General features: G+C 71.3%; 49 protein-coding genes and 1 pseudogene (2 of these 50 only partly in view). 25 read left to right on the forward strand and 25 right to left on the reverse strand.

Annotated elements, in window-relative coordinates; all coding sequences use genetic code 11:
* A protein-coding gene (locus OG538_RS18395; protein ID WP_406094905.1) for a glycoside hydrolase family 25 protein crosses the window boundary here: on the forward strand, positions 1 to 181 show its 3' end. Its footprint begins 650 nt before the window's first position; 181 of the gene's 831 nt are visible here — the last part of the coding sequence; its start codon lies off the left edge, out of view; the stop codon is at positions 179 to 181.
* A 45-nt stretch (positions 182 to 226) separates the two neighbouring features.
* On the forward strand, positions 227 to 823 hold the full coding sequence (locus OG538_RS18400) for a hypothetical protein (RefSeq protein WP_406094907.1): 597 nt from the start codon (positions 227 to 229) through the stop codon (positions 821 to 823).
* Between the two features lie 67 nt (positions 824 to 890).
* Here OG538_RS18400 and OG538_RS18405 read toward each other — a convergent pair whose 3' ends face one another.
* Complete coding sequence (locus tag OG538_RS18405; protein ID WP_406094908.1) at positions 891 to 1,358, reverse strand: ATP-binding protein; 468 nt, start codon at positions 1,356 to 1,358, stop codon at positions 891 to 893.
* A 213-nt stretch (positions 1,359 to 1,571) separates the two neighbouring features.
* On the opposite strand from OG538_RS18405, the gene OG538_RS18410 reads away from it, so the two are divergent.
* The 4 genes and pseudogenes from OG538_RS18410 to OG538_RS18425 all read left to right on the forward strand — a co-directional run bounded on the left by OG538_RS18410 (position 1,572) and on the right by OG538_RS18425 (position 5,070).
* Positions 1,572 to 2,450, forward strand: coding sequence for a helix-turn-helix domain-containing protein (locus OG538_RS18410; RefSeq protein ID WP_406094910.1), 879 nt, complete (start codon positions 1,572 to 1,574; stop codon positions 2,448 to 2,450).
* 2 nt (positions 2,451 to 2,452) lie between these two features.
* Positions 2,453 to 2,632, forward strand: coding sequence for a DUF397 domain-containing protein (locus tag OG538_RS18415; RefSeq protein WP_406094912.1), 180 nt, complete (start codon positions 2,453 to 2,455; stop codon positions 2,630 to 2,632).
* Between the two features lie 115 nt (positions 2,633 to 2,747).
* Positions 2,748 to 4,100 carry a S41 family peptidase gene (locus OG538_RS18420; protein ID WP_406094914.1) on the forward strand — a complete coding sequence of 451 codons (1,353 nt, stop codon included), beginning with the start codon at positions 2,748 to 2,750 and terminating at the stop codon, positions 4,098 to 4,100.
* A gap of 300 nt (positions 4,101 to 4,400) precedes the next feature.
* A pseudogene (locus OG538_RS18425) lies at positions 4,401 to 5,070 on the forward strand (DUF4232 domain-containing protein).
* Positions 5,071 to 5,103: 33 nt separating this feature from the next.
* On the opposite strand, the gene OG538_RS18430 reads toward OG538_RS18425, so the two are convergent.
* Positions 5,104 to 6,042: a DMT family transporter gene (locus tag OG538_RS18430; RefSeq protein WP_406094916.1), complete on the reverse strand. Its 939-nt coding sequence runs from the start codon at positions 6,040 to 6,042 to the stop codon at positions 5,104 to 5,106.
* A complete protein-coding gene (locus OG538_RS18435) occupies positions 6,039 to 6,860 on the reverse strand; it encodes an SDR family NAD(P)-dependent oxidoreductase (protein WP_406094918.1) in 822 nt (273 codons plus the stop codon). Before OG538_RS18435 ends, OG538_RS18430 begins: the two co-directional genes overlap by 4 nt.
* A 141-nt stretch (positions 6,861 to 7,001) precedes the next feature.
* On the opposite strand from OG538_RS18435, the gene OG538_RS18440 reads away from it, so the two are divergent.
* Positions 7,002 to 7,577 carry a TetR/AcrR family transcriptional regulator gene (locus OG538_RS18440; protein WP_406094920.1) on the forward strand — a complete coding sequence of 192 codons (576 nt, stop codon included), beginning with the start codon at positions 7,002 to 7,004 and terminating at the stop codon, positions 7,575 to 7,577.
* 185 nt (positions 7,578 to 7,762) lie between these two features.
* On the opposite strand, the gene OG538_RS18445 is transcribed toward OG538_RS18440, so the two are convergent.
* On the reverse strand, positions 7,763 to 8,662 hold the full coding sequence (locus OG538_RS18445; RefSeq protein WP_406094922.1) for a D-alanyl-D-alanine carboxypeptidase family protein: 900 nt from the start codon (positions 8,660 to 8,662) through the stop codon (positions 7,763 to 7,765).
* 326 nt (positions 8,663 to 8,988) lie between these two features.
* Between OG538_RS18445 and OG538_RS18450 the strand changes: the two genes are divergently transcribed.
* Positions 8,989 to 9,663, forward strand: coding sequence for a GntR family transcriptional regulator (locus OG538_RS18450; protein ID WP_406094924.1), 675 nt, complete (start codon positions 8,989 to 8,991; stop codon positions 9,661 to 9,663).
* The gene (locus OG538_RS18455) at positions 9,660 to 10,967 is read left to right on the forward strand and encodes a nitrate/nitrite transporter (protein WP_406094926.1); all 1,308 of its coding nucleotides are present in this window, start codon (positions 9,660 to 9,662) and stop codon (positions 10,965 to 10,967) included. The genes OG538_RS18450 and OG538_RS18455 overlap by 4 nt, the downstream gene beginning before the upstream one ends.
* Before the next feature lie 58 nt (positions 10,968 to 11,025).
* Here OG538_RS18455 and OG538_RS18460 read toward each other — a convergent pair whose 3' ends face one another.
* Positions 11,026 to 11,850 carry a maleylpyruvate isomerase family mycothiol-dependent enzyme gene (locus tag OG538_RS18460; RefSeq protein ID WP_406094928.1) on the reverse strand — a complete coding sequence of 275 codons (825 nt, stop codon included), beginning with the start codon at positions 11,848 to 11,850 and terminating at the stop codon, positions 11,026 to 11,028.
* Positions 11,851 to 12,026: 176 nt separating this feature from the next.
* On the opposite strand from OG538_RS18460, the gene OG538_RS18465 reads away from it, so the two are divergent.
* Positions 12,027 to 12,827: a carbon-nitrogen family hydrolase gene (locus OG538_RS18465; RefSeq protein ID WP_406094930.1), complete on the forward strand. Its 801-nt coding sequence runs from the start codon at positions 12,027 to 12,029 to the stop codon at positions 12,825 to 12,827.
* Positions 12,828 to 12,881: 54 nt separating this feature from the next.
* Here the strand turns inward: OG538_RS18465 and OG538_RS18470 are convergent, their stop codons facing one another.
* Entirely contained in the window at positions 12,882 to 13,373 is a 492-nt protein-coding gene (locus OG538_RS18470) for an LURP-one-related/scramblase family protein (protein WP_406094932.1), read from the reverse strand.
* A gap of 64 nt (positions 13,374 to 13,437) precedes the next feature.
* Here OG538_RS18470 and OG538_RS18475 point away from each other — a divergent pair, with 64 nt between their 5' ends.
* Positions 13,438 to 15,249 carry an NHL domain-containing thioredoxin family protein gene (locus tag OG538_RS18475; RefSeq protein ID WP_406094934.1) on the forward strand — a complete coding sequence of 604 codons (1,812 nt, stop codon included), beginning with the start codon at positions 13,438 to 13,440 and terminating at the stop codon, positions 15,247 to 15,249.
* Positions 15,250 to 15,301: 52 nt separating this feature from the next.
* Here OG538_RS18475 and OG538_RS18480 read toward each other — a convergent pair whose 3' ends face one another.
* The 3 genes from OG538_RS18480 to OG538_RS18490 all read right to left on the reverse strand — a co-directional run bounded on the left by OG538_RS18480 (position 15,302) and on the right by OG538_RS18490 (position 19,188).
* Positions 15,302 to 18,160, reverse strand: coding sequence for a BTAD domain-containing putative transcriptional regulator (locus tag OG538_RS18480; protein ID WP_406094936.1), 2,859 nt, complete (start codon positions 18,158 to 18,160; stop codon positions 15,302 to 15,304).
* Between the two features lie 123 nt (positions 18,161 to 18,283).
* A complete protein-coding gene (locus OG538_RS18485) occupies positions 18,284 to 18,502 on the reverse strand; it encodes a DUF6458 family protein (protein ID WP_359081045.1) in 219 nt (72 codons plus the stop codon).
* 68 nt (positions 18,503 to 18,570) lie between these two features.
* A complete protein-coding gene (locus OG538_RS18490; protein ID WP_406094939.1) occupies positions 18,571 to 19,188 on the reverse strand; it encodes an isochorismatase family protein in 618 nt (205 codons plus the stop codon).
* Between the two features lie 170 nt (positions 19,189 to 19,358).
* On the opposite strand from OG538_RS18490, the gene OG538_RS18495 reads away from it, so the two are divergent.
* Positions 19,359 to 20,342, forward strand: coding sequence for a GlxA family transcriptional regulator (locus OG538_RS18495; protein WP_406094941.1), 984 nt, complete (start codon positions 19,359 to 19,361; stop codon positions 20,340 to 20,342).
* A gap of 52 nt (positions 20,343 to 20,394) precedes the next feature.
* Here OG538_RS18495 and OG538_RS18500 read toward each other — a convergent pair whose 3' ends face one another.
* The 3 genes from OG538_RS18500 to OG538_RS18510 form a co-directional block, all read right to left on the reverse strand.
* Positions 20,395 to 21,693, reverse strand: coding sequence for a M18 family aminopeptidase (locus OG538_RS18500; protein WP_406094943.1), 1,299 nt, complete (start codon positions 21,691 to 21,693; stop codon positions 20,395 to 20,397).
* Between the two features lie 62 nt (positions 21,694 to 21,755).
* A complete protein-coding gene (locus tag OG538_RS18505) occupies positions 21,756 to 22,424 on the reverse strand; it encodes a hypothetical protein (protein ID WP_406094945.1) in 669 nt (222 codons plus the stop codon).
* Between the two features lie 182 nt (positions 22,425 to 22,606).
* Entirely contained in the window at positions 22,607 to 24,433 is a 1,827-nt protein-coding gene (locus OG538_RS18510; protein ID WP_406094947.1) for an acyl-CoA dehydrogenase, read from the reverse strand.
* 168 nt (positions 24,434 to 24,601) lie between these two features.
* Between OG538_RS18510 and OG538_RS18515 the strand changes: the two genes are divergently transcribed.
* From OG538_RS18515 to OG538_RS18525, 3 genes are all read left to right on the forward strand, one after another.
* A complete protein-coding gene (locus OG538_RS18515; protein WP_136207169.1) occupies positions 24,602 to 25,042 on the forward strand; it encodes an SseB family protein in 441 nt (146 codons plus the stop codon).
* Positions 25,043 to 25,189: 147 nt separating this feature from the next.
* Positions 25,190 to 26,146, forward strand: coding sequence for a pirin family protein (locus tag OG538_RS18520; protein ID WP_406094949.1), 957 nt, complete (start codon positions 25,190 to 25,192; stop codon positions 26,144 to 26,146).
* A gap of 84 nt (positions 26,147 to 26,230) precedes the next feature.
* Complete coding sequence (locus tag OG538_RS18525; protein WP_406094951.1) at positions 26,231 to 27,316, forward strand: AI-2E family transporter; 1,086 nt, start codon at positions 26,231 to 26,233, stop codon at positions 27,314 to 27,316.
* A 14-nt stretch (positions 27,317 to 27,330) separates the two neighbouring features.
* Here OG538_RS18525 and OG538_RS18530 read toward each other — a convergent pair whose 3' ends face one another.
* A complete protein-coding gene (locus OG538_RS18530; RefSeq protein ID WP_406094953.1) occupies positions 27,331 to 29,418 on the reverse strand; it encodes a SpoIIE family protein phosphatase in 2,088 nt (695 codons plus the stop codon).
* Between the two features lie 164 nt (positions 29,419 to 29,582).
* On the opposite strand from OG538_RS18530, the gene aspS reads away from it, so the two are divergent.
* The 3 genes from aspS (at position 29,583) to OG538_RS18545 (ending at position 33,646) form a co-directional block, all read left to right on the forward strand.
* Positions 29,583 to 31,367, forward strand: coding sequence for an aspartate--tRNA ligase (aspS, locus tag OG538_RS18535; RefSeq protein ID WP_406094955.1), 1,785 nt, complete (start codon positions 29,583 to 29,585; stop codon positions 31,365 to 31,367).
* Positions 31,368 to 31,526: 159 nt separating this feature from the next.
* Entirely contained in the window at positions 31,527 to 32,465 is a 939-nt protein-coding gene (locus tag OG538_RS18540) for an intradiol ring-cleavage dioxygenase (protein WP_406094957.1), read from the forward strand.
* A gap of 362 nt (positions 32,466 to 32,827) precedes the next feature.
* Positions 32,828 to 33,646 carry a L,D-transpeptidase family protein gene (locus OG538_RS18545; protein ID WP_406094959.1) on the forward strand — a complete coding sequence of 273 codons (819 nt, stop codon included), beginning with the start codon at positions 32,828 to 32,830 and terminating at the stop codon, positions 33,644 to 33,646.
* A 105-nt stretch (positions 33,647 to 33,751) separates the two neighbouring features.
* On the opposite strand, the gene metG is transcribed toward OG538_RS18545, so the two are convergent.
* Positions 33,752 to 35,356, reverse strand: a complete 1,605-nt coding sequence (gene metG, locus OG538_RS18550; protein WP_406094961.1) for a methionine--tRNA ligase — start codon at positions 35,354 to 35,356, stop codon at positions 33,752 to 33,754.
* Between the two features lie 145 nt (positions 35,357 to 35,501).
* On the opposite strand from metG, the gene OG538_RS18555 reads away from it, so the two are divergent.
* Positions 35,502 to 36,155, forward strand: coding sequence for a response regulator transcription factor (locus OG538_RS18555; RefSeq protein ID WP_406100202.1), 654 nt, complete (start codon positions 35,502 to 35,504; stop codon positions 36,153 to 36,155).
* On the forward strand, positions 36,152 to 37,363 hold the full coding sequence (locus OG538_RS18560) for a sensor histidine kinase (protein ID WP_406094963.1): 1,212 nt from the start codon (positions 36,152 to 36,154) through the stop codon (positions 37,361 to 37,363). Before OG538_RS18555 ends, OG538_RS18560 begins: the two co-directional genes overlap by 4 nt.
* Here the strand turns inward: OG538_RS18560 and OG538_RS18565 are convergent.
* On the reverse strand, positions 37,297 to 38,763 hold the full coding sequence (locus OG538_RS18565) for a VWA domain-containing protein (protein ID WP_406094965.1): 1,467 nt from the start codon (positions 38,761 to 38,763) through the stop codon (positions 37,297 to 37,299). The genes OG538_RS18560 and OG538_RS18565 overlap by 67 nt on opposite strands.
* A 322-nt stretch (positions 38,764 to 39,085) precedes the next feature.
* On the opposite strand from OG538_RS18565, the gene OG538_RS18570 reads away from it, so the two are divergent.
* Positions 39,086 to 40,747, forward strand: coding sequence for a hypothetical protein (locus OG538_RS18570; protein ID WP_406094967.1), 1,662 nt, complete (start codon positions 39,086 to 39,088; stop codon positions 40,745 to 40,747).
* Between the two features lie 34 nt (positions 40,748 to 40,781).
* Positions 40,782 to 41,189 carry an RNA-binding S4 domain-containing protein gene (locus OG538_RS18575; protein ID WP_406094969.1) on the forward strand — a complete coding sequence of 136 codons (408 nt, stop codon included), beginning with the start codon at positions 40,782 to 40,784 and terminating at the stop codon, positions 41,187 to 41,189.
* A 96-nt stretch (positions 41,190 to 41,285) separates the two neighbouring features.
* Here the strand turns inward: OG538_RS18575 and OG538_RS18580 are convergent, their stop codons facing one another.
* From OG538_RS18580 to OG538_RS18595, 4 genes are all read right to left on the reverse strand, one after another.
* Positions 41,286 to 43,262, reverse strand: coding sequence for an FUSC family protein (locus OG538_RS18580; RefSeq protein WP_406094971.1), 1,977 nt, complete (start codon positions 43,260 to 43,262; stop codon positions 41,286 to 41,288).
* A gap of 22 nt (positions 43,263 to 43,284) precedes the next feature.
* Positions 43,285 to 43,536, reverse strand: a complete 252-nt coding sequence (locus tag OG538_RS18585; protein ID WP_406094973.1) for a DUF2630 family protein — start codon at positions 43,534 to 43,536, stop codon at positions 43,285 to 43,287.
* A gap of 71 nt (positions 43,537 to 43,607) precedes the next feature.
* Entirely contained in the window at positions 43,608 to 44,570 is a 963-nt protein-coding gene (locus tag OG538_RS18590; RefSeq protein WP_406094975.1) for an NADP-dependent oxidoreductase, read from the reverse strand.
* A gap of 181 nt (positions 44,571 to 44,751) precedes the next feature.
* On the reverse strand, positions 44,752 to 45,648 hold the full coding sequence (locus OG538_RS18595; protein ID WP_406094977.1) for a hypothetical protein: 897 nt from the start codon (positions 45,646 to 45,648) through the stop codon (positions 44,752 to 44,754).
* Positions 45,649 to 45,768: 120 nt separating this feature from the next.
* Between OG538_RS18595 and OG538_RS18600 the strand changes: the two genes are divergently transcribed.
* Positions 45,769 to 46,170: a hypothetical protein gene (locus tag OG538_RS18600; RefSeq protein WP_406094979.1), complete on the forward strand. Its 402-nt coding sequence runs from the start codon at positions 45,769 to 45,771 to the stop codon at positions 46,168 to 46,170.
* Positions 46,171 to 46,243: 73 nt separating this feature from the next.
* On the opposite strand, the gene OG538_RS18605 is transcribed toward OG538_RS18600, so the two are convergent.
* From OG538_RS18605 to OG538_RS18620, 4 genes are all read right to left on the reverse strand, one after another.
* Entirely contained in the window at positions 46,244 to 46,666 is a 423-nt protein-coding gene (locus OG538_RS18605; RefSeq protein WP_406094981.1) for a universal stress protein, read from the reverse strand.
* A gap of 117 nt (positions 46,667 to 46,783) precedes the next feature.
* Complete coding sequence (locus OG538_RS18610) at positions 46,784 to 47,437, reverse strand: FMN reductase (protein WP_406094983.1); 654 nt, start codon at positions 47,435 to 47,437, stop codon at positions 46,784 to 46,786.
* Between the two features lie 2 nt (positions 47,438 to 47,439).
* Entirely contained in the window at positions 47,440 to 48,528 is a 1,089-nt protein-coding gene (locus OG538_RS18615) for an LLM class flavin-dependent oxidoreductase (protein WP_406094985.1), read from the reverse strand.
* 170 nt (positions 48,529 to 48,698) lie between these two features.
* Positions 48,699 to 49,244, reverse strand: coding sequence for a PadR family transcriptional regulator (locus OG538_RS18620; protein ID WP_406094987.1), 546 nt, complete (start codon positions 49,242 to 49,244; stop codon positions 48,699 to 48,701).
* 148 nt (positions 49,245 to 49,392) lie between these two features.
* Here OG538_RS18620 and OG538_RS18625 point away from each other — a divergent pair, with 148 nt between their 5' ends.
* Both OG538_RS18625 and trpS read left to right on the forward strand, forming a co-directional pair.
* Positions 49,393 to 49,974, forward strand: coding sequence for a hypothetical protein (locus OG538_RS18625; RefSeq protein WP_406094989.1), 582 nt, complete (start codon positions 49,393 to 49,395; stop codon positions 49,972 to 49,974).
* Between the two features lie 376 nt (positions 49,975 to 50,350).
* The gene (gene trpS, locus OG538_RS18630; RefSeq protein WP_406094991.1) at positions 50,351 to 51,388 is read left to right on the forward strand and encodes a tryptophan--tRNA ligase; all 1,038 of its coding nucleotides are present in this window, start codon (positions 50,351 to 50,353) and stop codon (positions 51,386 to 51,388) included.
* Positions 51,389 to 51,711: 323 nt separating this feature from the next.
* Here the strand turns inward: trpS and OG538_RS18635 are convergent, their stop codons facing one another.
* Together OG538_RS18635 and OG538_RS18640 are read right to left on the reverse strand one after the other, a co-directional pair.
* Complete coding sequence (locus tag OG538_RS18635; RefSeq protein WP_406094993.1) at positions 51,712 to 53,721, reverse strand: NAD-binding protein; 2,010 nt, start codon at positions 53,719 to 53,721, stop codon at positions 51,712 to 51,714.
* Positions 53,722 to 53,750: 29 nt separating this feature from the next.
* Positions 53,751 to 57,552, reverse strand: the 3' portion of a protein-coding gene (locus OG538_RS18640; RefSeq protein WP_406094995.1) for a DNA repair ATPase. It continues 1,160 nt past the right edge of the window; only the last 3,802 of its 4,962 coding nucleotides appear in the window; the start codon falls outside the window, past its right edge; the stop codon is at positions 53,751 to 53,753.

Genomic DNA, 57,552 nt, shown 5'->3' on the forward strand with positions numbered 1-57,552 from the left:
GAAGGAACCTCAGCAGGTGCCCGGTACCGGTCGCGGCTGGACGTTCTGGCAATACACCGACCGTGCCCGCGTGGCGGGGATCGACGGTCCGGCCGACCGCAATGTCTTCCGGGGCAGCGCGGCGGACTTGCGGGCCCTCGGTGCCCGGAAAAGGAACGAGGTGCCGCTGCCACAGCCGTAAACGTCCCATCCCCTATCAACGTCACACCCGAACAAAGGAGTTCTCATGTCCAAGCGACCCGCGGCCCCTACCTTCACCCCTCCCCGTCTCGTGCACCGCACCGCCGCCCGTTTCCTGGCCGGCCTCGTCGCCGCAGCAGCCCTGACCACGCCCGTCGCCATGGCAGCCGACCGGCCCGCCGCCAAGGCAGATACCCGGGCATCCTTGGCCAGGCAGATCCTGGCCCAGAAGCAGATCAGCCTGGCCACGGTCCACCCGGGCGGGAAGCACGCGGGTTCGACGGTCCGGCAGAACATCGTCGACACGGCGAACGGCAAGGGAGCGCTCACCAGCCCCTGGGGGGACAAGCCGAACCGCCGGGTCGCGCTCGACCCGCGCATGCTGAACGGTCTGCTGAAGCTGCGGACCCAGTACGGCTTCCGCCTCTCTGTCTCCGAGATCGTGGGCGGTGACCACAGCAGCAACTCCCGGCACTACGCGGGGATCGCCTTCGACATCAACTACATCAACGGCCGCCACGTGGGCAGCGGCGCACCCCACAAGCAGGTCATGGCCGCCTGCAACAAGCTCGGCGCGACTGAGGTTCTCGGCCCCGGCAATACCGGTCATAGCCGCCACGTGCACTGCGCCTGGCCCCGCTGACCTGGGGCCCACCGGACCCGGACGCCGGTGCCCCGATGACCCCGAACGCCCCTCCTGCGGCAGACCGTCAGCCCACGGGCCGGCGGCCTGCCGTCGCGTCCGCTCCCTGCCCGAGGGTGAGTTCGGCGAAGACCGTCTTCCCGACAGTGCGTGGCTCGACGCCCCAGCGGTCGGCGAGCTGGGCGACGATGAGGAACCCGCGCCCGTAGCAGTCGTCGGCGCCCGCCTCGCGCAGTCCGGGGAGCCGTTCCCCGCGGGGGTCGCTGACCTCGATGCGGAGGGCCGTGGCGGTGAGGGTGAGGTCAACGCGGAAGAGTCGGCCTCGCATGCAGCCGTGCAATAAGGCGTTGGTCGCCAACTCGCTGACGAGGAGAGCGGCTTCGCCTGCGTGGCGGGGGTGGCCCCACTCGGCGACCAGGCGGGCGGCCCGCCGGCGAGCGAGCGTCACGCTGCGAGCCGTGGGGGTGTAGTCGAGGCGGTCCTCGTGGAGTGGGGGATCGGGTTCGGGGGTCGGGATCGCTTGGGCTGCGCTCATGGTCGCGCGCCTCTCTGTGAGGGTGCGGGCGGTGGCGATGCCGCGCCTGCGCCGGGCAGGGCGGTGCACTTCCGCCGGGTGACTCCGCTGGGTGAGCGGCGTGATGCCGAACGTAGCGAGCGGGCCCGGATGAGTGCAAGTGAAACGGGGACACTTGTCCCGAACGGGGGATGGCGGTCGACGACCCGCACTGCGGGAGGCCACACTGGTGCCGTGAATCGAGCGACTCCGCAAGGCAATAGGTCGTCAACTGTTCTTGGGCGCAGGCTCGGTAGCGAGCTGCTGCGCCTGCGTGACGCGTCCGGGAAGACGCAGCAGCAGGCTGCCCAGGTCATCAGTGCGACCAACTCGAAGATCGTGAAAATGGAGCGCGGGTGGGTCCCCATGAGGGACCCGGACATCCGTACTCTCTGCGAGTTCTACGGTCTTGAGGATGCGAAACCTGTCGGCCGCCTGCTGGAGGTGGCTCGGCTGGACCGGGAGCGCCGCAAGGCGAAGGGATGGTGGAATCAGTACCCGGAGCTGCGCTCCCTGGTTGAGTACGTTGCGCTCGAAGACATCGCGACGTCGGTCAGGACCTGGCAAGGAGCTTTCGTGCCGGGACTGCTCCAGACGCCGGACTACGCTCGGGCGCTTGCGGTCGGCAATGCGGACTGGGACGACCCGGACGAGATCGAGCGGTTCGTCGAAGCGAAGATTGCCCGACAGGCACGCCTCGCGGACGGAAGCCCGCTCATGCTGTGGGCGATCGTCTCCGAGGGCGCCCTGAGGCAGTTGGTCGGTGGGCGCGAGGTGATGCGAACGCAGTTGGAGCGTCTGGCGGAAGCGGCCGCCGAGCCAAATGTCACGGTGCAGGTTGTCCCCTTCCTGGCCGGCTCCCACCCAGGTATGACCAGCGCTTTTAGCGTCGTATCGTTCGGTGAACCAGGTGCGGTGGACGTGGTCTACATGGACACCACGTCGTCTACGCTGTGGCTGGAGAGCGAGACGGACGCCGCGCGCCACAACGTCACGTTCGGTCGCATCGCCAGAAACGGACTCGCTCCCCGCGATTCCATCGCTCTTATCGGGCGTATTCGCAAGGAGTTGTAGCCGTGCCGCGCTTCGAGTTCGTCAAGTCCAGCTACAGCAGTGGTAATGGCGAATGCGTCGAGGTCGCCCGCAACATCCCCCACACCGTCGCCGTCCGCGACTCCAAGGCCCCGCACGGCCCCGTCCTTCTCCTCGCCCCCGCCGCGTGGGACGCCTTCCAGGCCGGCCTGCGCCGGGCGTAGGGGCAGAACGGGGGACATCCCCCGGTCGATCCACCAGCCCGCCGGATGTCGCCCCCGCGCGCGGTCCGCGATCGTCGATCCCCTGACGCAGATCGCGTACGGGGAGAGGAACACCTTGCGACACGGGATTTCCAGGGCGGCAACCGCACTCGTGGCACTGGCCCTTGCCGGTGGGGCGATCGTGCCCGCCGCCGCGGCGCCACGGCCCGCCGTGGACGGCGTCTGGCGCGTGAACGGCTACGGCACCGTCCTGTCGATCGCGCACGGGCGGCTTCAGGAGTACCAGACCACCGCGCTGGGCTGCATCGAGGGCGAGCCCGCGAAGCAGACGGCACCGGGTGTGTACAGGTCCGGTGACGGGACGCTCCTCACGGTGCGGGCGTCCGGGTCATTGCGGCTGTCCGGTTCGGCCGGGTACCGGGAACTGCACCGGCTCGACAGGCTCCCGGCGGCATGTGCGCAGCCCGCATCCGGGGACGACCCGACGACGACGTTCGACGTCTTCTGGCAGTCCTTCGAGGAGAACTACCCCTTCTTCGCCGCCAAGGGCATCGACTGGCATGCCGTACGGGACACGTACCGGCCGAAGGTGCACGCCGACACGTCCAGGGACGAACTCTTCACCCTCTTCAGCGAGATGGTGAAGCCGCTGTACGACGCGCACGTCACCGTCTTCGACGGCGAGCGGCGCTTCTCCCAGGTCCGTCCGGGCACAGCCGTGATCGGCGAGGAGCTGGACACCAAGGTCAAGGACTACGTCGTGCGGAGCGACCTGGACGGCAAGCCGCTGCGGGAGTTCGGGAACGGCCGGATCAGTTATGCGGATCTGCCCGGCGGGCAGGGGTATCTGCGGCTCTCCGGGTTCGCCGGCTACAGCAGCGAGGAGGGGCATGAGTACGCCGCGGAGTCGGCCGAGCTCGACAAGGCGCTGGACGCGGTGTTCACCGCCGAGCGCACGGCCGCGCTGACCGGGCTCGTCATCGACCTGCGGATCAACGGGGGCGGAGCCGACGCCCTCGGCCTGCACCTTGCCGGGCGCCTGACCGACTCCTCGTACACCGCCTACCGCAAGCGCACCCAGTACACCTGGCCGCAGCCCGTCCCCGTGGAGCCCGCTCGCGGCGTCCCCCGTTACGGCGGTCCGGTCGCCGTACTGACGGCTGCGACGACGTTCAGCGCGGGCGAGACGTTCACCCAGGCCCTCATCGACCGGCCCGGCAGGACCGTCCGCATCGGGCAGAACACGCAGGGCGTCTTCTCCGACACCCTGGACCGCACGCTGCCGGGCGGCATGGCGGTCTGGCTCCCGAACGAGGAGTTCCTCACCCGCCGAGGACAGACCTTCGACGGCGCGGGCATCCCGCCCCACATCCGTACACCGGTCTTCACCGAGGAGGAGTTCGCGACGGACCGGGACTCGGCCTTCGACGCGGCGGTCGCGGTGCTCCGGGAGCAGAAGCTGTCGTGAGACACCACGCGCCCTTCCGGTGTGTCGGGTTACGGGTCTGTCCCAGCGGGCGGCAGCCGCGATGGAGTGCGGGAACCCTGCCGGGAAGTGCCCTCCCGGCAGGCCTGGCGGGGTCCGCCGGTTCGGCGCACCTGGCGCGGAGGGGCGTTTTGGCAGTCTGTGCGTGTAACAGGCACGTCTTGGGCGGTGGTTCGGCGGAACGGGGCGGCGGGCCCACCGGTCTAGTGGACCAGTAACGCCCGTTCGTACCGGACCCGTACGGAGCGGCCGGTCCCGTTCACCGATGCTGAGGAAGAAATGATGCGCGCTCGCAGGATCACCTTCGCCGCCCTGGTCGTTGCCGCCGGTCTCTCGCTCACCGCCTGCCAGAACGAAGACGACGCCACGGGGGCGAGTGACCCGTCGTCCGCGTCCTCGGCCTCCGCCGCGTCCTCCTCGGGAGGCGGTTCGGGCTCGGGCGGCTCCGCCGGCACCGATTCCGACGGGAAGGACACGGCCGGCGGGTCCGGCTCCGGCTCCGGGTCCGACTCCGGCGGCAACGCCACGACCCCCAAGTGCACCACCGACGGGCTGAAGATCACGGCGCAGGACAACTTCATCGATGGCGACCCGGATGGCACCGTCGTGGTGGCGCTGACCAACGGCAGCGGCGCCGACTGCGTGATCTCCGGGTTCGCGGGTGTCGACCTGAAGACCAACGCGGGGGGACATCTCCGCCACGCGCAAGGGCGAGCCCGGTGACCCGTACATCCTCAAGAACGGCAAGGAGATCGACTTCTCCGTCAGCTACCCGCTCAACGAGACGGGTGGTTCCGGCGTCCGCATCACGGGGCTGGTGGTGACCCCGCCCAACGAGACGAAGTCGGTCACCCTCGACTGGCCGGGCAAGGGCTCGCTGCCCGCTTCGGACAGCCCCGAGGGTGCGCAGGTGCTGGTGGGCCCGATCGGCAGCGCCGGCCAGGGCGGCTGACCCGGCTGGTCCGGGGCGTTCGTGGATCGCGCATCAGGCTTTCCGCGGTGACCGTGAGGAGCCGTCGGCCGATGGCTCACCGAGCGCACCTGGTGAGCCGTGCGGTCCCCGGCGGTCACGACCGGGCCGGCGGAGGCCGACGACGACGCCCGCGGTGACGAGCAGGGCGCCCACGACGTCGGCGGGGCCCGCCCGGCCGAGGCCCAGGGCGACGGTGGTGAGCAGTGCACCCACGGGTACGAGGCCGGCGAAGAGGCCCGCGCGGTCGGCGCCGAGCCGGCGCAGCGCGTCGTACCAGAGGAAGAAGGCGGCCGCGGTGACGATGGCGCCGAGGTAGACGAAGGCGGCGCCCTCACCGGGGGCGGGCAGCCGCAGGGCGTCCGTGCCTTCCAGCGCGAGGCTCGCGGCCAGCAGCAGGGGCACGGACAGAGCGGCGGGATAGGCGGCGACCCGAAGCGGGCCGATCCTCGGCAGCAGTGGGATGGCGAGCAGGGAGAAGGCCACCTCGCAGACGAGCGCGCCCAGGGACAGCAGGAGTCCCCGCAGGCTGCCCGAGCCGAGGCCGGCGGCGACTGCTGCGCCGAGTGCGACCACGAGCGCGGCGCCGACGGTGTGGACGGCCGGACGGCGGCGCTCCATCAAGGGCCCGAGGAGGGCGAGGACGAGGGGGACGGCGCCGACCACTGTGCCGATCATGGCGGGGCCGGCGTGCCGGGTGGCTTCGACGAGGAAGAGATTGAACCCGGCCAGGCCGGTGGCGGCCAGTGCGGCCAGGAGTACGAGGTCACGTGCCGTCAGGCGGACGCGGGGCAGACGCTGGTGGCGCACCACGGCGAGCAGGATCGTCGCGGCGAGTGCATAGCGCAGGGCCTGTCCTGCTAAGACCGGATAGTCGGCGATGGTGGCGGAGACGGCCGTCGAGGTGCCGACGAGCAGCATGGCCGAGGCGGCGCCGACGGGGGCGGACTTCATGCTGCGTGCTCCCGCTGCGTCGAGGCGGTGGCCGACGGGGCGGCGAGGACCTTACGGGTGACGCGTTCGGCCATGGCCGCGACCATGGTGCGGGGGCGGCGGGGTGTCAGATGGGCGCCCAGGGAGTTGCTGAGGCCCGGGGCGACATAGCCGCGGTCGCGGTCGAGCGCGCGCAGGGCGGCACGTACGACGGGTTCCGGGGTGGTCATGGAGCCGGTGACGGCGGCTTTCCGGGTGCCTATGGTCTCGAAGAACGCGGTCTCGACCGGGCCCGGGCACAGGGTGAGCACGCGGATGCCGCGCCCGCGGTACTCCTGACGCAGGGCGAGGCCGAAGTTGAGGACGAAGGCCTTGGACGCGGCGTAGACGGCGAAGTACGGGGACGGCTGGAAGGCGGCGTTGGACGCGACGTTGACGACCGCGCCGCTGCCGCGCTCCAGCATGCCGGGCAGCAGCAGGTGGGTCAGGTCGACGAGGGCGACGACGTTGACCATGAGCTGGTCGTGGTCGCGGGCCCAGGAGATCTCGTCGAAGTGGCCGCAGGTGCCGAAGCCGGCGTTGTTGACCAGTAGATCGACGCTCAGATGGCGTTCCGTCAGCTCGTCCGCGATCCGACGGGCTGCGTCCGGCTCGGCGAGGTCCTGGACCAGCACATGGGCCCGGACGCCGTAACGGGTGGTCAGGCGCACGGCCAGCGCGGCGAGCCGGTCGCCGGACCGCGCCACCAGGATCACCTCGTGGCCCTGGGCGGCGAGTTGCTCGGCGAACTCCGCGCCGAGGCCGGACGACGCTCCGGTGATGAGGGCGGTGCTGTGCATGAGTTCCTCCTTCGATCGGTGGCAACTGAGACGTGACAGTACTAGTAGTTCGGTTAAACGCAACAAGGGTGACGCAAATAAGGATGGGATTGCATCCTGGATGTACTGTGTTTCAGGTCAAGTGGGCGATGGGGAGGCGTGATGGGCGACATGGCGGCACGATCGTTGCGGGCGGACGCGGAGCGCAGCGTGCGTGCGGTCCTGGAGGCGGCCGAGCGGGTGCTCGCCGAGAACCCGGGGGCGTCCATGGAGCAGATCGCCGCGGCCGCGGGAGTGGCCCGGACGACGGTCCACCGGCGGTTCGCCAATCGGCAGTCACTGATCGAGGCGCTGGCGCTGTCCGCGGCCCGCCAGCTGGCCCAGGCGGTGGACGACGGCAGGCCGGACACCGCGCCGCCCCTGGTGGCGATGCACCGGATCACGGCCAATGTGCTTCAGGTCAAGGGGGCTTGGGCGTTCGCCCTGGGGCTGCCGGCGGAGCCGGGCAGTGAGGCCGCCGTCCTTCAGCAGGACATCGACCGCCGCTGCGTCGCCGTGCTGCAGCGGGCTCAGGCCGACCAGGTCATCGACGGGGCGGCCGACCTGGAGTGGGTGCGCCGCGTGTACTACGCGCTCATCGGGGAATCCCTGCGCGGCAACGCGGACGGTGCCGACCCGGACGCGCTCGCCGCTCGGATCATCGACACCTTGCTGCGCGGCGCGGGGCCGCGCGCCTGAAGCGGGGGCACTGCTCGGACCGGTACCGCGGCCGGTACCGCGCGAAGTTCCCGGCTCGTGCGAGGTGGCGCGGGCCGGGATGCGTACGCGAAGGTGCCCGGTTCGTGCGAAGCCGTACGCGGCAGGACGCAGAAGTGCCCGGCGCATGCGAGGTCGCACGCGCCGGGCACCTTCGTCCCGCTGGGCTACTTCTTGAAGCCGTAGTCCATGAGCTTCTTCGCGTCCGCGGTGCGGGTCGCCTCCGAGGTGGAGGTCAGGACCGTACCGATGACCGTCTTGCCGTTACGGGTCGCGGCGAAGACCAGGCAGTACTTGGCCACGGCGCCCGAGCCGGTCTTCACGCCGATCGCGCCGCTGTAGGTGCCCAGCAGCTTGTTCGTGTTGGTCCACGACATGTAGCGGTAGCCGCCGCTCTTCGTCGTGACCTTCTGCTTCGTCGACTTCGTCTTCACGACCGTGCGGAACGTGGAGTACTTCATCGCGCTGCTTGCGATCTTCGTCAGGTCCTTCGGGGTCGAGTAGTTGGACCCGTTCCCTATGCCGTCGAAGGAGTCGAAGTGCGTGTTCTTCAGGCCGAGGGTCTTGGCCGTGCTGTTCATCTTTCCGATGAACGACTTCACCCGGGCCGCGCGCGTGGTGCCCGAGCCGAACTTGTCGGCCAGGGCGTAAGCGGCGTCACAGCCGGACGGCAGCATCAGGCCGTACAGCAGCTGACGGACCGTGACCTTGTCGCCCACGATGAGGCGGGCCGAGGACGCGCCCTTGGCGACGATGTAGTCGCTGTACGCCTTCTGGATCGTGACCTTGGAATCCAGGTTGAGGCCCTTCGTGGCCAGCACCACCCGGGCGGTCATGATCTTCGTGGTGGAGCCGGTCGAGCGACGGGTGTCCGCGGCCTTGCTGAACAAGGACTTCCCGGTGCCGTTGTTCATCACGTAGCCGCCCTTGGCGACGAGCGTGGGAGCCGGCGGAGTGGCGGCCTGTGCCGTGGAGGCGAACGCGCCGCCCGCGACGACGGCACCTGCGGTGAGGGCCACCGTGGCGGTGGCGGATGCGCGCCTTATGCGCTGAATGCCGAGTTTCAAGTTGAATGCTCCAAATGCGCCTGGAATGCGGCCACATAGGGGTGCCGCGCGCTGATGAGACCGATGGGGCCGATAAATGGTTGTGGCGTTTGAGGGGTGATTTCTGACGACATCCGGGGGCTCCGATTCCGGTTCGCGTGCAGGAGGTGTGCGGCGGGCAGTGCGTTGCGTGGGCGGCGCAGGGGCGGGTGGTGCTGGGTGCGGGGCGGGCAGAGGGCGGGCGGCGCTCGGCGCAGGCGGCGCTCGGTGTGGGCGGTACTCGCCGCGGGCGTCCGAATCGTGGAAGGCGTCCCACGTTGCGTGCATGTTGTATCTATGCTGTGTCCATGCCTGCCCCAGCTTCGTCCCCCGTCCGCCCGCCCGTGAAGCGGCCGCCCGCCGCCGAGCGCGTCTACACCCACGTCAAGGACGCCGTCCTGGACCGCCGCTACGAGGGCGGGACGCTCCTGACCGAGGGGGACCTCGCGGAGGCCGTGGGGGTCTCCCGCACTCCCGTACGCGAGGCGCTGCTGCGGCTGGAGGTGGAGGGGCTGATCAAGCTCTACCCGAAGAAGGGCGCCCTGGTGCTCGCGGTGTCCGCCCAGGAGATCGCCGACGTCGTGGAGACCCGACTGCTCGTCGAGGAGTTCGCCGTGCGCAAGGCGATGCCCGCCTCGGCGAAGCTGATCGCCCGGCTGGAGGAGCTCCTGGAGGAGCAGCGGCAGTTGTCGGATGCCGGTGACCTGGCGGCCGTTTCCGTGAAGGACCGCTGCTTCCACGCGGAGATCGTCCGTCACGCGGGCAACGAGATCCTGTCCCGCCTCTACGACCAGCTGCGCGACCGTCAGCTGCGGATGGGAGTCGCTGTCATGGAGGCCCACCCCGGCAGGATCGCCGCCAACATCGCCGAGCACGGCGAGCTCCTGGAGGCGATCAGGGCCGGTGACGCGGACGGTGCCGCGCAGGTCGTGCGCAGCCATGTCAGCCGGGTCAAGGTGCTGGTCCGGGGTGAGGGCCGGTGAGCTCCGCCGCCCCCACTCTGTCCCTGCCCGGTGATCCGCCCGGCGGCCGGCGCGCCGCCTGGGTCTGGGGCATCGGTGTCGCCGTCTACTTCGTCGCGATCATCTTCCGTACCAGCCTGGGGGTCGCCGGTCTCGACGCTGCCGACCGCTTCGACGTCAACGCCTCGGCGCTCTCCACCTTCTCCATCCTCCAACTGCTGGTCTACGCGGGCATGCAGATACCCGTCGGCCTGATGGTCGACCGGCTCGGCACCAAGAAGGTGCTCGCGCTGGGAGCCGCGCTGTTCACCCTCGGACAGCTCGGCTTCGCGCTCTCCCCCTCGTACGGGACCGCCCTGGCCTCCCGCGCCCTGCTGGGCTGTGGCGACGCGATGACGTTCATCAGCGTGCTGCGGCTCGGTGCGCGCTGGTTCCCGGCCCGTCGCGGCCCGCTCATCGGTCAGGTCGCCGCCCTCTTCGGCATGGCGGGCAACCTCATCTCCACCCTGGTCATCGCCCGGGCGCTGCACGGCTTCGGCTGGACCACCACCTTCGTCGGCAGTTCGGTGGCCGGAGTCGTGGTGCTCGTGCTGCTCCTGCTCTTCCTCAAGGACCACCCCGAGGGGTTCGAGCCGCCGCCCGCGGAGCACGCCGGCGCGACGTACGTGCGCAAGCAGATCGCCGCCGCCTGGCGCGAGCCCGGCACCCGGCTCGGGATGTGGGTGCACTTCACGACGCAGTTCCCCGCCATGGTGTTCCTGCTGCTGTGGGGAATGCCGTTCCTGGTGGAGGACCAGGGGCTGAGCCGGGGTACCGCGGGGGAGCTGCTCACCCTGGTGGTGCTCTCCAACATGGCCGTCGGCCTCGTCTACGGGCAGGTCATCGCCCGCCACCACGCGGCCCGGATCCCTCTCGCCCTCGGAACGGTCGGGATGACGGCGCTGCTGTGGGCGTCGGTCATCCTCCGCCCCGGTACGCACGCGCCGATGTGGCTGCTGATCACCCTGTGCCTGGTGCTCGGCGCCTGCGGCCCCGCCTCGATGATCGGCTTCGACTTCGCACGCCCGGCCAACCCGCCGGAGCGCCAGGGCACCGCATCGGGCATCGTCAACATGGGAGGCTTCATCGCCTCCATGACCACCCTGTTCGCCGTCGGTGTGCTGCTGGACGCCAGTGGCGACAACTACCGCATCGCCTTCTCCTCGGTGTTCGTCCTGGAGACGCTCGGCGTCGTGCAGATTCTGCGGCTGCGCCGGAGGGCCGCGCACCGAGAGCGGGAGCACCATGTGGTCAGCCGCGTGGAAGCGGTGCACGTGCCCGTCTGACCGCCACGGCGGCGCGCCCGGCCCCCGCTGCCGGGGCGGGCGTCGCCGTAGGCGGTCGTTACGGGGTGACGGCGAAGTGCTGCAGGATGGCGGCCGCCAGGTCCTGATCGCCCTCGGCCTTGATCCGGTCCGCCACCGCACTCGCCCGCACCCGCCCGCAGGCCAGGCGGACGTACGTCTCCCAGTCCATCGCCAGCGTCACCGCGGGCCCCAGCGACGGCGCACCGTCCACCGAACCGCGGCCCTCCGCGTCGACCCTGACCGTGCGCAGGAACTCCACCGGCCCGTGCACATCGAGCACCACGGCCGAATGGGGCGGTGCGCCCGCGTCCTTGGCCACGACCTTCGGCAGCGCCAGCAGCAGCGTGTCCCGGACGATCGCGGAGCCGGGGGAATCCAGATTCCCGGGCTTGCCCAGCGCCGTGCGCAGATCCTGCTCGTGCACCCAGACGTCGAAGGCGCGCATCCGTAGGGCCAGTTCGAGGGTCTGCTCGGCGCCGAGCGGCGCCCGCGTCATGGTCTCCGGGGCGCGCGTCTCGTTGCGCAGCTGACGGGCCCGGCGGATGATCGTGTACTCCAGCTCGGAGGTCATCTCCGGGGCGGTGTGGTGGCGCCGTACGTCCACCTGCATCTCCATGTACCGGGCGAAGTCGCTCTGCACGTGGTAGAGGTCGCGCGGCAGGGTGTGGATGGGCCGCGGGTCACCGAGCTGCTCGCACTCCATACCGATGATGTGCGAAACGATGTCGCGCACCGACCAGTTGGGGCATGGCGTACGACCGTTCCACTCCCCCTCGGTGAGCGGGCTCACCAGCTCGGCTATCGACTCGATGGAGTGGGTCCAGGCGTCGGCGTAGGTCTGGAGGCTGGGATGGACGGTCACGGGACCCCTCGTGCGGTTCTGCGGTGCATGGGCTGGAGAGCTGGGCGCGGACGGCGGGCTGCGGGCGGCGATGAGGTTTGCTGGCTAAGTTACGCTGCGAGCAGGCACCCCGGCAGTGCTTTCGTGTGACGATCGTAGGCCCGTGTTGACGGCTCGAATGCCAGGACGGTGGTAGTGTGCGCGCCTCCCTCATCCAGATCGCAGTAGACCCGGACGAATCCATCAATTCCCGTAGGGAGCGCGCGGCTTCGCTGGTCGTGGCCCACCAGGGTGCGGATCTGGTCGTCCTTCCCGAGCTCTGGCCGGTCGGAGCCTTCGCCTATACGGAATTCGAGGCCGAGGCCGAGCCGCTGCACGGCCCCACGCACGAGGTGATGGCCAAGGCCGCCGCCGAGGCCGGGGTCTGGCTGCACGCGGGCTCCTTCGTCGAGCGCGCCGACGACGGCACGCTCTACAACACCACGCTCGTCTTCACGCCCGAGGGTGAGCGGGCCGCCGCGTACCGCAAGATCCACCGCTTCGGTTTCGACAAGGGCGAGGCGGTCATGATGGGCGCCGGCGACGAGCTGGTGACGCTCGGCCTCCCGCTGACCACGCTCGGCCTCGCCACCTGCTACGACCTGCGCTTCCCCGAGATGTTCCGTGGGCTCGTCGACGCCGGGGCGGAGACCCTCGTCATCGCGGCCGGCTGGCCGGAGCGCCGTCGCGCCCACTGGACACTGCTCGCCCAGGCCCGGGCCGTCGAGAACCAGGCATACGTTCTGGCCGTCGGCTCCGCCGGCACCCACGCAGGTGTTCAGCAGGCGGGCCACAGCATCGTCGTCGACCCGTGGGGCGAGGTGCTCGCCGAGGCCGGCGCGGACGAGGAGGTGCTGACGGTGGAGTTCGACCCGGCCAGGGTCGCCGCCACGCGGGAGCAGTTCCCCGCGCTCAAGGACCGCCGGCTGGGTCTCGCCCGGCCGATGGGCCGGGCGTAGGCGCCGAGCGTCCGGTAGGCCCCCTGTTTCACGTGAAACAGGGGCCCGCCCCCCTCAGTCCTCGTGCTCCTTCTCCGCGAGGACGATCACGCACACCGCCACGGCGATCAGCAGCCCCGCATCGGCGTCCTCGCGCAAGATGTCGATCCCGTACGTGTCCCGCACGGTCAGCCAGCGGCGCGAGATCTGGGCCAGCAGCTCCCCGTCGTAGTCCACCGCGAACTCGCGGTCCAGGATCTTGCCGCTGACGTCGAGCTCGGTGCCGTCCACCAGGGTCACGCGGTAGTGGTTGCGCAGCAGCGACAGCCGCTTCCGCTTGACCTTGGCGAGCTGTTCGCCGTCCCGCTCGATGAGCATCGTGTCGCGCAGGCTGAGCAGCTTCTGCTTGATCTCCACGACGATCCGGCCCTGTGCGTCCTTCAGCTCGAAGGTGTCGCGCATCCGCATGGCCTTGCCGTCGACGAGGAAGACCTTGCGGCCGTCCGCGTCCTCGATCCAGTAGTCGTCGCCGATGCCGAACAGTCGCTCACGCACGAGAAGTCTCATGGCTCACAGGTTCCCCGAGCCCCCGGCGGAATGTGTGGACGCCACGGTGATGTTGACTCTTCACATGGCAACACGTGCGCGCGTCAGGGCCCCCGAACTGATCGGCAAGGGCGGCTGGCTCAATACAGGAGACCGGCAGTACACCCTCGCTGACCTGCGAGGGCGCATTGTGATCTTGGATTTTTGGACGTTCTGCTGTGTGAACTGTCTGCATGTCCTCGATGAGCTGCGCGAGCTGGAGGAGAAGCACCGCGACACCGTGGTGATCATCGGCGTGCACTCGCCGAAGTTCGTCCACGAGGCGGAGCACCAGGCCGTCGTCGACGCGGTCGAGCGGTACGAGGTCCACCACCCGGTGCTCGACGACCCCGAGCTCGCCACCTGGAAGCAGTACGCCGTCCGAGCCTGGCCGACGCTCGTCGTCGTGGACCCCGAGGGCTATGTGGTCGCCCAGCACGCCGGTGAGGGCCACGCCCACGCCATCGAGAAGCTGGTGGAGGAGCTGGAGGACGAGCACGCCGCGAAGGGCACCCTGCGCCGGGGCGATGGACCTTATGTGGCCCCCGAGCCGGTCGCCACGCATCTGCGCTTCCCCGGTAAGGCCCTGCTGCTCGCCGACGGCGGCTTCCTGGTCTCCGACACCACCCGTCACCGGCTGGTCGAGCTGGACGCGGACGGCGAGACCGTCCGGCGCCACTTCGGTTCGGGCGAGCGCGGGCTCGTGGACGGCGGCCCCGAGGACGCCCGGTTCAGCGAGCCGCAGGGGCTGGCGCTGCTGCCCGACGGGCGGATCGCCATCGCCGACACGGTCAACCACGCGATCCGCGCCCTGGACCTCGCGACCGGTACGACGACCACGCTCGCGGGCACCGGCCGCCAGTGGTGGCAGGGCGCACCCACCAGCGGCGCGGGCCACGAGGTCGACCTCTCCTCGCCGTGGGACGTCGCATGGTTCGGCGGCCGGCTGTGGATCGCCATGGCGGGCGTGCACCAGCTGTGGACGTACGACCCCGAGGGCGGCACCGTGCGGGTCGCGGCCGGCACCACGAACGAAGGGCTCGTCGACGGTCCCGCCGCGGAGGCCTGGTTCGCCCAGCCGTCCGGACTCGCGGCGACGGAGGACCGGCTGTGGGTCGCCGACTCGGAGACGTCCGCGCTGCGGTACGTCGACGTGGACGGCGCCGTCCACACCGCCGTCGGTACGGGGCTCTTCGACTTCGGCCACCGCGACGGGGCTGCCGCACAGGCACTCCTCCAGCACCCGCTGGGGGTCACCGCGCTGCCGGACGGGTCCGTCGCCGTCTGCGACACGTACAACCACGCCCTGCGCCGCTACGACCCGGCGAGCGGTGAGGTCACGACGCTGGCCACGGATCTGCGCGAGCCCAGCGACGCCGTGCTCGTCGACGGCGATCTCGTGGTCGTCGAATCCGCCCGGCACCGGCTGACCCGGCTGCGGCTGCCCGACGAGGCGGTACGGGTCGCGGACCAGGCGCACCGGACCCAGCGCGCGGCGACCGCGATCGCCCCCGGCACACTCCGGCTGGACGTCGTGTTCCAGGCGCCCGCCGGTCAGAAGCTCGACACCCGGTACGGGCCCTCGACCCGGCTGCTGGTCTCCTCGACCCCGCCGGAGCTGCTGGCGGGGGGCGAGGGTGCGGGCACCGACCTCTTCCGCGACCTGGTCCTCGCCGACGGCGTCACCGAGGGCGTTCTGCACGTCTCCGCGATGGCCGCGTCCTGCGACGACGACCCGGCGAACGAGTACCCGGCCTGCCACGTCCACCAGCAGGACTGGGGCGTTCCCGTCAGCGTGAGCGCCGAGGGGGCGTCGCGACTGCCGCTGGTGCTCGCCGGCATGGACGAGCAGGGCTGAGAGACCCGGGGGCCGGGGTGGCCGAGGCGTCACCGCCCCCCCGGCCTCCCCCTCACCCGTCGCCCGCGAGCCGCCGGAGCGCTTCCTCGTACCGCCGCACGTACTCCGGCGCCGCGACCACCCGCAGCAGCGCCTCCAGGGCCCGCGCTGCGCCCTCGTCGTACCCGGCGCGCTCGGCCTCCGCCGCCGCCAGATCCAGCAGCCGGACTCCCTCGTCCTCCGCGCCCAGGGCGAGCTGCGCCTCGCCGCTCACGGTCGTCAGCAGCACCCGGCGGGCCGCCTCCTCGTGCTCGGGCCCCAGCTCGAAGGCGGCGCGTGCGGAGTCCAGGGCATCTTGCGGGCGTCCCGCGGTGAGCTGCATGCGGGCGAGGTGCTGGAGGGCGAGCATCTCGGTGTGAGCGTCGGGTTCCTTCCTGGCCAGCTCCAGGGCCTGTTCGCAGCCCTCCAGTGCCACGTCGAGACCGCCCTGCTCGGCCTGGACGATCGCCAGGTTGATCAGCGCCGTCGCCTCGCCGAGCAGGTCACCGGTCTGCCGGGCGAGTCCCGGTGAAGGCTCCAGCAGGGCAACGGCCTCGGCGGTCCTGCCCTCCTCCGACAGCACCCAGCCCAGCAGATTACGCACCCGGGACTCGGCGTACGGGTCTCGGAGGGCGACCGCCGCGGCCAGGGCCACTTCCAGCATCGGGGCCCAGCCGTCGCGCGCCCGCCACACCACGAGCGGCCACTGGAGCAGGATGATCCGCCAGGCCCGGTCCTCCAGACCGGCAGCGCGGGCAGCGGCGGCGGCCAGAGCGAGGTCGTCGCGCTCGGCCGCGAGCCAGTCCATCGCCGCGGCCCGGTCGGTGAAGTCCCGCACGGCAGCGGGCCGGTGGAAGCCGTCGGGCAGCATGAAGCAGGGCTCGCCCCCGGGTTCCGCGGTGTCCGCGGCGGCGAGCGCGGTGGCGATGTAGTGGTCGAGCACGCCGGCCAGCGCCTCGGGCCCGGCCGTGGGGTCGAGCCCACGGGCGTAGAGGCGCACGAGATCGTGCAGTATCCATCGCCCGGGCCCGGCCTCGGTGACCAGATGGGCGGCGGCGAGCCGCTCCAGCGCGGCCGCGGCGGCGCCGGGATAGCTGCCCGCGAGGGCGGCGGCCGTGTACGGGTCGAAATGGCTGCCCGGGTGGTGGCCGAGCCGGCTGAAGTGGTGGACGGCGTCCGGCGGCAGCTGCTGCACGGTCAGTCGCAGTGCGGCGGAGACCCCCGTGTCCTCCACGGCGAGATAGGTCAGCCGGCTGCGTTCGTCGGCCAGCTCGTCGGCCATGTCCGCGAGCGTCCACTGCGGGCGGCCCGCCAGCCTGGCCGCCGTGACCCGCAGGGCGAGGGGCAGTCCGCCGCAGAGTACGGCGAGCCGCCGGGCGGCGGCCGGTTCGGCGATGACCCGTTCCTCGCCCAGCACCCCGGCCAGGAGCGCGGTGCCGTCCGGCGGTTCGAGCACGTCCAGCGGCACCGGCACGGCGGCGTCCGAGGCGATGAGGCCCTCCAGCCGGTGCCTGCTGGTGATCAGCGTGACGCAGTCGGCGCCACCCGGCAGTAGCTGCCTGACCTGCGCGGAGTCGCGGACGTTGTCGAGAACGACGAGGACGCTGAGCCGGTCGGTCAGGGAGCGGAACAGCGCCGCGGCCCCCGCGACGGACTCCGGGACCCGGCGGGGGGCGACGCCGAGCGCGAGCAGGAACTCGCGCAGGACTTCGAGGGGGGTCGGCTCACCGGTGTCGCTGAATCCGCGCAGGTCGGCGTAGAGCCGCCCGTCCGGGAAGGCGGCGGGGGACCGGCGGGCCCAGTGCAGGGCCAGCGCGGTCTTGCCCACTCCGGCCGGTCCGGTGACCAGGCAGATGGGTGCCTCGCCCGCCGCGGCCCGGGAGAGCGCGGTGAGTTCGGTGCTGCGTCCGTGGAAGCCTCGGGGAGCCCGGGGCAGCAGATCGGTGGGGTGCGGCACGGTGCCCGGCTGCGGTGGGAGCGGGACGCGCGGGGAGCGGGACGGTGCGGCGGGGGCCTCGGCGAGGGTGGGCGCGGGTGAGGCGCCGCCGCGCATACCGGGATCGCGGTGAGCGGTGGGAGCCGGCACGACGCCCCCGGCCACCGTCCTGACCCCGGCCCCGGGATTCCCGGCGTCCCTGGTGTCCGCCGGGTCCGGGTCGCCGCGCAGGATCTGCGCGTACGCGTCGGCCAGCTCGCGCCCCGGGTCGATGCCCAGCTCGTCCGCGAGCAGCCGCCGGGTGCGGTGGAACCGGTCCAGCGCCTCGGACTGCCGCCCCGACCGGTACAGGGCCGTCATCAGGGCCGCGGCGAGGGATTCCCGCAGCGGGTGGGCGGTGACCTCGGCCCTCAGCACCGCAGCGGCGCGGTGGTGCTCTCCCAGCACGGCGTACGCCCGCGCCAGCTGCTCGACCGTCGTCAGCCGGGACTCCTCCAGCGCTTGGGCGGCGGCCTGGAGCGGAGCGCTGGCGTACGTACCGGTGAGTGCGGGCCCCTGCCAGAGCGACAGGGCCTCCTTCAGCATGAGCACGGTGTCGGCGGGGCTGCGCTGCTCCCGGGCCAGCATCAGCAGTTCCTCGAACCGCTGGGAGTCCAGCAGGGTCTCCGGCGCGCGCAGCATGTACGCGTCGCCGAGTGTGGCCAGCTCGACCCCGTACGCCTCCGCGTCCGCACTCATCAGCAGGGCGCGCAGCCGCGAGACGTGGCCCTGGATGACGGTGCGGGCGTGCAGCGGTGGGGAGTCGTCCCACAGGCAGTCCGTCAACCGTGCCATGGAGACGGGTGTGTTGGCGCGCAGCAGCAGTGCGGCGAGCAGGCTGCGGCGCTTGGCGGGGCCGAGTGGCAGCGGCCCGGTCAGCGTGTCGACGCAGACCGTGCCGAGCAACCGGAACTCCACGAGCGGCTCCCCTTCCGGGTGTGACGCGCCCGGTTCCGGGTCACGGACAAGCGCCCAGAATATCGGGGATCGTGGAGCGGCGAGCCAGGGGTGCGCCCGGTCGGCGGGGCGCACCCCGCCAGGTCACAGGCGGCGTTCGTCCTCGGACACGACCGTGGTGGTGGGCGGCACGACCATACGGCGCCGGCGCATCACGCTCGCGTAGACGAAGACGCCGATGATGCCGACGATCATCATGATCCAGCCGACCATGTCGACGTTGACGGTGTCCATTTCCCAGTCGGTCGCGAAGGCGAGTATCGCCCCTGCACCGATGAGGATGATGCATCCTCCGAGTCCCATGAGTTCTGCCTCCTCGATGGCCGGAAGCTCCGGGCCGTGTACGCAGCGGGTACCCGGTCCGTCCGCACTCATGCTCCTGGGCGCTGGGGGAGGCCCTGGGTGAGGGCGTTCTGCGTGGGCACGACGACGCCGTAGAGGTCGGCGATGGTGGCGAGGGCGCTGTGGTGCACCTGGCCGGCGTCCAGTTCGGTGCCGGCGACCGGCAAGGAGCGGGTGGCACAGGCGTCGGCCACGACGGTGGGCCGGTTGCCGCGCAGGAAGGCGCCCTGAGCGGTGAAAGCGACGCACATGTGGGTCATGAACCCGGCGATGACGAGGTCGTTCCTGCCGGCCGCATCGATGTGTTCGCCGAGGCCGGTGCCGACGAACGAGTCCGGTGCCTGCTTGACGACGACGGTCTCGCCCTCGGCCGGTGCGACGCTCGGGTGGATCCGGCCGGTCTCGGCGCGGATGTCGTAGGGGGTGCCCGGACCGCCGTCGTTGATGACGTGGATGACCGTGGTCCCTGCCCGGCGGGCGGCGGTCAGGAGCCGGGCGGCGGCGTCGAGCGCAGGCTGCCAGCCGTCCAGTTCCATCACGCCGGTCGTGTAGGTGTTCTGGTAGTCGATGAGGACGAGGGTCGAGTCGGCGAGCTTCGCGGGGGTGTCGTCGAAGCCGTTGAGCCGGCGCAGCGTGGTTCGGGGCATGGCTGTGGCACCTGGGTTCCGGGTCGGGGAGAGCGGGCTCGCCGGTTCGGCGGCCTGCCCCTCGACGTTAGGACCCACCTCGGCGTGTCGGCAATGTCGTCTAACATGCAGAAACCGACATCCGGCTGGGCCGACCGGCCACAGCTCTGTCCTGACGGAGGGGGAGCACGGTGGAACGACTGGTCGTCATCGTCCTGTTCACGGGCGTCGACCTGCTCGACGTCACCGGACCGCCCGAGGTGTTCTCCCTCGCGCGTCGCGAGACGGACGAAGCGGCGGGTTACGAGGTGGTCCTCGCCGCCGAGACGATGGCTCCGGTCACCACCGCCGCCGGGGTCCGGCTCCTCCCCGACCTCACCTTCGACGACCTGACGGCGAGGAGTATCGACACCCTCGTCGTGCCCGGAGCGGTGGAGGTCGACGGCCGGGGCCGTGTGCACCCGCTCACCGACCCGGCCGTGGTGCGCCGGGTGGGACAGCTCGCGCGGCGCACGCGCAGGATCACGTCCGTCTGCGTCGGTGCGCACATCCTCGCCGCCGCCGGACTCCTCGACGGGAAGCGGGCCACCACGCACTGGTCCACCGCACAGCGGCTCGCCACCGACCACCCGCTGGTCGAGGTCGACGCCGATCCCGTCTTCATCCGCGCGGGGGACGTGTGGACCGGCGCGGGCATCAGCGCCTGCCTCGACCTGTCGCTCGCCCTGATCGCCGACGATCTCGGTGAGGCCATCGCGCTGCGGGTCGCCAGACAGCTCGTGATGTACCTGAAGCGTCCGGGCGGGCAGAGCCAGTTCAGCGTTCCGCTGGAACAGGTCTCCACGACCCGGCGCATCGAGGATCTTCGGCACTACATCATGGCGAATATCGGCGAACCGCTCACCGTCGCGGACCTCGCGGCGTACGGGCACATCGGTGACCGGCAGCTCACCCGGATCTTCAGGGCCGAACTCGGCACCACGCCCCACGCCTACATCGAGTCGGTCCGCGTCGAGAGGGCACGCAACCAGCTCGAATCCACCGATGCCACCCTCGAACGGATCGCGTCCGCCTGCGGCTTCGGCACCGTCGACACCCTGGTCAGGGCGTTCCGGCGCAGGCTCGACACGACACCGACCGAGTACCGGCGCCGGTTCCGGACCCGCCCGCAGTGACAGCGGTCCCCCTGTCGCCTTCGACAGGGGGGACCGCCGGGGGTGTGGGTCGTCAGCCGGCCAGGAACGACGCCAGCGCGTTCGCCAGGTGGTACGGATCGTCGGCGCCGCACAGCTCACGGGCGCTGTGCATGGACAGGATGGCCACGCCGATGTCGACGGTCTGGATGCCGTGCCGGGCTGCGGTGATCGGGCCGATCGTCGTGCCGCACGGCATGGAGTTGTTGGAGACGAACGTCTGCCACGGCACGCCCGCCTTCTCGCAGGCCGCGGCGAACACGGCCCGGCCGCTGCCGTCGGTCGCGTACCGCATGTTGACGTTGATCTTGAGGATCGGCCCGCCGTTGACGACCGGGCGGTGCGTCGGGTCGTGGCGCTCCGCGTAGTTGGGGTGGATCGCGTGGCCGGTGTCCGAGGAGAGGCAGACGGTGCCGGCGAAGGCGCGCGCACGGTCCTCGTACGTACCGCCGCGGGCGAACACCGAGCGCTCCAGGACCGTGCCGAGCAGCGGCCCGTCCGCGCCGGTGTCGGACTGCGACCCGTTCTCCTCGTGGTCGAAGGCGGCCAGCACCGGGATGTACGGGATCTCGGAGTCGGGCTGCCCGGCGACGGCCGCGAGGGCCGCGGTCGCCGCATGCACCGACAGGAGGTTGTCCATGCGCGGTCCGGCCACCAGCTCACGGTCACGGCCCAGGTAGGACGGCGCCTCGACGGGGTGCGGCATCAGGTCCCAGCCGGTGATGTCCTCGGCGTCGACGCCCGCCTCCTCGGCGACGAAGCGGATGAGATCGCCCTCCTCGACGTCGCCGAGCCCCCAGATGGGCTGCATGTGCTTCTGGCGGTCGAGCTTGAGACCGTCGGTGTTGGCCGACCGGTCCAGGTGTACGGCCAGCTGCGGGACGCGCAGGAGCGGCCGGTCGATATTGACGAGCCGGTGCGTGCCGTCGCGCAGCGAGATGCGGCCGGCGAGGCCGAGGTCGCGGTCCAGCCAGGTGTTGAGGAGGGTGCCGCCGTAGATCTCCACGGCGATCTGCCGCCAGCCGTACGCCCCGGTGTCGGGCAACGGCTTCACCCGCAGGTTCGGGGAGTCGGTGTGCGCGCCGGCGATCCGGAACGGGGTGTGCGCCCCGGCGCCCTCCGGTACGTACCAGGCCACGATCGCGCCGCCGCGCAGGACGTACTTCCCGCCGGTGGTTCCGTCCCAGGACGCGGTCTCCTCGACCTGCCGGAAACCGGCCTTCTCCAGCCTCGCCGCGGCGCTCGCCACGGCGTGGTAAGGGGAGGGGGCGGACATCAGGAAGGCCATCAGATCGTCGGTGTGGCCACGGTCGAACCGGAGGGAGGAACTCATGTTCTTCACTGTAACCAGACCCGGCCGGGAGAATTCACCGTCGTGCCCCGCTCCCCGCACGGCTACTGTCCGGCCAGCGCCGAGGACGGCTTCTCACCGTTCTGCGCCTGCTGGGCCCGCTCGGCGAACATCGCGGCGAAGTCCGTCACCTCCTGGTCGGAGACGGCCTTCCTGCCCTGGGTGCCGGTGCTGATGCCGAGTACGGTCGTGCCGACCCGGATCTGCGTGATGGTGGCCGGACCGCCCATGGTGCCCGTCCCGGCGCGGTTGGCCACGTGTTCCTCGCCCGGTTCGCCGACGTCGACCGGCACCGCGCCCACGCCGACCCGGTCCCCGCCGTAGTACTCGGCCAGAGCGTCATAGGCGGCGTCGGCGGACTTCTCGTCCTCGTAGGCGAGCGTCCAGAAGTTGAGCGAGGTGCCGTCGGGTTTCCGGGCGTAGGCCGAGGCGCCCCAGTACGTGATGTGGGCGCAGGCCGTCGCGCGCTTCTTCTTGTTCACCGACAGGCATACCGACGGCGGGAACTCCGGGTTCGGTTCCTGGGCGTCCGGCGTCATCACGCTCCGCCAGCCCGGTACCGCCTTCGCGTCCGGCAGGACCGAGGAGACCTCCGCCTTGTCGAGCGCTTTCGCGCTGCCACCGCTGTCCCCGCCGCCGCAGCCGGCGAGCAGCAGCGCGGCCGCCCCGGCCGCCGTGCCCCGGACGTACCACCGCTCGCGCGCACGACTCATGCGTCGGTTCCCCCTCGGATCGGGTTCGATCATAGGGAAAGCGCGGGTGGTGGCTGCCGGAGGGCGTCGATCGCCGTCAGATCGATATCGAGTCGTACGGCACGCCCGTACGACAGCACCGCCCTCCGAAGACGTCTCCGGGTGACGGTGCTGTCGTAGCGGTGATCGTGGTGCGGCAGGCCCTAGAAGGCGGCCTCGTCCAGCTCCATCAGGGAGTTGTCGACGGCCTCGGCGAGCGCGCGCTCGGCGCCGACGCCCGGCAGGACGTTCGCGGCGAAGAACTTCGCTGCGGCGATCTTGCCCTGGTAGAAGGCGACGTCCTTCGGGGAGGCGGTCGGCAGCTTCTCGGCGGCCACGGCCGCGCCCCTGAGCAGCAGGTAGCCGACGACGACGTCCCCGGAGGCCAGCAGCAGGCGGGTCGAGTTGAGGCCGACCTTGTAGATGTTCTTGACGTCCTCGCCGGTCGCGGTGAGGTCGGTGATCATCGTGCCGACGATCGCCTCCAGGTCCACGGCGGCCTTCGCGAGGTGGTCCAGCGCGCCGGACAGCTCCTCGTTGCCGTGGGCGCCCGCGAGGAACTTCTTGATCTCCTCGGAGAGCGTGTTGAGCGAGGCTCCCTGGTCGCGGACGATCTTCCGGAAGAAGAAGTCCTGGCCCTGGATGGCCGTCGTGCCCTCGTACAGCGTGTCGATCTTGGCGTCACGGATGTACTGCTCGATCGGGTACTCCTGGAGGTACCCGGAGCCGCCGAACGTCTGGAGGGACTGCGCCAGCTGCTCGTACGACTTCTCCGAGCCGTAGCCCTTCACGATCGGGAGCAGCAGGTCGTTGAGGCCGTGCAGTGCCTTCGCGTCCTCGCCCGCGGCCTCCTTCTCCTGGATCGCGTCCTGGACGGAGGCGGTGTAGAGCACGAGGGAGCGCATGCCCTCGGCGTACGCCTTCTGCGTCATGAGGGAGCGGCGGACGTCGGGGTGGTGCGTGATGGTGACCTTGGGGGCCGTCTTGTCCATGAACTGCGACAGGTCGGTGCCCTGGACGCGCTCCTTGGCGTACTCCAGCGCGTTGAGGTAGCCCGTGGAGAGCGTGGCGATGGCCTTCGTGCCGACCATCATGCGGGCGAACTCGATGATGCGGAACATCTGGCGGATGCCGTCGTGCTTGTCACCGATCAGCCAGCCCTTGGCGGGGTGCTGGTCGCCGAACGTCATCTCGCAGGTGTTGGACGCCTTGAGGCCCATCTTGTGCTCGACGTTGGTCGCGTACACGCCGTTGCGCTCGGCCAGCTCGCCGGTGGTCCAGTCGAAGTGGAACTTCGGGACCATGAAGAGGGAGAGGCCCTTGGTGCCGGGTCCCGCACCCTCGGGGCGTGCCAGCACGTAGTGAATGATGTTCTCGGACATGTCGTGCTCGCCCGAGGTGATGAAGCGCTTCACGCCCTCGATGTGCCAGGAGCCGTCCTCCTGCTCGACGGCCTTGGTGCGGCCCGCGCCGACGTCGGAGCCGGCGTCCGGCTCGGTCAGCACCATCGTCGAGCCCCACTGCTTCTCGACGGCGATCTCGGCGATCTTCTTCTGCGCCTCGTTGCCCTCGTCGAAGAGGATGCCGGCGAACGCCGGGCCGGAGGAGTACATCCACACGGCCGGGTTGGCGCCGAGCAGCAGTTCCGCGTAACCCCAGATGAGGGAGCGCGGCGACGTGGTGCCGCCGATCTCCTCGGGCAGGCCCAGGCGCCAGTACTCGGAGTCCATGAAGGCCTGGTAGGACTTCTTGAACGAGGCGGGCACCGGTGCCGTGTTGGTCTCCGGGTCGAAGACCGGCGGGTTGCGGTCGGCGTCGGCGTAGGAGTCGGCGAGCTCGTTCTCCGCGAGGCGGGTGACCTCGTCGAGGATGCTCTTCGCGGTCTCGACGTCCATCTCCGCGAACGGGCCGGTGCCGTACAGCTTGTCGCGCCCGAGGACCTCGAAGAGGTTGAACTCGATGTCGCGGAGATTCGACTTGTAGTGCCCCATGGGAAGGCTCCGTAATCAATAGCAGTGGCGCGCAGCGCCCCGTGGAGGGGTGGCCCGGACTTTGCGGCCTCGACCGGCCGCCATCACCTGACCCTCACGATGATGCTACCCGTCAGTAATAAGACGCAACCCCTCAAGGGTCAGATGTGTCCGATTACTCTTTGCCTCATGTACGGCTACGACCAGAACCAGGGCGCACAGCAGCCGATGGGTGGCGGCTACGGCGAGCAGCCGCTGTATCCCGAACCCTCGCCGCCCTCGCTGGGCGACGCGGTACGGGCCTTCACGACCGGCTCGCTGTCCGCCGAGGACTTCCAGCAGATCTTCGCGACGTCGAAGGTCTACTGCCCGCGCGGCGACAATCCGGGGTTCCTCGCACTGCACAACACCCAGCAGCCCGTGATCCCGATGTTCACCACGCTCAAGGAGCTGAGGCTGTACGCGGGCAAGGAGTCCAAGTACTTCGTGATCACCGGCGCCGAGGTGATCGATCTGCTGCCCACCGGTTACGGCTTCGTCCTGGACATGGAGGGTGAGCACCGCATGGTCTTCGATGCCAAGGCCGTGGAACAGATGGTCGACTTCGCGATGCGTCGCATGTACGGCTGATCGCCGTCCTTCCGGAAAGGGGCCCGTACCGCTCGGCGGTACGGGCCCCTTCTGCTGCGCCCGGCGGGGTGGGAATGGATGACACCTTGCAGGATGTTCACCATTCAACTAAATTAGTTCAAGAACAGTCCCCCGGAGGTGGCTCCCATGCCCGCAGTGACCGTAGAGAACCCGCTGACCCTGCCCAAGGTCGCCGCCGCAGGCGACGCCGTGGCCCGTCCCGTGCTCACCGTGACCACGGCGCCGAGCGGCTTCGAGGGCGAGGGCTTCCCGGTCCGCCGCGCCTTCGCGGGGATCAACTACAAGCACCTCGACCCGTTCATCATGATGGACCAGATGGGTGAGGTGGAGTACGCCGCGGGAGAGCCGAAGGGCACTCCGTGGCACCCGCACCGCGGCTTCGAGACCGTGACCTACCTGATCGACGGCACCTTCGTCCACCAGGACTCCAACGGTGGCGGGGGCACCATCCAGAACGGCGATACGCAATGGATGACAGCCGGATCAGGGCTGCTCCACATCGAGGCGCCGCCGGAGTCGCTCGTCATGTCGGGCGGCCTCTTCCACGGTCTCCAGCTCTGGGTGAACCTGCCCAAGGCCGACAAGATGATGGCCCCGCGCTACCAGGACATCCGCGGCGGCCAGGTCCAGCTGCTCGCCTCCCCGGACGGCGGCGCGCTGCTCCGGGTGATCGCGGGCGAGCTCGACGGCCACGAGGGCCCGGGCGTCACCCACACCCCCATCACGATGATCCACGCCACCGTGCGCCCCGGCGCCGAGGTGACGCTGCCGTGGCGCGAGGACTTCAACGGCCTCGCGTACGTGCTCGCGGGCCGCGGCACCGTCGGTGAGGAGCGTCGTCCCGTCCACAAGGGCCAGACCGCCGTCTTCGGCGCCGGCTCCTCGCTGACCGTCCGCGCGGACGAGCAGCAGGACGGCAACACCCCGGACCTGGAGGTCGTCCTCCTCGGTGGACGTCCCATCCGGGAGCCGATGGCGCACTACGGGCCGTTCGTGATGAACAGCCAGGCCGAACTGAAGCAGGCCTTCGAGGACTTCCAGGCCGGCCGTCTCGGCACCGTGCCCGCCGTCCACGGAATGTGAGCCCCGAAGCCGCCGTATGACGGTCCATCGCTCATACGGCGGCACGGACGGGACACCGCACCTGCGGCGTGGTCGGGTGAGAGGGTGCAGACCCCGAAGCCCCTCCTGCCCGACGCCGCCCGGCGGACCGCCGCCTGGTGCGGGGTCGTCCTGCTGGTCGCCGGCGTCGCCGCCGTCGGGGTCTGGCTGTGCGTCGCTCTGAAGACCGCGGTCACGCCGGTCCTGCTCGCGCTGCTCGGTACGGCGCTGCTCGGACCGGTCCACCGCCGCATGACCGCCCACGGGGTGAACCGTTCGGTGGCCGCCGGGTTCACCTGCGCCCTGCTCGTCGGCGTGGTCGGCGGCGCGGGATACATCGTCGTCGCCTCGCTCATCGAGACGGGCGGCCAGATCGTCGCCTCGCTGAAGGACGCCGGGCAGTGGGTCGTCGATCACTTCGGGGTCGCCGACGGGGTGGACGTCGCCGACCTCGCGACCAGTGCCAGGAAACTCGTCGAGAAGTTCGGGGCGAGTGCCGCGGGCGGGCTCCTCTCCGGGCTCACCCTGGTCGGTTCCCTCGTCGCCACGAGCGTCCTCGCCTTCCTGCTGACCTTCTTCTTCCTCCGCGATTCCGACCGGGCCGTGAAACTGGCGCACGACATCGCGCCGCGCGGCACCGGAGACCTCGTCGAGGCGATGGGCAGGCGGGCCTTCGAGGCGGTCGAGGGCTTCATGCGCGGGACGACGCTCATCGCCCTGATCGACGCGGTCTGCATCACGATCGGTCTGCTGATCCTGCGCGTGCCCGGCGCGGTGGGGCTCGGCGCGCTGGTCCTGGTCGGCGCCTACATCCCCTACCTCGGTGCCTTCATCTCCGGAGCCGTCGCGGTCCTGGTGGCACTCGCGGACCGGGGGGTGGTGATCGCGCTCTGGGCGCTCGGGGTCGTCCTCGCCGTCCAGGTGCTGGAGGGGCACGTCCTCCAGCCGATGATCCAGAGCCGTACGGTCCAGATGCACCCCGCCATGATCCTGATCGCTCTGACGGCGGGCGCGAGCGTGGCGGGGATCCTCGGAATGCTGCTCGCGGTCCCGCTGTGCGCGGCGGCCTTCGGCATCCTGGGCGAGCTGCGCAAGGCCGGCCCGAACGCCCCCGGGGCTCAGGCCGGACCGCCCGGGCAGCCGGAACCGTAACCCCTCGCGGGGCCCTACGGCTCCGGCTCCGCCTCCGCCGATTCGTACAGCTCGAACCAGATCGACTTGCCCGCGCCCCTCGGATCCACGCCCCACGCGTCGGCGAGCATCTCCATCAGCACCAGGCCCCGGCCGCTGGACGCCATCTCGCCGGGCCGCCGCTTGTGCGGCAGGTCGTCGCTGCCGTCGGACACCTCGACCCGCAGTCGCCGCTCGCCGTGATCCCCGCTCGCCTGCGCGACCATCAGCGCGTCGCCGTCCGTGTGGACCAGCACGTTCGTGGCCATCTCGGACACCAGCAGCACGGCCGAGTCGACCTGCTCCGGGTCCGCCCAGTCGTGCAGCAGCTCGCGCAGCAGGGTCCGGGCCGCGGCGATCCGCTCCGGTTCGGCCTGGGCGATGGTGAGCGCGGTCCGGCGGGGCGCGGTCGGATGCGTCGTGGAGACCTCGCGCCGCAGCAGCAGGACCGCTATGTCGTCCTCGCGCCGGTCGGCGAGCGGCCCCGTCGTGTAGTGCGAGGCCGGCCCGTGCACGGCCTGGACCAGTTCGTCGGCGAGCTTCTCCAGATCGTCGGTATGCCGCTCCAGGATCGGCCGGAGCCGGACCCAGCCGGTGGCCAGATCGTGCCCGCCGGTCTCGATCAGCCCGTCCGTGCACAGCATGATCGTTTCTCCGGCCTCCAGCGTGATCCGGGTCGTCGGGTAGTCCGCGTCGGACTCGATGCCGAGCGGCAGCCCGCCCTGGGTCTGCCGGATGACGGCGGTCCCGTCGCCGGTCATGACCACGGGGTCGGGATGGCCGGCCCGAGCGATCTCGAGGATGCCGGTCTCCGGGTCCGCCTCCGCGTACAGACACGTCGCGAAGCGCGCCCCCGTCTGCTCGCCCTCCTCGTACGCCTCGGTGAGGCCGGACAGGAAGCGCGAGGCGCGCGAGAGCACCGCGTCCGGGCGGTGCCCCTCGGAGGCGTACGCGCGCAGGGCGATCCGCAACTGGCCCATCAGCCCCGCGGCCCGTACGTCATGCCCCTGGACGTCCCCGATGACCAGCGCGATGCGGCCGTTGGGGAGCGGGATCATGTCGTACCAGTCGCCGCCGACCTGGAGGCCGCCCCCGGTCGGGATGTAGCGGGCGGCCACCGTCATCCCGGGGATGTCGGGCCCCAGGGACGGCATCATCGAGCGCTGGAGCCCCAGCGACAGCTCCCGCTCCGTCTCGGCGACCCCCGCCCGCGCGAGCGCCTGGGCCAGCATCCGGGCCACGGTCGTCAGTACCGACCGTTCGTCCGGCGAGAACGTGACCGGATGCCGGAACCCCGCCATCCAGGTGCCCATCGTGCGCCCCGCCACGATCAGCGGCAGAAAGGCCCAGGAACCTCGCCCGAACCGCCGGGCCAGCGGCCAGGTGGCCGGGTAGCGGTCCCGGTAGTCGTCGGCCGTCGGCAGATAGACCGCCCGCCCGGTCCGTACGACCTCGGCGGCCGGGTAGTCCGTCTCCAGCGGCATGTCGCTGAACGGGCCCTCGTCGCCCATGTTGTGCCCGTGGTGCCCGATGATCGTCAGCCGTTCGCCCGCGACCCCGAAGACCGCCAGCCCGTCCGGTGAGAAGCCGGGCATCGAGAGCGAGTACGCCACCCGCAGCACCTCGGCCGTCGACCGGGCCTCGGCCAGCGCCCGCCCCGCGTCCAGCAGGAACGCCTCGCGGGAACGCCGCCAGTCACCGGTGATCGGGGTGTGCGCCCCGGTGGTGCCCGGCTGGGGCTCCGCCACCTCCTGGAGCGTGCCGACCAGCACGTAGTCCCCGTCGGACCTCAGGGGCTTGGAACGGCTCCGGACGGTCCGCAGCACCCGGCCGTGCTCGTCCACGATCCGTAGCCGGGCCTCGGCGAGCGTGCTCTCGGAGACGGCTAGGTTCACCACCCCGTAGATCTCGTTCCAGTCGACGGGGTGGAAGCGCGAGCGCACCTCCGACTCCCGGAAGACGCTGTGCTCGGCGGGCAGCTCCAGCAGCCGGGCCGCCTCCGCGTCGAGCGTGACGGTCCCGGCCCGGTTGTCCCAGCGCCAAAGACCGGTCGCGGTCGCGGCCAGTACTTCCTCGGTGCGCATTGCCCCACTTTAGGAAGATGTGCGGCACGAACGCCACCGAGGGCCGCGCCCGCCCGGGCCGCCGACGATCTTGATCCGGACAATGACAATGAAACGGCCCGGTCGCGGGCGGTAGCCTGGGGTGGCTGAATCATCCCCCAACCGCGAAGACTGGATGAACGACGATGCATCGGTACAGGTCCCACACCTGCGGCGAGCTCCGCGCCTCTGACGTCGGCACCGACGTCCGGCTGAGCGGCTGGCTGCACAATCGCCGAGACCTGGGTGGCATCCTCTTCATCGATCTGCGCGACCACTACGGTCTGGTGCAGCTCGTCGCCCGACCCGGCACCCCCGGTAACGACGCCCTGGCGAAGCTGACCAAGGAGACCGTCGTACGGATCGACGGCAAGGTCTCCGCCCGCGGCGCCGACAACGTCAACCCGGAGCTGCCGACCGGCGAGATCGAGATCGAGGTCACCGAGGTCGAGGTGCTCGGCCAGGCCGCCCCGCTGCCCTTCACGATCAACGCCGAGGACGGGGTCAACGAGGAGCGGCGCCTGGAGTACCGCTTCCTCGACCTGCGCCGCGAGCGCATGCACCGCAACATCATGCTGCGCTCGTCCGTCATCGCCTCCATCCGCTCCAAGATGGTGGCCCTCGGCTTCAACGAGATGGCGACCCCGATCCTCGCCGCGACCTCTCCCGAGGGCGCCCGTGACTTCGTGGTCCCGTCCCGCCTGAACCCGGGCAAGTTCTATGCCCTGCCCCAGGCGCCGCAGCAGTTCAAGCAGCTGCTGATGATCTCCGGCTTCGACCGCTACTTCCAGATCGCGCCGTGCTTCCGCGACGAGGACGCCCGCGCCGACCGTTCGCCCGGCGAGTTCTACCAGCTCGACGTCGAGATGTCGTTCGTCGAGCAGGAGGACGTCTTCCAGCCGATCGAGAAGCTCATGACCGAGCTCTTCGAGGAGTTCGGCAACGGCCGCCACGTGACCTCGCCGTTCCCGCGCATCCCGTTCCGCGAGTCGATGCTGAAGTACGGCAACGACAAGCCGGACCTGCGGGCCCAGCTGGAGCTCGTCGACATCTCCGACATCTTCGCGGACTCGGAGTTCAAGGCCTTCGCCGGCAAGCACGTCCGCGCCCTTCCGGTGCCGGACACCGCGGGTCAGTCCCGGAAGTTCTTCGACGGCCTCGGCGCGTACGCGGTCGAGCACGGCGCCAAGGGTCTCGCCTGGGTCCGCGTCGGCGAGGACGGCACGCTGGCGGGTCCGATCGCCAAGTTCCTCACCGAGGCGGACATCAAGACCCTCACCGAGCGTCTGTCCCTCGTCCCCGGCCACGCCGTCTTCTTCGGCGCGGGCGAGTTCGACGAGGTCTCCAAGATCATGTCCGTCGTCCGCGTCGAGGCTGCCAAGCGCGCCGGCCACTTCGAGGAGGGCGTCTTCCGCTTCTGCTGGATCGTCGACTTCCCGATGTACGAGAAGGACGAGGACACCGGCAAGATCGACTTCTCGCACAACCCCTTCTCCATGCCCCAGGGCGGCATGAAGGACCTGGAGGAGAAGGACCCCCTCGACATCCTGGCGTGGCAGTACGACATCGTCTGCAACGGCATCGAGCTGTCCTCGGGCGCCATCCGTAACCACGAGCCCGAGGTCATGCTGAGGGCCTTCGAGATCGCCGGTTACGAGGCGGAGACCGTCGAGCGGGAGTTCGCGGGCATGCTGCGCGCGTTCCGCCTCGGCGCCCCGCCGCACGGCGGCATCGCCCCGGGCGTCGACCGCATCGTGATGCTGCTGGCCGACGAGCCCAACATCCGGGAGACGATCGCCTTCCCGCTCAACGGCAACGCCCAGGACCTGATGATGGGTGCCCCGAGCGAGCTGGACGAGACCCGTCTGCGCGAGCTGAACATCCAGCTCCGCAAGCCGGTCGCATCCTCGAAGGACGCCACCGACAAGTAGCCCGTCCGCGCCCACGGCGCACCCACCGGGTTTCACGTGAAACAGCCCCTGGCGCATTCGCCGGGGGCTGTCTCACGTCCATGGAGCACCCGGGAGTCACACAGGAACGCACAGCCCGCGCTCATGCCCCTGCCAGCTGGGCTCCCTAGCCTCCCTCGCATGACAGAGAATCAGGGACCCGCGCACAAGAAGGACGTCACCCGTCGCCGGATGATCATCGCCGGTGGTGCGGTCGTCGCCGCGGCCGGCCTGGGAGCCGGGGCCGTCGCGAACGCGTCGGCCGGGGAGAGCGGTGGCGGCAGCGGCGGCAAGAAGACGGCCGGCGGACAGGGCGAGGCGTGTTACCGGCTCACCGCGGAGACCACCGAGGGCCCGTACTACATCGACGCCGACAAGATCCGCAAGGACATCACCGAGGGCAAGGAGGGCATCCCGATGACCCTCCGGCTCAAAGTGATCGACACGGACACCTGCAAGCCCGTGAAGCAGGCGGCCGTCGACATCTGGCACTGCGACGCCCTCGGGGTCTACTCCGGCTACGAGAGCATGAGCCAGGGCGGCCCCGGCGGAGGCACCCCTCCGAGCGGCGCCCCCACGGACGCCCCGTCCGGCACCCCCACCGGAACGCCCCCGACCGGCACACCCCCGTCGGGCGGCCCCGGCGGCGGTGGCGGACACAGCGAACCGACCGACGACGAGCGCTATCTGCGCGGCACCCAGCTCACCGACAAGCACGGTTACGTGGAGTTCCGGACGGTCGTCCCGGGCTGGTACCAGGGCCGTGCCGTGCACATCCACACCAAGGTGCACGTCGGCGGGAAGATGACCGACGCCGGGTACGAGGGCGGACACACCTGCCACACCGGCCAGTTCTTCTTCGCGGAGTCCGCGGTCCTCGACTCGGCGACGGCCGAGCCCTACTCCACCAGCACCACCACCCGTACGACCCTGACCGAGGACACCATCTACGACCAGAGCGGTGTCACGGGCGGGCTGCTGAAGCTCTCGTACCGGAAGAAGCACATTGAGCGCGGCGTCGTCGGCACGATCACCATGGGCGTGGACCCGGACGAGACGCACGACGGAACCGGGATGTGACCGCCCCCGGCCGCTCCGCCCACTGACCCGCCCTCCGATCCGCCCACGGACCCGCACGCCGGATCCGCTCACTGATGCGCACACCCCCCCGCCTCCTCAGGCCTGCGTACCCCCACGGAGACGAAGGGCCCGGCACCGGACATCCGCCCCGGTTCCGGGCCCTTTGTGATGCGCACCGACAGATGCCTGCACGCATACAAGTACAAGAATCACCCGAACGGTGAGACCCGGATGGCCCCGATGCCGGATTGGCGGGACGCGGCTGCGGCAAAGACTGCCTGGGCCGACCCCCGGTGCAGCGCGGACCCCGGCCCGTGTCCGCGAAGCCCCGTATCCGGCCACCTACCGCTGAGGAGCCCTTCGTGCCCGTGCCCCGTTCGCGCGTTCCGCTGCGCCTGCCGTACGTCGTCTGCGCCGCCCTCCTGTTGCTGCTGGCGGGGTGCGGATCGGGCTCCCTCGTCGACATGGACGGGAGCGGTGCCACCACGAAGGCCGCGGGCGCCTCCGGCGTACCCGGACCGCCCGGGGCCTTCGGCACCCCGGGTGCGCCCGCGCAGCTCCGGGCCGCGGTACCGCCCGCACCGCCGCGGGAGATCCCGGGCCTGGGGGTGCAGACCAGGGCGCAGATCCCGGCCGGGGCCAGGCAGGCGTTCGTCGTCACGGGTCAGTCACCGGACTCCAACCTCTCCACGGCCGTCCTCTACACCCGGGACGACCCGGCCGTGGGCTGGCGGGCGGCCCTGACGCCCTGGCCCGCCCACAACGCCCTGAGCGGCTGGACGGCCGAGCACTGGGAGGGCGATCTGCGCTCGCCCGTCGGCGTCTTCACCCTGACCGCGGCGGGCGGCCGCCTCGCTCCGCCGAAGACGGCGCTCCCGTACGACCTCAGCCCGGACTTCCAGGTGGAGGGTGAGGGCTTCCACGGGGAGCCGCTGGAGGGCTCCTTCGACTACGTCGTCGCCATCGACTACAACCGCGTCCCCGGTACGTCACCCCTGGACCACACCCGTCCCCTCGGCCAGGAGCGCGGCGGCGGCATCTGGATCCACGTCGACCACGGCGGCCCCACCCAGGGATGCGTCTCGGTCACCGAGGACCGGATGAAGGAGCTGCTGGGCGTGCTCGACCCCGCGAAGGAACCCGTCATCGTGATGGGGGACGCGGCGTCCCTGAGCCGTTGAGGGCGACCGAGCGGCCGAAGAACCGGCCCGCTGACAGGAGACATGCGGAAGGGGCGGGGCCGCGCACAAGCGACGGCCCCGCCCCTTCTCCGCACGAAGGACCCGCTACGCGGGCTTCTCCTCCAGGCGCGGGAACAGCACCGCGCCCTTCGTCACCGTCGCGCCCGCCTGCAGCAGGCCCCAGGTGCCCGCGTCCTGCACGTGCTGGTCGGACAGCGCGCCCAGGGACTCCTCGGCGCCCAGGGACTCCCACAGCTTCTGCGAGGTGTCCGGCATGACGGCGTTCAGCAGGACCGCGACACCGCGCAGCGCCTCGGCGGCCGTGTACAGGATCGTCGCGAGGCGGGCCTTGCCCTCGGGCGACTCGTCCTTGGCGACCTTCCACGGCTCCTGCTCCGTGATGTAGCCGTTGACCTGCTTCACGAAGTCGAAGACCGCCAGGATGCCGCCCTGGAAGTCCAGCTCCTCGCCGATCTTCCGGTCGGCGATGGCGACGGCCTTGGCCAGCCCCTCCTGGACCGCCTGCTCGGCCTCACCCTCGGCCGTGGCCCCGGGGAGCGTACCGCCGTAGTACTTGCCGACCATGGCCGCCAGGCGCGAGGCCAGGTTGCCGTAGTCGTTGGCGAGCTCGGAGGTGTAGCGGGCGGTGAAGTCCTCCCAGGAGAACGAACCGTCGCTGCCGTACGCGATGGCCCGCAGGAAGTACCAGCGGTACGCGTCCACGCCGAAGTGCGAGGTCAGGTCCTGCGGCTTGATGCCCGTCAGGTTCGACTTCGACATCTTCTCGCCGCCGACCATCAGCCAGCCGTTGGCGACGACCTTGCCGGGCAGCGGCAGCCCCTGCGCCATCAGCATCGCCGGCCAGATGACCGAGTGGAAGCGCAGGATGTCCTTGCCGATCAGGTGCACGTTCGCCGGGAACGTGCCGTCGAACTTCTCCTGGTTGGCGCCGTAGCCGACCGCCGTCGCGTAGTTGAGCAGGGCGTCGACCCACACGTAGATGACGTGCTTGTCGTCCCACGGGACCGGGACGCCCCAGTCGAAGGTCGAGCGGGAGATCGACAGGTCCTGCAGGCCCTGCTTGACGAAGTTCACGATCTCGTTGCGCGCGGACTCCGGCTGGATGAAGCCGGGGTTGGCCGCGTAGAACTCCAGCAGCTTCGGGCCGTACTCGCTGAGCTTGAAGAAGTAGTTCTCCTCCTTGAGGATCTCCACCGGCTTCTTGTGGACCGGGCACAGCTTGACGCCGTCCTCGTCCTCGATGAGGTCGCCGGGGAGCTTGTACTCCTCGCAGCCCACGCAGTAGGGGCCCTCGTAGCCGCCCTTGTAGATCTCACCCTTGTCGTACAGGTCCTGCACGAACTCCTTCACACGGTCGGTGTGCCGCTTCTCCGTCGTACGGATGAAGTCGTCGTTCGCGATGTTCAGGTGCTCCCAGAGGGGCTTCCACGCTTCCTCGACGAGCTTGTCGCACCACGCCTGGGGCGTGACGCCGTTCGCCTCGGCCGTGCGCATGATCTTCTGACCGTGCTCGTCCGTGCCGGTGAGGTACCACACCTTCTCGCCGCGCTGGCGGTGCCAGCGGGTGAGCACGTCGCCTGCGACGGTCGTGTAGGCGTGGCCCAGGTGAGGAGCGTCGTTGACGTAGTAAATGGGGGTCGAGACGTAGAACGCCGTCGCCGCCTGCTTCTCGGATCCAGTGGCCGCCATGGTCGAAATCCTAACGGTCCGTGGGAGATCCACTCACACCGATAAACCCGGGAGCGGATGCGGAGAGCTTTGCGAAACATCCCGTCCCGTAGCAAAGACGCATCCTGGGAGGGAGTGGACACGCATGCACGAGGCAGGGGACACGATGCGGGTACTGGTCGCCGAGGACGAGGAGATCCTGGCCGAGCTCGTCGCCACCGGGCTGCGGCGGGCCGGATTCGCCGTCGACACGGTGTACAGCGGTGATGCCGCCCAGGCCTACCTGGGGCTGCACGACTACGACGTCGTCGTCCTGGACCGCGACCTGCCCCGGGTGCACGGCGACGACGTGGCCCGTGGGCTGGTCGCCTCCGGCTCCCGGACCAGGATCCTGATGCTGACGGCCGCGGGTTCCATGGAGGACCGCGTCGCCGGGCTCGACCTGGGCGCGGACGACTACCTGGGCAAGCCGTTCGAGTTCCCCGAGCTCGTGTCGCGGGTCCGCGCCCTGCGGCGGCGCAGCGCCCGCCCCGTCCCCCCGCAGCTGGAGCGGTACGGCATCCGGCTCGACACCGTGCGCCGCACCGTGACGCGGGACGGCCGGGAGCTGGACCTGTCGCCGAAGGAGTTCACGGTGCTCCAGCTGCTGCTGGAGGCCGACGGCGGGACGGTCAGCGCCGAGGAGCTCCTGGAGCGGGCCTGGGACGCCAACGCCGACCCCTTCACCGGAGCCGTCCGCGTCTGCATGAGCAAGCTGCGCGGCAAGCTCGGTGAACCGGCCGTGATCCGTACCGTGCAGGGCGTGGGGTACGCCCTGTGAAGCGTCGGGCCCGCCTGCCGCACGCCACGATCAGGACCCGCATCGCGCTCGTGTACGGCGGGGTGTTCCTGGTCCTCGGCACGGCGCTGCTCGCCACGGTCAACCTCGCCTCGCGGGCGGGCACGGACTCGCAGGCGCGCGCCATCGCCCGTACCGCCGTGGTCGTCCAGCCCGGTTACGCGGTCAACGGCCCCCTCGTCACCCGGCGCAGTATCGGGCCGCCGACCGTCTACGACCTCACCGACCACGTCAGCGACGCGGCCGGGGACCAGCTGTTCTTCTGGTCCTGCGCCGCCCTGCTCATGATGACGGCGTGCGCGGTGGGCGTCGGATGGTGGACGGCGGGGCGGGTCCTGCGTCCCGTGCACGCGATGACAGCCAAGGCACGCCGGCTCTCCGAACACACGCTGCACGAGCGGATCGCCTCCAGCGGTCCGGACGACGAGCTCAAGGAGCTGGGCGACACACTGGACGCGCTGCTCGCCCGGCTGGAGGGAGCGTTCGACAGCCAGCGCCGGTTCATCGCCAACGCCTCGCACGAACTGCGCACCCCGCTGGCCACGCAGCGGGCGGCGATCCAGGTGGGCCTGGACGACCCGACGCCGGACGATCTCGTACGGACCCGGCAGACGCTGTTGGACAACAACCGGCGCAGCGAGCGGCTCATCGAGGGGCTGCTGGTGCTGGCGCGCAGTGAGCGCGGGCTGGAGGAGAGCGAACGCGAGGCCGTGGAGCTGGCCCCTGTCGTGGCGGAGGAGGCGGGGCGGTACCCGGGGGTGGTGGCCGACACCGAACCCTGCGTGGTGCTGGGGAACCGACTGTTGCTGGCCCGGCTGGTGGCCAACCTGGTGGCCAACGCGGTGACGTACAACGTGCCGGGCGGGAGCGTGTCGGTGGCGTTGGTCCAGGCGGGCACGGGGGTGCTGCTGGAGGTGCGCAACACCGGGCCGGTGATGGACGCGGCCGACATCCCCGGCCTGTTCGAGCCGTTCCGGCGCGGTGAGGGCAGGGACCGGATGGGACGGGGCTCGGGGCTCGGGCTTTCGATCGTACGTTCTGTAGCGGTGGCGCACGGCGGTACGGTCACGGCGGTCCCGGGCCCGGAGGGCGGGCTCGCCGTGACCGTACGCCTGCCGGTGGATCAGGCGCCGGGGGCCGTCTCGCGGGCGGCGACCCAGGCGGGCAGCGCGGCGAGCGCCTCGCGGTAGAACGCGGCGTCCGCGACCTCGCGCGGGGCGGGGCCCGCGTGGAAGAAGCCGGCGTTCGGGGCGTCCAGCTTCCGCAGGAAGTCGAAGCCCTTGGCATCCTGCTCACCGAACGCGACGAACTGGAAGAAGAGCGGCAGCCGTGCCGCGTCCGTCAGCGCCTGGCGGGCGGCCTGCTTGACGTCCGGCGGGCCGTCCGTCTGGAAGATCACCAGCGCCGGGCCGGTGGCCCCGGACTTCTCGTAGTGCCCGACGACCTCCTCGACGGCGCGGTGGTAGTTCGTCCGGCCGAGCCGTCCGAGACCCGCGTTCAGCTCGTCGATGCGGCCCTCGTGCCCGTCCAGCTCGACCGTGCCGGTGCCGTCGATGTCGGTCGAGAAGAAGACGACCTGGACGGTGGCGCTCTCGTCGAGGTGCGCGGCGAGTGCGAGCGTGCGGTCGCCCAGGTGCTGGGCGCTGCCGTCCTTGTAGAACGGCCGCATGGAGCCCGAACGGTCCAGGACCAGGTAGACGGTGGCGCGAAGACCGGTGAGCCCGTGCGCCTTCAGCCCGGCCTGGGCGGCCTTGTACGGTCCCACGAGCTCGGGCGCGCGGGACTTGACCTGGGTGAGGGGCGTCGCGGGCTTGCCGGCGGGGGCGGCGGGGGCGGCGGGGGCGGCCTCGGCCAGGGGTTCGGCGGCCGGCTCCGGTTCGGGCTCCGGGTCCATGTCGATGGTGATCGGCTCGGGCTCGGCGACCGGGGCCTCGGCGACGACCGGCTCGGGCTCGGCGACCGGGGCCTCGGCGACGACCGGCTCGGGCTCGGCGACCGGGGCCTCGGCGACGACCGGCTCGGGCTCGGCGGGCTTGGCGGGCTCCGCGTCCACGGCCTCGGGCTCATCGGCCACGGCCTCGGGCTCCGCGACCACGGTCGGTTCGGGCTCCGCGACCACGGCCTCCGGAGCAGGCGCCACAGGCGGCTCAGCGGCCTCCACCGGCTTCACGGGCTTCACGGCCTCCGCCGGCTTCACCGGCTCAGCGGTCTCCACCGGCGTCACGGGCTCAGCGGTCTCCGCCGGCTCCGTGGGCTTCGTCCGGGACCCCGACCCCTGCGACGGAACCGTGGGAGTGGTCTTGGGGGTGGGCGCGGCGGCCTTGTCGAAGGCGGCGGCCACCAGGTCCGCCGCAGCCCCGCCGTCGTCCTTGGCGGACCGGGAAGCGGGCGTCGGGCCCGGCTCCGAAGAGGCCGGGGCCGGCACCGACACCTTTGCGGCCGAGACGGGTTCGGCCGCCGGCTCGTCCGCCGTCACCGACTCCGTGGCCAGGGTGCGCTCGCCCTGGGCCGGGACCGTGGCGGTCGTCGGCTCGTCCTGCTCCGTGCGGTCACGGCCGAACACCTTGCGCAGCAAGCTCCGAATGCCCATGGGCGAGGCCTTTCGCATGAGTTGGGTGCGATGTATGTCCGTACTGCGGGAATTGATCCCTGGCCAGGGCGGATACGTAAGGTTAGCGGCCGGATCCGGCCCTTCGTCGGTGCGGCCCGCCCGTGGGAGAACTGAACCGCAACTGATCCCGTACCGAGTCCTGTGACCGGCCTGTGCGGAACTCATGGATGTCGTCGGTAAGTCGTTCACACCCGCCCCCGAAGTGCCCGTTCGCGTTGCTAGCGTGAGCGGCCGGTGCGTCTGACAAGCAGTCAGGGGCACCGTTTCCGTTATCCGCAGGTGTGACAAGAAGGGCTCTCATATGAGGAACCCATCCCGCCGGACGCGGCTCGTGGCGTGTGCGGTGGCTGCCGGGGCGATGCTTTCCGGCCTCGTGCCCACTGTCGCCGCGAGCGCCGCGCCCACCGCGGGGCCGGCCTCCGTGGTCCCGGCCGTGGACGACCCCGTACCGGATCACGAAGGCATGCCCGACGACGGCTTCGACGACGAACCGGAGGGCGAACAGGACGATTTGGCCGGGACCGCGACGGGGTTGGCGAGCAGGGGCGTCGCGGCGGCGGCCCCGGTGCCGGGCCGTGCCGCCGACTTCAGGCTGGCCAACGGTACGGACCTGTCCGGGCTCGTCACGAAGCTGGACGCGGGGCTCCCCAAGCAGGGCCTCACGGAACTGCTGGACCAGGCGAACCGGCCGGCCGCCGACTGCGGGACCGCGGGCATCTACGGCCCCGATCTGACCGTCAGCCACCGCGTCTGCTGGAAGAGCGACGACGCCACGTCCTCGGAGTGGGTGCCGCAGGCCATCTCGGGGGTCTCGGACGCCCAGGAGGACGAGGACTGGGGTACGTCGAACGCCGAGCCGGTCGCCGTGGGCGGTTATGACGCGGTGAACCCCGGGCGCAGCGACTATGCGGCGGGGCGCGACGACTGTCTGGAGAGTTCCGCGTCCGACGCCTGCAACGAGAAGGGCATCCGGGTCACCTTCTTCAACCAGGCGACCGGAATGTACCGGCATGTGCTCCTGGTGTGGCCGTACATGAACTCCATGGACCACATATCCTTCGACGCCCTCCACGCGCGTGAGGGCCGGTGCAACCCCGTCGTCGTCACGGGCTGCGCGGCGCAGAACGGCATCCACGCGGGCGGCATGGTCTGGTACGGCAACTACCTGTACGTCGCAGACACTGCCAACGGCATGAGGGTCTTCGACCTCCGCAAGATCATGGACCTCAATCCGGACAACGACGCGGCCGTCAACGACCCGACGCCGGACGGACTGGTCAGCGACGTCCAGGACAAGAAGCGGATCGGCCGGCAGAGCAACGTCTGGTACGGATACGGCTACCGCTACGTCATGCCGCAGGTCGCCACGCTGAAGTTCACCACGGCGAAGAGCAGCGGCACCACCAGCGGGAACCAGTGCTACGCCACCGGCCGGCCGAAGGCCTCGTACATCTCGCTGGACCGCACCGGGACCGACCACATGATCCTCGGCGAGTACTGCAACACGAAGAACGGCGGCAGCAGCCCCGGGCGGGTCGGGGCCTACCCGATGAGCGCGCTGACGGCCGCGGTCGAGGGCGCGACCGGGACGGCCGCGAGCGCCGACGAGGCGTACGGCCTTCCCACCGGCGTGAAGTTCGGCGACGAGGACCTGTGGCACAAGGTCCAGGGCGCGATGCGGTACGAGGGCAAGTGGTACTTCCACCGCAGCAACGCCTACGACAACGGCCGGCTGCTCCAGGCCACCCCGGGGACGGTCGACGGGACGACGCAGCTCGTCGGCAACGCGAAGACCCTGCAGACGTCGTTCGGCCCCGAGGACCTCTACCTCGCCCACGGGCGCGGTGACGGATTCGCGCCGCAGCTCTGGTCGCTGAGTGAGCACGCCCCGAGCAAGTGCGGAGCGTGCAAGCGGGAGGTGTACAGCTACAACATGTCGGAGGTGATCAGCGACTTCGGCTGATCCCCCGGCCCTCCGCCGCACTACAGTCGGAGCCATGGTTTCGGGTGAGGCGCCGCAGGCGGCAGGCAGCGTTCGGGTCGATGTCTGGATCTGGTCGGTCCGGCTCACGAAGACCCGTGCGCAGGCGGCTGCCGCCTGCCGCGCGGGTCATGTGAAGGTCGCCGGCGAGCGGGCCAAGCCGGCCCAGGCGCTGCGGGTCGGCGACGAGGTGCGGCTGCGGCATGCGGGCCGGGACCGGGTCGTCGTCGTGTCCAAGATCGTGAAGAAGCGGGTGGGGCCGCCGGTGGCGGCGGAGTGCTTCGTCGACAACAGCCCGCCCCCGCCGCCGCGCGAGGCCGCGATCCAGGTTCCGGTACGGGACCGGGGAGCGGGGCGGCCGACCAAGCGGGACCGGCGCGAGATGGACCGGCTGCGGGGTGCGGGACCCGACCCCACGGAGTGACGGGCGCGGTGCGCGAGAGGAAGGGACGAACCCGCCCCACCTCAGCACCCCGAAGTCTCACGGCCCCACATGCCTGCGGCCCCCATCCCCACGGCCCTACGGCTCGGGCGAGGCGATGGCCCGGGCCGCCGCGACTTCCTGGCGCAGCGGCGCGAGGACGCCCTCTTCGTCCCCGGGGAGGTCGGTGCGCACCGCCACGAGGACCTCGCTCGCCCGTACCCCTTCGGCCAGTTCGCGGAGGTGGGCCTGCACCGCGGCCACCTCCGCCGGGTCCGGTTCCGGGGCTCCGTGGTTGACGCGGACGCGGGCCGCCGTGGTGGCGTCCACGATGCGTTCCACAGCCACGACCAGCGGCCACCACGCGGCGGCGCGGGTCCCGGTGGGGGGCGGCTCGGTCAGGGCGCGCTGGAACTCGGAGCGTACGGACGACAGATCGCGGTAGATGCGGCGACGGGCGCGGACCCGTTCGGCCCGGTCGCCGCCACCCCCCGGCTCGAACGCATACCCCACGTAGTCCGCGATGTCGGCGACCGCGTCGGCCAGGCGGCGGCCGATCCGGGTGTGCCAGCTCTCCGGCCACAGCAGATAACCGGCCACCAGCACGATGCCGCAGCCGATCAGGCTGTCCAGGAAGCGCGGCCAGACCAGGTGGACCCCCTGGTGGTTCAGCAGGTCGGACAGCAGCAGGATGACCGGGGTGATGGCCGCGGTCTGGAAGGCGTAGCCCTTCGCCGTGAGCGCAGGGATCAGCGCGGCCAGCAGCACCATCACCGGTACGTCCCACCAGCCGACCGGCACCTCCGCCAGCACCGGGGCCGCGATGACGAGCCCGGCGACCGTGCCCACGGAACGCAGCACCGCGCGGGAGAACACCGAGCCGAAGTCGGGCTTGAGGACGAAGGTGACGGTCAGCGCCACCCAGTAGGAGCGCGGTACGTCGATGAGTGAGGTCAGGGCCTGGGCCAGTCCGATGCAGAGCGCGAGGCGCAGCCCGTACCGCCACGAGGACCCGGAGAGCAGGACGTTGCGGCCGGCGCGCCGCACCCGTACACCGAGGGCCGCCGGCCGGCCGAGCCGGTCGTCCACGTTGTACGGGTCGGGCTCGGCCTTGTGGACGACCACGACGGCGTGCCGCAGGGCGTTGTCGACCGCCCTGGTGGCGGGCGAGTCCGGGGCCGGCAGGTCGGGTGGGGCGCCGCCGGGACGGCTCTCCGCCACGTCCGCCGCCAGGGACCGCACCGCCGCCGGGATCTCGGCGGGCAGCGGGCGTCGACGCACGTGCACCGCGGGCGCCGCCTCGACCAGTGGGATGACCACGTTGAGCTGGGACAACAGCCGCACCATCGCCCCGCTGCGGCCGTGATAGCGGGCGCGACGGGCGAGGATCAGGTCGTAGGAGGTGTTGAGGGAGTCCGTGACGGCCTGCCGCTTCTCCTCGTACGCGTCGGTGCCGGCGGCGGCGAGCAGGTCGGCGACCGCGAGATAGGTGCGCGTCACCGCGACCCGTTCCGGCACTTTTCGCCGCAACGGCCAGGCGAGCAGCGTCAGGGCGAGGACGAACAGACCGCCCAGCGTCAGCAGCAGGGGCGCCACCCACCACGGATCGGGCATCGGAAGCCCGGCGCCCACCACGGAGTTGAGCAGGAGCAGCAGTCCCGACACCGAGGCGACGGCGCCGATCGTCGACATCATGCCGGAGACCAGACCGATGAGCGTGAGGACGGCGACGGCCCCCCAGCCCGTCCCGTACACGAGGGTGCCCGTCATGATGCCGAGGGCACCGAACAGTTGCGGCACGGCGATGTTGAGGATGCGCATCCGGTACGCGTCGGCCGTGTCGCCGATGACGCCGGAGAGAGCGCCCATGGAGGCCAGTGCGCCGTACATCGGCCGGTCGGCGGCGAACCCGGCGGCGAGCGGCGCGGCCAGGGCGACACCCGCGCGGGCGACGGCGGCCCAGGGGACGGGCGTGGGCAGGGGGCGCAGGCCGTAGCGCAGCCAGACGGGCGGTGTCCCCCGCCGGTGCGCCTCCGTGGAGGAGCGCGCGGATCCGTCGCCCCGGGTGCCGGTCAATGCCTCCCCCTCCGCGCAGCGGTCAGCTGCGATACCCCTCGACCTCGTCGGCCGGGCGGACCCGGGCCTGTGCCGGATCCTCGCCGAACTCGCTCAGCGCCCGGCGCTGCCGCAGCAGATCCCAGCACTGATCGAGTCGGACCTCCACCGTACGCAGGCGCGCCTTCTCCTCGGTGGACAGGCCCGGTTCCCGGCCGTTGCGGTCGCGCAGGGCGCGTTCCTCCGCGACGAGGCCGTCGATGCCGCCGATGATGTCCCGCTCCTGGTCGTCCATGACGTCTTCCTCTCCGCCGTACCGGATCCGCGCCGGCCGGTCCGGCCGCACCGGATCCATGCCGGTCGGTCTCAGCAGTGCCCGTGTTCCCTCAGCACGATGACGGTCTTGCCGCGTGCCCCGCCCGTCCGGTTGCGATCCAGGGCCTGCGGGGCCTTCTCCAGGGGGAGTTCGATGTCGACGGGGACGCGCAGGACGCCTTCCGCGGCACCCGCTGCCAGCACGTCCAGCAGGACCGGGCTCGGGTCGAGCCGGAAGTCGAGACCCCGTACCCCGCGGGGGAGCGCCGCCCCTGCCGCGGCGCCGCGGGTGGAGAGCGCGATGGCGCCCGGCCGGAGCGTCGAGGCGTGTTCGGCGAACGCCTCGGGGGTCGCGGACGCCAGGTCGGCCAGCGCGTCGACGCCGTCCGGGCAGGCCGCCCGTATCGCTTCGGCCGCCGGGCCGTCCGTGACGTCGATCGTGACGCGGGCGCCCAACGACCCCATCCTGGACCGCTCGTCCCCGCGCACCGCCGCGATCACACGCACGTCCCGTGCTCGGGCGAGCTGGGTCAGACAGCTGCCGACCCCGCCCGCCGCGCCGACGACCATCAGGCTTTCGTGGCCCCGCAGTGACACCGCCTCCAGGATCTGCGCGGCGGCCATCCCGGCGGTCGGCAGCGCGGCCGCGATCCGGGCGTCCAGCCCGCGCGGGACAAGGGCGATGGCGGACTCCTGGGGTACGCAGACGTAGTCGCAGTACGTCCCCGCACCGGCTGCCGGACCGCCTGACCGCCCGAAGACGTGGTCACCGACCCGGAAGCGGTTGTCGCCGCTGCCGATCATGTCCACCCGGCCCGCGTAGTCGGCGCCGACGACCAGCGGGAAGAGCTGAGGGGCGAGGCCGTCCAGGGTGCCGTCCGCGAGCTGCCAGTCGTGCGGGTTGAGCGAGGCGTACTCGATCCGCACCCGGACCTGGCCCGGCCCCGGCTCCGGTTTGGGGACCTCGACCGGAGCGGGATCGCCCCGGAATGTGCTGACGGCGATGGCTCGCATACGCAAGACCTCCCAGTAGCCCCCGGCAGTCACCTTCTCCACTCTTCCCCGGCCCGACCCCGCCCGCACGTCGGCACCGGCGGGGCCGGGATGTCGGCCGGCGTCGCGCAGGTGCGGTGTGACGAGCAGCGCGCGGTGGCCGGTGGTGGCGAGGAGCGGGGAGCGGGCGGAGCCGGGTCCCTCAGGCCCCGGACGACGGCGCGGGCAGTACCCGCCGGACCCAGATCCGCGCCGCCACCGCGCACACGGCCACCGCGAGGCCCGTACCGAAGACGATCCACACCGTGGTGCGCAACGACCCGGTCAGCGCGTCGTACACCGCTGCCGCCCCGTCGGTCTCGCTGCCGGGCACCTCGGCCAGCACGCGGTTGCGCGCCAACGCGAGCGCACCGCGCAGCACCAGGGCGCCGAGCGCGAAGCCGGCCCCGGCGACGGCGGTCGCGGCGAGCGCGGCCAGGGCCGAGCCGCGGCGCCCGGGTCCGCCGCCTACCCAGGCCAGGACGACGGCGAGCAGCGCGAACACGAGGGTGCCGACGGCCGGCCACACGCCGGCCGCCCGCAGCCACCGGAAGCTCTGGCGCATCTGGTCGGCGCGGTCGGCGGAGACGATCTGGATGTCGGTGTGCTGGACGGGGATCTGGTCGGCGAACGGCACCCCGTTGTCCACCAGGTTCTGCTTCACCTTCTCCGTCACGGGCGCCAGATCGATCGTGACGCTCTCGCCGCTCTCCCCGTCCAGGGCCGCCGTGACGGCTTCGTGGGCCGTGCGGTTGGCGGCGTTCCAGGCGGCCTGGAACGCGTCGGTGGTGGTGAAGGACCGTACGGCCTGGTGAAGGAAGTCACGGACCGTGTCCTGGAGCGGGCCGACGTCGATCTGCTTCATCGCCTCGTCGGTGATCAGGTCGGCGACGGTGTTCTGCACATCGGCATCGGAGGCGAGCGGCGCCACGGCGGCCACGTAACGGTCCGTGTCGTCGATCTCCAGATCGACCCAGGCGGAGAGCGCGCTCACCGGCACCAGGACGGCGAGCAGCACCAGGAATGCCACCGAGAGAGCCGCCGAGAAGTAGGTCCGCACCCCACCAGGGAACCGCGGATGGCGACGCCGTGCCCCGGGCCGTGGGCCATCCGAGTTGCCGGGGGGCCCGGCCGGGTGTGCCCTTGAGGAAAGCGGGGGCGACGGAAGGAGCTTCCTGCCATGGCCGCACACGCTTCGGTGCATGCACGCGGCACGCGCGGGCGTGCCCAGCGCCTCTCCACGATCAGCTGGGCCGTACCCGTCACGCTCGGGGTGATCCTGGGCTGGTACGCGACGTCCATCGTCCGCGGCGGCGGAGTGCTCACCGGCACCCAGCTCGCGCTCGGACTGGTCTCGGGCGCCGTGCTCGCGGCGCTCTGCTTCGGTCTGGGCCGGGTGCAGAAGCGCCTGCCGGCCGAGCTCGGCGCGGCCGCGTACGGCGCGCTGTTCGGCAGTTCGGTCGGCTTCCTCTACAGCCTGTCCGGCGACAAGAGCGTGCTGGCCTCGTCGACGCTGGGTCTGCTGACCGGGGCGGGCATGCTGCTCGCCGCGTTCTACGTCTTCTACACGCGGGAGGACTGAGTCCGCCGCGGCTTCCGCCGGTACGGGCCCGCGCCCCTGAGGCGCGGGTCCGTACCCGTGTCCGGGTCTGTGCTCAGCTGCGGACCACGGTCACCGGGCACGGCGCGTGCTGGGCGACGTGCAGGCTGACCGATCCGAGCAGGGTGGCCTTGAAGCCGCTGTACCCGCGCGCGCCCACGACCAGCAGGTCCGCCCCTGCGGCCCGGTCGAGCAGGGCCTGCGCGGGGTTGCCGATCACCACGACCTTGCTGACCGCGGCGGCACCCGCGGCACCGAGGGCCTCCTCCAGCGCCTCGGTGAGCGACACCGTGGCCACGGCCTGCGGATCGAAGTCCTCCGGCATGCCCGGCATCATGGACGCCCAGCTGGTCGAGGGGTACTCCCAGCTGTTGACGGCCTCCACCGTGTCACCGGTCAGCTCCGCCTGGCGTACGGCCCAGTGCAGTGCCTTGATCGACGACTCGGAGCCGTCAACGCCCACCACGATCCTGCCCATCTCTGCCTCCAGCTCGGTTCCGTTTGGTCGAACGGGTACGTGGTGACGGACAACCGCACCACGCACCTTCTCGCGCAACTGTAGTCAAACCGGGCGAAAGTACAGTCTTCGGGTCGGTCAGTCCAGCCGCAGGTCGGCCAGCTGCCGCTCGAAGGGGACCACCTCGTCGTCCAGTCCGAGGGTCTTGGCGGCTCCGGAGACCGCCCGGCCGCCCGTGATCGCCTGCGCGAGCTCGCCGCCCGCGCGCCGGATCCGGCCCGGCAGGCCTTCGGTGTACTCGTCGCCCGAGGAGCCCCAGTCCTCCGAGGCCGCGTACACCGACGTCGGGAGCGTGACGGCGCGCAGATAGGCGAAGAGCGGACGCATCGCGTGCTCCAGCACCAGCGAGTGCCGGGCGGTGCCGCCGGTCGCCGCGACGACGACGGGCTTGCCGGTCAGTGCGGTGTTCTCCACCAGGTCGAAGAACGACTTGAACAGGCCGCTGTACGAGGCGGTGAACACCGGGGAGACGGCGATCAGTCCGTCGGCCCCCGCCACCGCGCCGATGGCCTCCTCCAGCGTGGCCGACGGGAAGCCGGACACCAGGTTGCCCGCGATGTCGACGGCCAGGTCGCGCAGTTCGATCACCCGGACCTCGACCGGGCGGTCCTGCTCGGTCTCCAGCCGCTCGCGGGTGGCCGCGGTCAGCCGGTCGGCCAGCAGCCTGGTCGACGAGGGGTTGCTCAGACCGGCGGATACGGCGACGATCCTCAGCGGTTCGGTGGCGAACACGGTCAGCTCTCCTTCGTGGTGGTGCCGGCGGCTACGGCCGGGTGCAGGGGCGCGGACTCCGGCACCCCGGCAGGCCGCAGGTTGGCGAACTCCTTGCGCAGCACGGGGACGACCTCCTCGCCGAGGATGTCGAGCTGCTCCAGGACCGTCTTCAGCGGGAGCCCCGCGTGGTCCATCAGGAACAGCTGGCGCTGGTAGTCACCGACGGCGTCCCGGAAGGACAGCGTCCGCTCGATGACCTCCTGCGGGGAGCCCACGGTGAGCGGGGTCTGCTGGGTGAAGTCCTCCATCGAAGGACCGTGCCCGTAGACCGGTGCGTTGTCGAAGTACGGACGGAACTCCCGCACCGCGTCCTGCGAGTTCTTGCGCATGAACACCTGGCCGCCGAGGCCGACGATGGCCTGCTCGGCGGTGCCGTGGCCGTAGTGGGCGTAGCGCTGCCGGTAGAGGCTCACCATCTTCTTCGTGTGTTCGATGGGCCAGAAGATGTTGTTGTGGAAGAAGCCGTCGCCGTAGTACGCGGCCTGCTCGGCGATCTCCGGGGAGCGGATCGAGCCGTGCCAGACGAACGGCGGTACGCCGTCCAGGGGGCGCGGGGTCGCGGTGAAGGACTGCAGCGGCGTACGGAACTTCCCCTCCCAGTCGACGACGTCCTCGCGCCACAGCTTGTGCAGCAGGGCGTAGTTCTCGATGGCGAGCGGAATGCCCTGGCGGATGTCCTTGCCGAACCAGGGGTAGACCGGTCCGGTGTTGCCGCGGCCCATCATCAGGTCGACGCGGCCGTCGGCCAGGTGCTGGAGCGTGGCGTAGTCCTCGGCGATCTTCACCGGGTCGTTGGTGGTGATCAGGGTCGTCGAGGTGGACAGGATGATGCGCTCGGTGCGGGCGGCGATGTAGGCGAGGGTGGTCGTCGGCGAGGAGGGGACGAACGGGGGGTTGTGGTGCTCGCCGGTCGCGAACACGTCGAGGCCGACCTCCTCGGCCTTCCGTGCGATGGCGACGGTGGCCTTGATCCGCTCGTGCTCGCTCGGCGTCGTGCCGGTCGTCGGGTCGGTGGTGATGTCTCCGACGGTGAAGATCCCGAACTGCATGGCGCCCGCCTCCAGGCATTTGGTTGAACGTTGAACTATCTGGACGCACCCTACAACGGAGTCCCCCGTACGCCTATTCCGCCGGGGCGGACGCGGAGGCGGCCCGGGCCGGGCGGACGGCGGCAGGCATCGGCGGGAGCGGAGGGGAGGGCTGGGTGCGACGGCCGGGCTCAGTCCTGCCCGGCGTCCTCGGCGGCCCGTGCCGCCTCGATCTCCCGCTCGGCCCACTCGCTCCACTCCGCCTGCATCTGCATGAACCGCTTGCCCCACTCCAGGGTGAGGCGGCCGTAGACGGACAGATCGCTCTCGTCCCAGTCCGTGGCGTTCTCCGTGGACTGGAACTCGGCATGTCGCGCACGGGCGAACTCGGTCCGCTTGTGCAGGAACTCGCGGGCCTCCTCCCACTCGACCGCTCCGAGCAGGAAGACCCTCAGGAGGATGTCGTTGCGGCGGTAGCCGTTCGGGGCGACCACCAGGAGCCACTCGCGCAGTTCGGCGCGGCCCGCTTCGGTGATCTCGTACGTCTTGCGGCCGCGGGGGCCCTCGGACGCGACCCGGGTCAGGCCGGCGGCGTCCAGCTTGGTCAGCTCCGTGTAGATCTGGCTCTGGGTGGCGGGCCAGACGTGCGCGAGCGACGTACGGAAGGTGCCCAGCAGGTCGTAGCCACTGGCCGGCCCTTCCGCGAGCAGGCCGAGGAGTGCGTGTCGAAGGCTCATGGGGATTACTTTACCTCCGACATTCCACTATTGACATGTCAGGCGCAGACCTTCTATGTTTGACATGTCACTACAGGAGCGTGCGGGGTCGGTCACCGGCTGTCCGGACGATCCGGCATCCGTCCGTATGCAACCAGGGGGACCTCTCATGGCGTACTTGCGCAGCTTTCTTCCGTGGATCGCGGTCAGCGTGCTCGTCGGCACCATCGACGTCAGGTACGCCCTGCTGGCAGGGCTGGTGCTCGCCCTCGCCCTGATCGTGGTGCAGCGGCGTGCGGGCGGTGACTGGGCCGCGCTCGTCATCGAGACCGGAGCTGCCCTCTACTTCGCCGTGTGCACCACCGCGGCCTTCGCCGCCCCGGACTCCGGCCTCGTGACGGACTACTCCTCGGCCGGGTCGTCCCTGTGGCTGGCGCTGCTGGCCTGGGGGTCGCTCGCCATCGGCAAGCCGTTCACGAGGGGGATCGCACGGACCACGGTCCCGGCCGAGCACTGGGACAGCCCGCTGTTCCGGCGGGTCAACACGGTCATCACCGCGGTGTGGGCCGCCGCCTTCACCATCGGCGGCGCCGGCTCGGTGTGGCTGCACCACGCACAGCCGGACAACAGCACCGCCCGCACGGTCCTGACCGTCATCTGCGTCGTCGTTCCGATCCTGTTCACCGTGCGCTACCCGGAGATCGCGCGCGCCCGCTCCGTCGCCGCCGCTCCCGCGCGTCCCGCCGAGTGACCGCCGACCGTGCACGAGGTCGCCAGGGGCTGTCCCGCAGTTCCTGGCGGGCGCACGACGACACCTACGGCACCTCGCCGCGTTGTCGAAACACCCGAATACATCCGGGATGCGAACGTCTCTCCGCCGTGCGACGCACCGCATCCGACGCCGCGCGCTGATCCACCAGGAATCGCGGGACAGCCCCTAGACTTCCCGTATGACCTCCGTACCGTGCCGGAACCGGTGGCGCTCCTCCTAGGAGCGGCCACCTCTTCAGCGCGGGACCAGGGCCGTTCGTCACGGACGGCCCTTTTTCTCTGCCCTCTTCCGGCACGGGCTCCGAGCCCGGCGGGGCCGTCCTCCACGCACACACCATCGCGAGGAGAGACCAGCCATGACCACGACCTACGCCGACAGCACCACCACGCTCGACGAGCGGATCCAGCGGGACCCCGCCGCCTTCCGCGTCCTGACCGGCGACCGGCCCACCGGGGCGCTGCACCTCGGGCACTACTTCGGCACGCTCCACAACCGGGTGCGGCTCCAGGAGCTCGGAGTGGAGGTGTTCGTCCTCGTCGCCGACTACCAGGTGCTCACCGACCGGGACATGGCCGAGCGGCTCACCGCCACCATGGAGGGGCTGCTGCTGGACTACCTGGCCGTCGGCATCGACCCGGAACGCTCGGTGATCTTCAACCACAGCGCCGTGCCCGCGCTCAACCAGCTGCTGCTGCCGTTCCTGAGTCTGGTCTCCGTCGCCGAACTGGGCCGCAACCCCACGGTCAAGGACGAGATCGCGCACTCCCGGCAGGCCACCGTCAGCGGTCTGATGTACACCTACCCGGTCCATCAGGCGGCCGACATCCTGTTCTGCAAGGGCAATGTGGTGCCGGTCGGCCAGGACCAGCTGCCGCACCTCGAACTGACCAGGGCCGTGGCCCGGCGGTTCAACGAGCGCTACGGTCCGCTCTTTCCGGAGCCCGAGGCGCTCCTCTCCGCCGCACCGCTGCTGCTCGGCACCGACGGCACCAAGATGAGCAAGAGCCGCGCCAACGCCGTTGCGCTGAGCGCCGACGAGGACACGACGGCACGGCTGGTGAGAGGCGCGACGACGGACGCCGAACGGCACATCACGTACGACCCCGAGCGACGGCCCGAGGTGTCCGGACTGGTGCTGCTGGCCGCGCTCTGTCTCGACCGGGACCCGCACACCGTGGCCGAGGAGATCGGCGGCGGGGGCGCGGCAGCACTCAAGCGGACCGTGACCGACGCGGTCAACGCGCGACTGGCGCCCCTGCGGGCCCGGCGGGCGGAGTACGCGCGGGACATGGGCTACGTGCGGTCCGTGCTGCGGGCCGGCAACGAGCGTGCCAACGCCGTCGCCGACGCGACGCTGGCGGAGGTGCGGGAGGCGATGGGAGGGGTGCTCTAGGTGTTCTGTCCACGGAGGTTGGTGGCAGGTTTCACGGTGGAGTGATCTTGAACGAATGAGGGCCTTCCGGGTTCGGTGTGGATTGCGACGTCTACACCGACCAGAAAGGCCCTCGTGCCCCACCGTAATGCACCCTGACCGAGACCGGACGTCTGCGTCTGGCCCGCGACGGCTGGCACGGCGCCTCGCCGCGTTGTCGGGACCGTCCACCTACGCCCCGTACGAGGACGACCCTCCGCCTTGCGATGCACCGCACCGGACGCCGCGGGCCCCGCCCTCCGGGCGGAGGACGCTCCTTTCGGAACACGCCCCGGGCCCTCTCGTCAGCGCCGCGTCAACGAGCCCCGCCTGCCCAGCAGTTCCGCCAGGCCCCGGCGGGTCGCGGCGATCACCACGCGGTCGGTGGACCGGAGTACGTAGCCGGGGTGCAGGTTCCACACGAGGCCCCCGGGCCGGTCGCCCGACGGGTCGGTGCCGGGGGCGTGCGGCGGTGGGACGGGAGCCGCCGGGCCGGGCCCGCGGCCGGCGGGCTGGGCCACGTCCAGGGCGAGGATCCGCCAGGACCCGGCCCGGAACGCCTGCTCCACCGTCCGGCCCTCCAGCTGCGGGTGGCCGGCCACCTCGACCGCCGCGAACAGCATCACCTTCCGCTCGACCGGCACCGCCCCGAGGATCTGCCGGCCCATCATGGCCACGGCGAACGAGGGACCGGCCAGGTGTGAGACGGAACGGGAGCGGGTGAGCGCCTGCGGGTGGGCGGTGCGCAGGGTGCGGTAGACGGCGGTGGCGAACTCGTCGTCGAACAGGCGCAGCGTCACCCGCAGATCCGGCTTGAGGGAGCGGGCGTACAGCGCCGCCTCCAGGTTGGTGGTGTCGACGCTGGTCAGGGCGAGCAGCCCGCGCGAGCGACCGATCTTGGCGGCCTCCAGCACACCCTCCTGCGTGACGTCTCCCAGGACCACCGGCACATGCAGCCGGCGTGCCACCGGGATGCCGCGCGCGTCCGGGTCGTCCTCCACGCAGACCACGGGAATGCCCAGTTCCCGCAGGTGCACCAGAACGCGGGTGCCGATCTTGCCGAGGCCGAGCAGCACCACGTGTCCGGACAGACCGCGCGGCGGCCGCCGCAGCGACGAAGCCGTGCGCAGCGAACCGAAGGCCTCCAGCACACCCGCGACCAGCAGGGGGAGCAGCATCAGTCCGGCGACGCCGGAGAGGAGCTGGATGACCTGGCGGGCAGTGGGGTCGCCGATCGCCGGGTCGCCCATCGCGAACAGGTCGAGCAGGGTGAGGTAGGCGGCATGCGGGGGGCGGTCGCCGGTGGTGAGCGAGGATGCCACCGCGAGCCCGAGGACGGCCAGGCCGACGCCCAGCGCCGACCAGCGCAGCCGACGTGAGAAGAACTGGCTCAGCGGTGCGCTCCGGCCGCTCATCCGGGGTTTCGGAACGGCTGGACCGGACTGGGTGACGGCCTCCAGGACGACGGTGCCGCGCCCGGTCGCCGCCGCCACCTGTGCCTGGTCGGGGAGGAGCTGCGGACCGTCGGCGCCACTGCTGTCGGAACCCTCGGCGCCGGCCGGGTCGTGGGTGGTGGAGGAGAGCAGGGCCAGGGTGCACAGGCCGGGGTCGGCGGCCTGGCCGTCGCGGGGCGGGGTGCGTTCTGCCGCCCGCAGGAACAGGCCCTCGGCGCGGATCACCCGGGTGGGGCCGGCGAGCGCGGTGGCCGCGAGGTAGGGGGCGGCGGTGTCGGCGTCGGACAGGACGGTGGTGGAGGCGTCCAGCACGGCCGGGTCGAGCCCGGGCGAGGCGACGGCGGCCGCCTGGTCGAGCAGGGTCTCCAGATGCTGGCCGAGCTTGCGGTTGTAGAGCCGGATCACCAGGCGGACGCGGGGGTTGAGCCGACGGGCCGTCAGTGCGGCCCGGATGTTGCGCTCGTCGTCGTCGTAGACGAGGGCCACCGCGGCGGCCGAGCCGATGCCCGCCTCTTCGAGCGACTCGTCGGAGGGCTCCGCCGCCTGGAGGATGCGTACCGCCTCGACACCGGCGTTGGTGTCCCCGTCCTCCGCGCTGCCGTGGGCCAGACCTCCGTTGCGGGCCATCGCCGACGACATCCGGCCGAACAGCGCGGCGGCCCGGCGGCGCCCGGTCAGCGGCAGCTCCGGTCCGGCCGTTCCCGGCTCCGGGGGCAGGACGAGGGTGACCCGCTCCCCGTAGACGTACCGCAGCTCCACGGCGAGCCGCTGAGCGAGCGCATCGTCGCCGCAGACGACCATGTGGCCGGTGAAAGGGGGGCGTTGGGGCTGCTGGGGAAGAGGAGGCACAAGACCCAGCATGCCTTGCTCCCTTCTCGTGATCGGTACGGTCAGTGGTCCTCGTGCGTCCCGGCCGGGGTCCCGGAGGGCGTCCCGGGCGGTGGCCCGGCGAACAGGTGGCGCGGCTCGGCCGCCCGGCCGATCGCCGACTCGACGGCCGCAATCCGGTCCGCGAGCAGCCCGAGTGCCGCCACCGCACGGGTCAGCGGGTCACTGTCGGGTCCGCCGAGTGCCTGGGCCCGCTGGTACGAGGCGGTTACGGCGGACCAGCGCGCGGCCTGCTCGGGGCCGAGGGTCCCGCGCAGGGCGGCGAGTTTCAGCAGGGCCGCCTCGGCGCCCGTGGTGAGGGTCTGGGCCTCGCCCGCGTAGTGGTCGTCGATGACGGCGGACAGTTCGGCGTCGTTCATCACCGGCACGATGCGTTCGGCGATGCGGTTCATGTTCCGGTACGAGCCCTGCAGCCGGAACGGCGGTTCGGTGCGCGTCGCGTCCGTCTGCGCGGCCGAGGCGATGTACGCGGCGTTGACGGAGAGGACGGTGTCGCGGGCGCTCAGCAGATGGCGCAGAACGGCGGTGATCCGGTCCACCTCGGGCGGTGCGTACGGGTGTTCGAGGCCGTCCGGGCGAGCGGTGGCGTCGGTGCCGGAGGCGAGCCGCAGCAGCAGGGCGAGGTCCTCGCGGGACCGGCCGGCGAGCGGCGCCAGCACCGGGTTGGCGGTCAGCGCGTTCTCGACGAAGCTCAGCGCGAAGACGTCCTCGCGCCCGCTCAGCACCTCTCCGAGGTTCCAGACGTCGGCCCGGTTGGCGAGCATGTCGGGGACTCGGAACCGCTCCCCGGACTCGGTGTAGGGATTGCCCGTCATGCACACCGCGAACCGCTTGCCCCGCAGGTCGTAGCTGCGCGGCTCGCCGTCCCGCACGCCCTCGATCCTGCGGGTGGCGTCGCAGAGCGGGATGAACTTCTGGAGCAGTTCCGGCGAGGTGTGCTGGATGTCGTCGATGTGGAGCAGGGTGTTGTTGCCCGCCTCCAACGCGAAGTTGATCTTCTCGATCTCCCGGCGCGCGGTCGCGCTGCGGGCCTGGGCCGGGTCCAGCGAGGTCACGTCGTGGCCGAGGTTCGGCCCGCTGACCTTGACGAGGACCAGTCCCAGCCGGTCGGCGACGTACTCCATGAGTGTCGTCTTGCCGTAGCCGGGCGGCGATACGAGCAGCAGCAGGCCCTGCGAGTCGGTGCGCCGGTCGGCGTCGGCGGTGCCGAGCTGCTTGGCGAGGCTGTCGCCGATCAGCGGCAGATACACCTCGTCGAGCAACCGGTTGCGCACGAACGCGGACATGACCCGCGGCCGGTGGTCGTCCAGCCGAAGCCGGGCGCGTTCGGCGGCGACCAGGGCGGTGCGCCGGCTCTGGTAGGCGCGGAAACCGGGGACGACATCGGTGCGGAACTTCGCCGTACGGAAGAGGAGTTCGTCGATCCGTACAGTCATCCGGCCCCGCTCGATGCGCGGGTGGACGCCCAGGAGGCCGTCCACCGTCGCGGTGAGCGGGGCGTCGGCCTCGTGGCGGGCCAGAACCGGCTCCGGGCAGAGCTCGACGGCGACGGCCTCCGCGAGGTCGCCCGGGTCCAGGTCCGTCCCGCCGGCCCGTGCGTACGAGCTGAGCCAGCCCTCGACGAGCTGGCGGCGGGCCGGCAGATCGTCCCGCAGGGCGGTGAGGTCCTCGTCGTACGCAGAAGTACCGGTCGAGCGACGGAACTTGTCCAGGAACGTGCGCACGGTCGCGCCCGTGACGAAGCCCTCCGGGCCGCTCGTCAGCTCCTCGAAGAGATACGCGGCCACCGCCGCGGAGTCGTCCCCCGTGATGACCGCGGCCCACTCCTCCTGGAGGGCGGCGACGGCCGGAGCGAGGCCGAACGTCTCGCGGGCACGGGCCAGGGAGCGGGCCCGGAGCGTCCAGGAGGTCCGGCGGGCCCCGTCCGTCCCGTACGCCCAGAAGAGCTGGGCGGCGGCCCGCACAGCGGGCGGGAAGCGCAGCAGCCCCGCGGCTGCGTGCAGCCGCAGCAGGGCCGTCAGGATCGCCGTGGCGTCCTCGTCGTGGACCCCGCGCTGATACCCCTCGTCGTAGGCGGCGGCGGCCGACCTGCGTACGAGAGAGGCCAGTTCGCCGTCCTCAAGAGAGGCCAGCCGGTCCGCGCCGTGCTCGGAGAGGAGCCGGGCGGCCAGGTGCTCGCCGCGGTAGACGGACGGGGACTCGGAGGGGAGCAGCTGGTCCCAGTACGGGCTGGTGGCGGCGAAGTCCGGGTCGGTGACCGGCGCCCGGTAGTCGGTCCCGGTGACGGCGAACGCGAGCCCGTCCCCCTGCGGCACCAGCGTCAGCTCGAACGGCCGGCTGTTCACCGCGAAGCGGTGCCGTCCCAGCCGGATCGTCGCCCCGCCGTCCGCGTACAGCTCGCTGCGGTCGCGCAGGGCCCGGCCCGCCTCCTGGCGGGCGGCCAGCAGCTGCCCGTCGAGCTCCTCGGCCCTGACCGTGTCGCCCAGTCCGCGCAGTTCGTCGGCGGTGCGGCGGACCTTGGCGACCATGGGGTCGGTGGCGAAGTAGGTGTGTACGGCGTCCGCGTCGGGCAGCGCGGAACTGCGGCGCGCGACGGTCTCCAGCACCCGGGCGGCGGAGGCCGCGAGGCGTTCCGTCCGACGGGCGAGGGCGTCGTGAAGTGTCTGCCTGCGGGACGAGAACGCCTCGTACACCTCCGTCCGCCGCTCGCCCAGCTCGGCCAGGAAGTCGTCGAACTCGGCGAACCGCGCCTGAAGGTTCTCCAGCTGGAGCAGCAGCCGCGCGAGCTGGTCGTCACAGGCGTCAGGGGTGTCCGCGGCGGCGAGCGCGGCCGTGACGGCCTGACCCAGCAGCGCGAGCTCGGCCGCGAACTCGGCCCGCCCCTCCTGGTCGAGCAGGGCGCGCCGGCGGGCGTCGAGCGTGGCACGGGCCGCGTTCACCCTGCCGAGGACCTCCGCGATCCGCTCCAGGATCGAGGTGCGGACCAGGCCGTCACCGATGTCGAGCCCGGCGACGACCTCCGTCACCGTGCTCAGCCCGTCCGTCATGGCGGCCAGCCGCTCGCCGAGCGCGGAGGCCTCGGTGACGGTGGCGAGGGCGGCGGCCTGCTCGGTGAGCCGGGTGACGTCCTCGTGGTACCCGGCGAACGCGTCGTCCCCCGACAGGAAGGCGACCGCGCGCCGGGCCGCCGCGGTGATGTGGCCGGCAGTCTCGACGGTGAGTTCGGTGATCCGCCCGGCGTCCGCGTACCGCATCTCGGTGAGCGCAGCCAAGTGGCCGTGGGCGGAGCGTAGTTCGGTCAGCCGGTCTACCCAGTCGGCGGCCGAACGGGGTGCCTCGCCGCGGACCCGGCGGACGAGGGCGGTGATCCGGTCCGCCGTCTCGGTGAGGGCGTCGGCGGCCCGCCGGGTCTGCTCCTGAACGGCGTCGAACTCGGCGATCACCAGATGCGCGGTGTCGCGCAGCTCGGCCAACGGCGCCCCGATAGCACCCAGTTCGCTGTCGTCCAGCCAGTGGTACCGGTCGGCGGCCCGGGTGCAGTCGGCCACCAGCCGGGCGTAGACGGCGGCGGTCGCGGTGGTCCCGTCGGCGCTGTGCGCGAGCGCGAGGCAGTCGGAGATGCCGCGCACGAGATCGGCGTTGCCGACCCGGGCGAGCGGGCCGGTGCCGGCCGGGCGGGAGGCGGCGTACGTGTCGGAGACGTACGGCGTCTGCCAGCGCTGCACCGTGTGCACCCGGGTGGGGCCGCCGTCGGGGCCCTCCACCGGGTCCCGCAGGAGTACGAGCGTGCCGTCGTCGAGCAGT

Origin of the sequence: Streptomyces sp. NBC_01013 (genome assembly GCF_045162765.1) — a bacterium.
Lineage (GTDB): Bacteria > Actinomycetota > Actinomycetes > Streptomycetales > Streptomycetaceae > Streptomyces.

Coding starts and splice junctions, on each gene's coding strand:
- OG538_RS18635 (WP_406094993.1), bottom strand. CDS start 53,721: ATGCTGGGTCTTGTGCCTCCTCTTCCCCAGCAGCCCCAACGCCCCCCT.
- OG538_RS18575 (WP_406094969.1), top strand. CDS start 40,782: ATGGTTTCGGGTGAGGCGCCGCAGGCGGCAGGCAGCGTTCGGGTCGAT.
- OG538_RS18430 (WP_406094916.1), bottom strand. CDS start 6,042: ATGAAGTCCGCCCCCGTCGGCGCCGCCTCGGCCATGCTGCTCGTCGGC.
- OG538_RS18470 (WP_406094932.1), bottom strand. CDS start 13,373: ATGAGACTTCTCGTGCGTGAGCGACTGTTCGGCATCGGCGACGACTAC.
- OG538_RS18615 (WP_406094985.1), bottom strand. CDS start 48,528: ATGCAGTTCGGGATCTTCACCGTCGGAGACATCACCACCGACCCGACG.
- OG538_RS18435 (WP_406094918.1), bottom strand. CDS start 6,860: ATGCACAGCACCGCCCTCATCACCGGAGCGTCGTCCGGCCTCGGCGCG.
- OG538_RS18500 (WP_406094943.1), bottom strand. CDS start 21,693: ATGAGTTCCTCCCTCCGGTTCGACCGTGGCCACACCGACGATCTGATG.
- OG538_RS18600 (WP_406094979.1), top strand. CDS start 45,769: ATGGCCGCACACGCTTCGGTGCATGCACGCGGCACGCGCGGGCGTGCC.
- trpS (WP_406094991.1), top strand. CDS start 50,351: ATGACCACGACCTACGCCGACAGCACCACCACGCTCGACGAGCGGATC.
- OG538_RS18625 (WP_406094989.1), top strand. CDS start 49,393: ATGGCGTACTTGCGCAGCTTTCTTCCGTGGATCGCGGTCAGCGTGCTC.
- OG538_RS18605 (WP_406094981.1), bottom strand. CDS start 46,666: ATGGGCAGGATCGTGGTGGGCGTTGACGGCTCCGAGTCGTCGATCAAG.
- OG538_RS18530 (WP_406094953.1), bottom strand. CDS start 29,418: ATGCGCACCGAGGAAGTACTGGCCGCGACCGCGACCGGTCTTTGGCGC.
- OG538_RS18440 (WP_406094920.1), top strand. CDS start 7,002: ATGGGCGACATGGCGGCACGATCGTTGCGGGCGGACGCGGAGCGCAGC.
- OG538_RS18405 (WP_406094908.1), bottom strand. CDS start 1,358: ATGAGCGCAGCCCAAGCGATCCCGACCCCCGAACCCGATCCCCCACTC.
- OG538_RS18400 (WP_406094907.1), top strand. CDS start 227: ATGTCCAAGCGACCCGCGGCCCCTACCTTCACCCCTCCCCGTCTCGTG.
- OG538_RS18565 (WP_406094965.1), bottom strand. CDS start 38,763: ATGGGCATTCGGAGCTTGCTGCGCAAGGTGTTCGGCCGTGACCGCACG.
- OG538_RS18570 (WP_406094967.1), top strand. CDS start 39,086: ATGAGGAACCCATCCCGCCGGACGCGGCTCGTGGCGTGTGCGGTGGCT.
- OG538_RS18520 (WP_406094949.1), top strand. CDS start 25,190: ATGCCCGCAGTGACCGTAGAGAACCCGCTGACCCTGCCCAAGGTCGCC.
- OG538_RS18620 (WP_406094987.1), bottom strand. CDS start 49,244: ATGAGCCTTCGACACGCACTCCTCGGCCTGCTCGCGGAAGGGCCGGCC.
- OG538_RS18555 (WP_406100202.1), top strand. CDS start 35,502: ATGCGGGTACTGGTCGCCGAGGACGAGGAGATCCTGGCCGAGCTCGTC.
- OG538_RS18485 (WP_359081045.1), bottom strand. CDS start 18,502: ATGGGACTCGGAGGATGCATCATCCTCATCGGTGCAGGGGCGATACTC.
- OG538_RS18540 (WP_406094957.1), top strand. CDS start 31,527: ATGACAGAGAATCAGGGACCCGCGCACAAGAAGGACGTCACCCGTCGC.
- OG538_RS18585 (WP_406094973.1), bottom strand. CDS start 43,536: ATGGACGACCAGGAGCGGGACATCATCGGCGGCATCGACGGCCTCGTC.
- OG538_RS18490 (WP_406094939.1), bottom strand. CDS start 19,188: ATGCCCCGAACCACGCTGCGCCGGCTCAACGGCTTCGACGACACCCCC.
- OG538_RS18590 (WP_406094975.1), bottom strand. CDS start 44,570: ATGCGAGCCATCGCCGTCAGCACATTCCGGGGCGATCCCGCTCCGGTC.
- OG538_RS18475 (WP_406094934.1), top strand. CDS start 13,438: ATGGCAACACGTGCGCGCGTCAGGGCCCCCGAACTGATCGGCAAGGGC.
- aspS (WP_406094955.1), top strand. CDS start 29,583: ATGCATCGGTACAGGTCCCACACCTGCGGCGAGCTCCGCGCCTCTGAC.
- OG538_RS18510 (WP_406094947.1), bottom strand. CDS start 24,433: ATGGGGCACTACAAGTCGAATCTCCGCGACATCGAGTTCAACCTCTTC.
- OG538_RS18450 (WP_406094924.1), top strand. CDS start 8,989: ATGCCTGCCCCAGCTTCGTCCCCCGTCCGCCCGCCCGTGAAGCGGCCG.
- OG538_RS18505 (WP_406094945.1), bottom strand. CDS start 22,424: ATGAGTCGTGCGCGCGAGCGGTGGTACGTCCGGGGCACGGCGGCCGGG.
- OG538_RS18515 (WP_136207169.1), top strand. CDS start 24,602: ATGTACGGCTACGACCAGAACCAGGGCGCACAGCAGCCGATGGGTGGC.
- metG (WP_406094961.1), bottom strand. CDS start 35,356: ATGGCGGCCACTGGATCCGAGAAGCAGGCGGCGACGGCGTTCTACGTC.